General features: G+C 47.3%; 41 protein-coding genes, 2 rRNA genes and 1 pseudogene (1 of these 44 running past the window's edge). 26 read left to right on the plus strand and 18 right to left on the minus strand.

The features are described from left to right. The 6 genes from ACRRSY_RS02725 to ACRRSY_RS02750 all read left to right on the plus strand — a co-directional run. Positions 1 to 1,090 (plus strand): 23S ribosomal RNA (locus ACRRSY_RS02725); it begins 1,798 nt to the left of the window's first position. A 111-nt stretch (positions 1,091 to 1,201) separates the two neighbouring features. After that, positions 1,202 to 1,317: ribosomal RNA gene (rrf, locus tag ACRRSY_RS02730) — 5S ribosomal RNA — on the plus strand. A gap of 1,160 nt (positions 1,318 to 2,477) precedes the next feature. Further along, entirely contained in the window at positions 2,478 to 3,344 is an 867-nt protein-coding gene (locus ACRRSY_RS02735) for a DUF2608 domain-containing protein (protein WP_432464302.1), read from the plus strand. A gap of 139 nt (positions 3,345 to 3,483) precedes the next feature. Beyond that, the gene (locus ACRRSY_RS02740; protein ID WP_432454703.1) at positions 3,484 to 4,473 is read left to right on the plus strand and encodes a hypothetical protein; all 990 of its coding nucleotides are present in this window, start codon (positions 3,484 to 3,486) and stop codon (positions 4,471 to 4,473) included. 103 nt (positions 4,474 to 4,576) lie between these two features. Next, entirely contained in the window at positions 4,577 to 7,630 is a 3,054-nt protein-coding gene (locus tag ACRRSY_RS02745; protein WP_432464303.1) for an ExeM/NucH family extracellular endonuclease, read from the plus strand. 49 nt (positions 7,631 to 7,679) lie between these two features. Then, positions 7,680 to 8,924, plus strand: coding sequence for an endonuclease (locus ACRRSY_RS02750; RefSeq protein ID WP_432460842.1), 1,245 nt, complete (start codon positions 7,680 to 7,682; stop codon positions 8,922 to 8,924). 213 nt (positions 8,925 to 9,137) lie between these two features. On the opposite strand, the gene ACRRSY_RS02755 is transcribed toward ACRRSY_RS02750, so the two are convergent. Beyond that, positions 9,138 to 11,045, minus strand: coding sequence for a Wzy polymerase domain-containing protein (locus ACRRSY_RS02755; protein WP_432464304.1), 1,908 nt, complete (start codon positions 11,043 to 11,045; stop codon positions 9,138 to 9,140). 40 nt (positions 11,046 to 11,085) lie between these two features. Continuing rightward, positions 11,086 to 13,917, minus strand: coding sequence for an excinuclease ABC subunit UvrA (uvrA, locus tag ACRRSY_RS02760; protein ID WP_432464305.1), 2,832 nt, complete (start codon positions 13,915 to 13,917; stop codon positions 11,086 to 11,088). A gap of 170 nt (positions 13,918 to 14,087) precedes the next feature. Between uvrA and ACRRSY_RS02765 the strand changes: the two genes are divergently transcribed. Continuing rightward, a complete protein-coding gene (locus ACRRSY_RS02765; RefSeq protein ID WP_432464702.1) occupies positions 14,088 to 15,452 on the plus strand; it encodes an MFS transporter in 1,365 nt (454 codons plus the stop codon). Positions 15,453 to 15,505: 53 nt separating this feature from the next. Then, complete coding sequence (locus ACRRSY_RS02770) at positions 15,506 to 16,126, plus strand: single-stranded DNA-binding protein (RefSeq protein WP_432464306.1); 621 nt, start codon at positions 15,506 to 15,508, stop codon at positions 16,124 to 16,126. A 224-nt stretch (positions 16,127 to 16,350) separates the two neighbouring features. Here the strand turns inward: ACRRSY_RS02770 and ACRRSY_RS02775 are convergent. Further along, positions 16,351 to 16,491 (minus strand): annotated as a pseudogene (locus ACRRSY_RS02775) (transposase); the annotation flags it as partial. Between the two features lie 1,006 nt (positions 16,492 to 17,497). Here ACRRSY_RS02775 and ACRRSY_RS02780 point away from each other — a divergent pair. Beyond that, on the plus strand, positions 17,498 to 18,112 hold the full coding sequence (locus ACRRSY_RS02780; protein WP_432464307.1) for a hypothetical protein: 615 nt from the start codon (positions 17,498 to 17,500) through the stop codon (positions 18,110 to 18,112). 172 nt (positions 18,113 to 18,284) lie between these two features. On the opposite strand, the gene ACRRSY_RS02785 is transcribed toward ACRRSY_RS02780, so the two are convergent. Then, positions 18,285 to 18,833, minus strand: coding sequence for a hypothetical protein (locus ACRRSY_RS02785; RefSeq protein ID WP_432464308.1), 549 nt, complete (start codon positions 18,831 to 18,833; stop codon positions 18,285 to 18,287). 377 nt (positions 18,834 to 19,210) lie between these two features. Here ACRRSY_RS02785 and ACRRSY_RS02790 point away from each other — a divergent pair, with 377 nt between their 5' ends. From ACRRSY_RS02790 to ACRRSY_RS02810, 5 genes are all read left to right on the plus strand, one after another. Further along, positions 19,211 to 19,924, plus strand: a complete 714-nt coding sequence (locus ACRRSY_RS02790) for a substrate-binding periplasmic protein (protein ID WP_432464309.1) — start codon at positions 19,211 to 19,213, stop codon at positions 19,922 to 19,924. Positions 19,925 to 20,732: 808 nt separating this feature from the next. Beyond that, positions 20,733 to 22,325: an ABC transporter substrate-binding protein gene (locus ACRRSY_RS02795; protein ID WP_432464310.1), complete on the plus strand. Its 1,593-nt coding sequence runs from the start codon at positions 20,733 to 20,735 to the stop codon at positions 22,323 to 22,325. 11 nt (positions 22,326 to 22,336) lie between these two features. After that, positions 22,337 to 23,290 carry an ABC transporter permease gene (locus tag ACRRSY_RS02800; RefSeq protein WP_432464311.1) on the plus strand — a complete coding sequence of 318 codons (954 nt, stop codon included), beginning with the start codon at positions 22,337 to 22,339 and terminating at the stop codon, positions 23,288 to 23,290. Further along, positions 23,287 to 24,096 (plus strand): ABC transporter permease, encoded by an 810-nt coding sequence (locus tag ACRRSY_RS02805; protein WP_439033344.1) that lies wholly within the window; start codon positions 23,287 to 23,289, stop codon positions 24,094 to 24,096. Before ACRRSY_RS02800 ends, ACRRSY_RS02805 begins: the two co-directional genes overlap by 4 nt. Then, the gene (locus tag ACRRSY_RS02810) at positions 24,071 to 25,453 is read left to right on the plus strand and encodes an ABC transporter ATP-binding protein (protein WP_432454686.1); all 1,383 of its coding nucleotides are present in this window, start codon (positions 24,071 to 24,073) and stop codon (positions 25,451 to 25,453) included. The genes ACRRSY_RS02805 and ACRRSY_RS02810 overlap by 26 nt, the downstream gene beginning before the upstream one ends. Before the next feature lie 420 nt (positions 25,454 to 25,873). Here the strand turns inward: ACRRSY_RS02810 and ACRRSY_RS02815 are convergent, their stop codons facing one another. Next, a complete protein-coding gene (locus ACRRSY_RS02815) occupies positions 25,874 to 26,491 on the minus strand; it encodes a TetR/AcrR family transcriptional regulator (RefSeq protein WP_432454685.1) in 618 nt (205 codons plus the stop codon). A gap of 261 nt (positions 26,492 to 26,752) precedes the next feature. On the opposite strand from ACRRSY_RS02815, the gene ACRRSY_RS02820 reads away from it, so the two are divergent. The 7 genes from ACRRSY_RS02820 (at position 26,753) to ACRRSY_RS02850 (ending at position 36,361) form a co-directional block, all read left to right on the plus strand. After that, positions 26,753 to 28,555, plus strand: a complete 1,803-nt coding sequence (locus ACRRSY_RS02820) for an ABC transporter ATP-binding protein (protein ID WP_432464313.1) — start codon at positions 26,753 to 26,755, stop codon at positions 28,553 to 28,555. Then, on the plus strand, positions 28,549 to 30,315 hold the full coding sequence (locus ACRRSY_RS02825) for an ABC transporter ATP-binding protein (protein ID WP_432464314.1): 1,767 nt from the start codon (positions 28,549 to 28,551) through the stop codon (positions 30,313 to 30,315). Before ACRRSY_RS02820 ends, ACRRSY_RS02825 begins: the two co-directional genes overlap by 7 nt. Beyond that, positions 30,315 to 31,256, plus strand: coding sequence for an ABC transporter permease (locus ACRRSY_RS02830; RefSeq protein WP_432464315.1), 942 nt, complete (start codon positions 30,315 to 30,317; stop codon positions 31,254 to 31,256). Before ACRRSY_RS02825 ends, ACRRSY_RS02830 begins: the two co-directional genes overlap by 1 nt. After that, positions 31,253 to 32,203 (plus strand): iron chelate uptake ABC transporter family permease subunit, encoded by a 951-nt coding sequence (locus ACRRSY_RS02835; protein WP_432454681.1) that lies wholly within the window; start codon positions 31,253 to 31,255, stop codon positions 32,201 to 32,203. Before ACRRSY_RS02830 ends, ACRRSY_RS02835 begins: the two co-directional genes overlap by 4 nt. Beyond that, entirely contained in the window at positions 32,200 to 32,976 is a 777-nt protein-coding gene (locus ACRRSY_RS02840; RefSeq protein WP_432464316.1) for an iron ABC transporter ATP-binding protein, read from the plus strand. The genes ACRRSY_RS02835 and ACRRSY_RS02840 overlap by 4 nt, the downstream gene beginning before the upstream one ends. Further along, entirely contained in the window at positions 32,973 to 33,980 is a 1,008-nt protein-coding gene (locus tag ACRRSY_RS02845; protein WP_432454679.1) for a siderophore ABC transporter substrate-binding protein, read from the plus strand. Before ACRRSY_RS02840 ends, ACRRSY_RS02845 begins: the two co-directional genes overlap by 4 nt. Positions 33,981 to 34,093: 113 nt before the next feature. Beyond that, the gene (locus ACRRSY_RS02850) at positions 34,094 to 36,361 is read left to right on the plus strand and encodes a TonB-dependent receptor (protein WP_432464317.1); all 2,268 of its coding nucleotides are present in this window, start codon (positions 34,094 to 34,096) and stop codon (positions 36,359 to 36,361) included. Positions 36,362 to 36,765: 404 nt separating this feature from the next. On the opposite strand, the gene ACRRSY_RS02855 is transcribed toward ACRRSY_RS02850, so the two are convergent. Continuing rightward, on the minus strand, positions 36,766 to 37,239 hold the full coding sequence (locus tag ACRRSY_RS02855; RefSeq protein WP_432464318.1) for a GNAT family N-acetyltransferase: 474 nt from the start codon (positions 37,237 to 37,239) through the stop codon (positions 36,766 to 36,768). A gap of 589 nt (positions 37,240 to 37,828) precedes the next feature. Between ACRRSY_RS02855 and ACRRSY_RS02860 the strand changes: the two genes are divergently transcribed. Then, the gene (locus tag ACRRSY_RS02860; RefSeq protein WP_432464319.1) at positions 37,829 to 38,722 is read left to right on the plus strand and encodes a LysR substrate-binding domain-containing protein; all 894 of its coding nucleotides are present in this window, start codon (positions 37,829 to 37,831) and stop codon (positions 38,720 to 38,722) included. A gap of 106 nt (positions 38,723 to 38,828) precedes the next feature. Here ACRRSY_RS02860 and ACRRSY_RS02865 read toward each other — a convergent pair whose 3' ends face one another. Beyond that, the gene (locus tag ACRRSY_RS02865) at positions 38,829 to 39,089 is read right to left on the minus strand and encodes a DUF1127 domain-containing protein (RefSeq protein WP_432464320.1); all 261 of its coding nucleotides are present in this window, start codon (positions 39,087 to 39,089) and stop codon (positions 38,829 to 38,831) included. A 158-nt stretch (positions 39,090 to 39,247) separates the two neighbouring features. On the opposite strand from ACRRSY_RS02865, the gene ACRRSY_RS02870 reads away from it, so the two are divergent. Next, complete coding sequence (locus ACRRSY_RS02870; RefSeq protein WP_432454675.1) at positions 39,248 to 40,135, plus strand: LysR family transcriptional regulator; 888 nt, start codon at positions 39,248 to 39,250, stop codon at positions 40,133 to 40,135. Between the two features lie 226 nt (positions 40,136 to 40,361). Here ACRRSY_RS02870 and ACRRSY_RS02875 read toward each other — a convergent pair whose 3' ends face one another. From ACRRSY_RS02875 to ACRRSY_RS02895, 5 genes are all read right to left on the minus strand, one after another. Then, a complete protein-coding gene (locus tag ACRRSY_RS02875; RefSeq protein ID WP_432464321.1) occupies positions 40,362 to 42,167 on the minus strand; it encodes an ABC transporter ATP-binding protein/permease in 1,806 nt (601 codons plus the stop codon). Positions 42,168 to 42,584: 417 nt separating this feature from the next. Further along, complete coding sequence (locus tag ACRRSY_RS02880) at positions 42,585 to 43,010, minus strand: NUDIX hydrolase (RefSeq protein WP_432454673.1); 426 nt, start codon at positions 43,008 to 43,010, stop codon at positions 42,585 to 42,587. A gap of 320 nt (positions 43,011 to 43,330) precedes the next feature. After that, the gene (locus tag ACRRSY_RS02885; protein ID WP_432454672.1) at positions 43,331 to 43,738 is read right to left on the minus strand and encodes a cytidine deaminase; all 408 of its coding nucleotides are present in this window, start codon (positions 43,736 to 43,738) and stop codon (positions 43,331 to 43,333) included. 973 nt (positions 43,739 to 44,711) lie between these two features. Beyond that, a complete protein-coding gene (locus tag ACRRSY_RS02890; protein WP_432454671.1) occupies positions 44,712 to 45,179 on the minus strand; it encodes a Fur family transcriptional regulator in 468 nt (155 codons plus the stop codon). Between the two features lie 28 nt (positions 45,180 to 45,207). Beyond that, positions 45,208 to 45,816: a DUF1826 domain-containing protein gene (locus tag ACRRSY_RS02895; protein ID WP_432454670.1), complete on the minus strand. Its 609-nt coding sequence runs from the start codon at positions 45,814 to 45,816 to the stop codon at positions 45,208 to 45,210. A gap of 294 nt (positions 45,817 to 46,110) precedes the next feature. Between ACRRSY_RS02895 and ACRRSY_RS02900 the strand changes: the two genes are divergently transcribed. The 3 genes from ACRRSY_RS02900 to ACRRSY_RS02910 are packed head-to-tail and all read left to right on the plus strand — an operon-like array spanning position 46,111 to position 48,663. After that, entirely contained in the window at positions 46,111 to 46,863 is a 753-nt protein-coding gene (locus ACRRSY_RS02900; RefSeq protein WP_432454669.1) for a metal ABC transporter ATP-binding protein, read from the plus strand. Next, a complete protein-coding gene (locus ACRRSY_RS02905; protein WP_432454668.1) occupies positions 46,856 to 47,752 on the plus strand; it encodes a metal ABC transporter permease in 897 nt (298 codons plus the stop codon). The genes ACRRSY_RS02900 and ACRRSY_RS02905 overlap by 8 nt, the downstream gene beginning before the upstream one ends. Then, entirely contained in the window at positions 47,749 to 48,663 is a 915-nt protein-coding gene (locus ACRRSY_RS02910; protein ID WP_432460866.1) for a metal ABC transporter substrate-binding protein, read from the plus strand. Before ACRRSY_RS02905 ends, ACRRSY_RS02910 begins: the two co-directional genes overlap by 4 nt. Positions 48,664 to 48,834: 171 nt before the next feature. On the opposite strand, the gene ACRRSY_RS02915 is transcribed toward ACRRSY_RS02910, so the two are convergent. The 6 genes from ACRRSY_RS02915 to ACRRSY_RS02940 all read right to left on the minus strand — a co-directional run bounded on the left by ACRRSY_RS02915 (position 48,835) and on the right by ACRRSY_RS02940 (position 57,500). Then, entirely contained in the window at positions 48,835 to 49,791 is a 957-nt protein-coding gene (locus tag ACRRSY_RS02915; protein ID WP_432454666.1) for a helix-turn-helix domain-containing protein, read from the minus strand. 191 nt (positions 49,792 to 49,982) lie between these two features. Further along, a complete protein-coding gene (locus ACRRSY_RS02920) occupies positions 49,983 to 50,735 on the minus strand; it encodes a hypothetical protein (RefSeq protein ID WP_432454665.1) in 753 nt (250 codons plus the stop codon). A 754-nt stretch (positions 50,736 to 51,489) separates the two neighbouring features. Further along, positions 51,490 to 52,611: a DcaP family trimeric outer membrane transporter gene (locus tag ACRRSY_RS02925; protein WP_432464322.1), complete on the minus strand. Its 1,122-nt coding sequence runs from the start codon at positions 52,609 to 52,611 to the stop codon at positions 51,490 to 51,492. 159 nt (positions 52,612 to 52,770) lie between these two features. Continuing rightward, a complete protein-coding gene (locus ACRRSY_RS02930) occupies positions 52,771 to 54,129 on the minus strand; it encodes a serine hydrolase domain-containing protein (RefSeq protein ID WP_432464323.1) in 1,359 nt (452 codons plus the stop codon). 371 nt (positions 54,130 to 54,500) lie between these two features. Beyond that, positions 54,501 to 55,667, minus strand: coding sequence for an oligogalacturonate lyase family protein (locus ACRRSY_RS02935; protein WP_432454662.1), 1,167 nt, complete (start codon positions 55,665 to 55,667; stop codon positions 54,501 to 54,503). A 66-nt stretch (positions 55,668 to 55,733) separates the two neighbouring features. After that, positions 55,734 to 57,500 carry a sodium:solute symporter family protein gene (locus tag ACRRSY_RS02940; protein WP_432454661.1) on the minus strand — a complete coding sequence of 589 codons (1,767 nt, stop codon included), beginning with the start codon at positions 57,498 to 57,500 and terminating at the stop codon, positions 55,734 to 55,736. Positions 57,501 to 57,671: the final 171 nt, after the last annotated feature.

Below are 57,671 nucleotides of genomic sequence, written 5' to 3' on the forward strand. Positions count from 1 at the left end.
ACGTATACGGTGTGACGCCTGCCCGGTGCCGGAAGGTTAATTGATGTGGTTAGCGCAAGCGAAGCTATTGATCGAAGCCCCGGTAAACGGCGGCCGTAACTATAACGGTCCTAAGGTAGCGAAATTCCTTGTCGGGTAAGTTCCGACCTGCACGAATGGCGTAATGATGGCCAAGCTGTCTCCACCCGAGACTCAGTGAAATTGAAATTGCCGTGAAGATGCGGTGTACCCGCGGCTAGACGGAAAGACCCCGTGAACCTTTACTACAGCTTGACACTGAACATTGACCCTACATGTGTAGGATAGGTGGGAGGCTTTGAAGCGTTGTCGCTAGATGATGTGGAGCCGACCTTGAAATACCACCCTTGTAGTGTTGATGTTCTAACGTTGTCCCGTTATCCGGGATGCGGACAGTGTCTGGTGGGTAGTTTGACTGGGGCGGTCTCCTCCCAAAGAGTAACGGAGGAGCACGAAGGTTGGCTAAGTACGGTCGGACATCGTACGGTTAGTGCAATGGCATAAGCCAGCTTAACTGCGAGACAGACACGTCGAGCAGGTACGAAAGTAGGTCATAGTGATCCGGTGGTTCTGTATGGAAGGGCCATCGCTCAACGGATAAAAGGTACTCCGGGGATAACAGGCTGATACCGCCCAAGAGTTCATATCGACGGCGGTGTTTGGCACCTCGATGTCGGCTCATCACATCCTGGGGCTGAAGTCGGTCCCAAGGGTATGGCTGTTCGCCATTTAAAGTGGTACGCGAGCTGGGTTTAGAACGTCGTGAGACAGTTCGGTCCCTATCTGCCGTGGGCGTTTGAGAATTGAAGGGAGCTGCTCCTAGTACGAGAGGACCGGAGTGGACGAACCGCTGGTGTTTGGGTTGTTATGCCAATAGCATTGCCCAGTAGCTACGTTCGGAACTGATAACCGCTGAAAGCATCTAAGCGGGAAGCAGGCCTTGAGATTAATTCTCACTAGGACTTTAAGTCCTCTGAAGGGCCGTTGGAGACTACAACGTTGATAGGCAAGGTGTGTAAGTGCTGTGAGGCATTGAGCTAACTTGTACTAATTACCCGTGAGGCTTAACCATACAACACCTAAAGGGTGTTGCTTATAGATACTTTATTTTAGAAACCAAGAGTGCTTGTTATACTCGTGGGATATATCAGTTTTTTCGAATGTTAAAGACAACAAGTTTTTGCCTGGTGGCAATAGCGTTGTGGAACCACCTGAACCCATGCCGAACTCAGAAGTGAAACGCAACTGCGCCGATGATAGTGTGGGGTCTCCCCATGTGAAAGTAGGTCACTGCCAGGCACCTATTTTAAAAACCCAGCTATGTGCTGGGTTTTTTTATGTCTGAAATTGCCATGTGAAAGTGGGCTGGATATTGCTAGGCGCCTATTTAGAGAAAGCCTATCCTCACGGATAGGCTTTTTTTATGTTTGAGATTTAGCAAGGGCTGTCAATTAGCAAGGGCAGCCAAGGCGAACCGATGTTCATGAACAAGCCATGTGAAAGTTGGCTCGATATTGCCAGACACCGATTGAGAGAAAGCCTATCTTTACGGATAGGCTTTTTTTATGTCTGAGATTTAGCAATGCTGCATCGCGCAGTTAACGCGAAGGTTTTATTCGTGAGCAGAATGGGACACTTCGAAAATGTGTGCTTTTTCAGGCTAGCGGTACTGCGTACCTGTTTCACCGCCAGGCGTCTATTTTATAAACCCAGCTATATGCTGGTTTTTTTATGTCTGTAATTGCCCATGTGAGAGTGGGCTCGACATCGCCAGGCAGCTTTTTAGAGATCTCGGATAAGCTTATTTATGCGTTTCGTTATGGCGTTCTTATAACAGACTAACCACATCGATGAGTGAGCCTATTTTGTTAGTCATATCGCCAAGTTAATTTGACTAAATTGTGCATCAAATTTCACCGAGGATTCTGATCTTGAGGATTGGGTATTTAGATCCTGAATGATTTTTGAAATGCTTTGACTCTAAAGTAAGTTGAATATTTTGTAGGGCTGGGCTGCTTAGAAATTACGCCTGAAAAGAAAATCTTGATTCAGTCGCTAGTTCAGCTAAGCAGCAACTTTTATTTTTATGGACTTATATCGTTCATAAGGGAATAAAACGAATATAACTCAATATCAACATTATTGGTGATAATTGGTTGTAAATTTAACCGTGAGCTTAATTTGTATATTAAATCGCTTTACATTTTTTGCTTGCTGTATCTGGTGATTAAGATGCTCTATATCAAAATATACGTAAGCTCAGCTTAATGTTAGAAGTGTGATATGTATCACGTTAATGAGTGGTGTTGCTTACTTTTCATTAACAAGAAGGAGATATAGGATAGTTGTATAAAAGCTCTAAACATAATATTGACTTGAGTTTTTATGCATTTGGTTAGTAATGGATGTACGGGTGTTTGACTAAACAATCACTCCAAAATTTTAGGGAAATCGAACAAATGAACAGCAAATTGTGTTTAATTGGTGCGGCATTGTTATTTTATTCAGGAGTGACAGTCGCAGCCACTGAAGTTATCGATTTAAATAGTTATGCAGATATCACTTCTAAAGTTGCAAGCGAACTAAAGCAGTACCCGGTCGACAAGACGCTTATCGTGATGGATATCGATAACACGATTTTAACCAGTAGTGTCGATCTCGGTGGCGATATTTGGTATCAATGGCAGCGTGGTAAATTAGCGATCAAACCTGCGGCGGAGCAAAAGGTGGCTTGTCTTTTTGAAGACACCATTGGTCTGTTATATGAATTGAACCCTCAGGTGTTGACCGAAGAGTCTGTCCCTAGTCTTATTAGTCAGTGGCAAAAAGACGGTTATACCATGATGGCTTTGACTTCTCGCTCACCAAAGTATCGTGCGGCCACCGAGCGCGAATTACTCAATAAGGGAATTGACTTCAATGTGACCGCCTTAGCACCAGCAGGGCAAACGTCTCCGGTCTATCGAGAAGTCACTAAGCGTGAACTGAGTTATGCCAAGGGTGTGATGATGACCACTGGGATGAACAAAGGCACCATGCTTGAATACATCCTCAAAAAGACAGGCCGCAGCTTCGATAAGATTATATTTATTGATGACTCCGCGAAAAACATAAAAAATGTTGATGCTGCCTATAAAGACAGCAAAGACGTTGACGTGAGTTTATTTCATTACACCCGTGTTGAACATCTACGTGAACAACAATTCGGCAGCGTACTTACCCAAGCTCAGGCCGACAAAATGGCTGCAGACTGGGAACAGTTAAACACCACTCTCAATACTGTGTTTCCCGCTCGTGACTCCGGCAAGTGTCTCAGCGTTAACTAAAGCCTCTTTACATTTAGTTTGGGCGGTTTAACTCCCGCCCTCAAATCAGTCTTTTATTCATACTCGCGCTTCCTTGTTTACTCAAGGTAGTCGGGCTTGCTCGTCCATTCAAAGGACAACTTTATAACAGGAAGTTACTATGAAACGTTCAAATCTATCTTTACTTATTTGCTCACTATTTGCGGCGGGCAGCTTAAATGCGGCCACCATTTATCAGGGAGAAGATGGTGATTCCATTGATCTTATTGGCAGCTTTGAAGTCGGCGGCTACTTAGGGAAGGACTACAACGATAACGGTGAAAAGTGGGACTACGATAGCTTTTATTCCGATGATACGTTTATGTCTTTTGGCTTCGTGGTTAAAACCGGGCAGATTTTCGCTCATATTGATTTCGATTATGAGCGTACGCCTTGGACGACCAAAAACGAATTCCAGCAGGTGTTAGATAAGGCCTATGTTGGCTGGGAGTTTGAAAACGGCGATAAAATAGAATTTGGCCGCACTGATACTGCCTATGACCATTACGATCAAATGGGTGATTTCTCAGTGGATGGTGCCGCAGAAGTTCGCGAAGCCGGTGATCAGGACAGTACCGCTAAATACCGCGGCAGTATTAATAACTTTAAATACGGTATTTCTTATTCAACTCAAGGCTGGGATAACTACAAAACAGACTCTCGCGAAGGCGAAGTGATTAATGGTTACCTCGGTTACTTTAATGACACGGTTGACGTATTGCTTGGCGCAGAAACCGTTGACCAACGTGGTGAGATCTATTCAGTACACGCAAGAGGCTGGGTTGGTCCAGTTCGACTCGGTGGTTTGGTATCTTTATCCGACCGTGAAGAAGAGCAAGGTTATGATTCTAAAGATGCGCTTACTTATGTTGCATCAATTGGTTATGACATCACCGATAAAATTGAAACCAATCTGGTTTACTCCATCGTTGATGTTGATACCGAGAACAGAGATATGGGCGATGACGGGTTTCGTACCTGGGTTGATGACTCTTGGGTTGCGATCAGTCTGAATTATAAGTACCGCCGCAACATCGTGCTGAAAACCGAGTTTGTGACTGGTGGCGAGCAAGGTAGCTACGGCTACGGCAAAGTGTATTACTGGTTCTAGTCTGTCACTTGTCCCTGCTTGTATCAGGCAGCAGGACGTTAGTTGAGGAAGGATGCGTCATAAGTTAAGCATTCTTTAAGTCATATCTCTTGCGGAGAGAAACATGAAGAAGTTTTATTATCCTGCAATGATGGCGGCTTTGTTACCCATGCTATCCCACGCCGATATTTATATATCTGAAGTGGTAGAAGGCTCGAGTAACAATAAGGCCATTGAAATTGCTAACAGCGGAACCAGTGCTGTCACACTTACCGGTTATGAGTTAGCCAGCGAGTTCCAAAATAAATGGCAAAATCGCTACGACTTAAGTGGTGTTACCCTACAGCCGAATGCAGTCTGGGTAATTGCGAATAAAGATGCCGGTGATGCTTTGCTCAGCTTAGCTGACGTAACATCGACTTCATACTTAGTGAAATATAACGGTGATGATGGTGTTGCACTGCTGCATAACGATGTTGCCATCGATGTTGTGGGCGATCTGTACGATTTAGCATACAACAAAGACGTCACCCTACAACGCTGTGATCTTACGCCGAGCGCGACTTATGTCGATTGGCAGTGGAAGGTCTTAGCAAAAGACGATATTAGTAATATTGGCCAATTTAATGCGGCCGACGATAGCTGTGTCGCGCCGCCAGCACCGACAGCACCAGCTGCAGGTGACTTTACCGCTAGTACAATTATGGCCTTGCAAGGGACGGGTAGCCGTTCGCCCATGATTGAAGACGGGAGTTTTACCTCACAAGATGTGTATCTAGTCAAAGGAGTTGTGACCGCTGTTCAGGTTGGAGCCTTGGGGAATGACTTACCGAAGGGGTATTTCATTCAAGATGAGAGCGGAGACAGTGATCCTCTAAGCTCTGACGGTATTTTTGTGAAAGGTTCCGTTTCGGCCTTAATTAATAGTGGTAGTGCGGAGAGTCAGGATCTGAGTGTGGGTGACGAAGTCGAAGTATACGCCAAAGTCACCGAGTCTTATGGTTGGACTATGCTGCTTCCCGAGCAGTCTGAAGGCTACGATCTGAGCTTTGTCACTGGTGCTACAGGTGAGATTGCAGCGACGCCTTTGCGAATGCTGGATAGTGATGTGTCGGTACAGGATACTTACGAGCGTTACGAAGGGATGTTGACCAAGCTTGACCAAGAGTCAGATATTGTTGTGGCACGAACCTTCGGTTTTGACTACGACTCCTATCGTAACAATATGATTGCCGCGCATAGTGGGTTGCTGTTCCAGCCAACCCAGAAATATACGCCAGGAAGTGCGGACGCAGAGGCGGAAGTAAAGAGTAATGCGCAGCGCCAATTGTATATCGAAAGTTTTCAGAGCGCGCCGAATGGCGTGGTGCCTTGGTTCCCCAATTTTGGTCGCGATGATGGCACTGGTACCAGTGACAGCTATCTACGAATTGGAGCTAATCTAGATGGTTTTGAGGGAGTCATTACCTATTCTTATAGCGCTTATCGCTTCTTTGTCACCAATCAGCTTGATAACAGCAACTTTACCTATAGCCATATTCCTGACCGAACACCGGCTCCCGATGTGGAACGCGGTGACTTAAGCATTGCCACCATGAACGTGCTCAACTACTTCAACTCGCCGTTCGGTGGTGACGAAAATCCCTTGAAAGATAATCGTGGTGCAACCGAGCTAGAGGAGTTTGAAGTTCAACGCGCTAAGATTGTGGCTGCAATTCTAGGTTTAGATGCGGATATCGTTGGTTTGATGGAAATCGAAAACAACGGTTTTGACAGCGACTCGGCGGTGGTTGATTTGGTAAAAGCACTGAATGAGAAGCTACCGGCAGCGAAACAATACGTGATAGCCAAGCCTGAAGGTGCTAAATATGTCGGTACCGATGCGATTACCAGCATGGTTATTTATCGCAAAGCGAAAGTGGGTCTAGATAAGATCGACATTTTGAATATGCCTCGTCAGGCTGTTCCAGCTGAAGATTATCCTGTGTATTTTGATGGCGATTTTGAAGACTTCCGTCCAACCACCAAGTATATGCGTGACAGCTTGATCCCAACCTTCCAAATTAATGGTCCAAGGGAAAAAACTTTGTCGGTTGCGGTCAACCATTTCAAATCGAAAGGCAGTACTTGCTGGGAAGATTTGCAGGCTAAGTCGGTGGATGAAAATGGCCATACGGTGTACGCCGTAGAAGATGATGATCTGCAGGGCAACTGTGAGCACTTCCGTACGGCAGCGGCAGACTATTTAGGTCGTCAGTTAGAGAACTATGATGGTTACAAGGTGATTATTGGTGACTTAAATGCCTATGCCAAAGAAGACCCGTTGTTAGTACTCACTAATCGTAATAGCGCCCCTGCGGGTTACGCCGTTGAGGCTGGACGTAATGTGAAGGTGGGGAGTGAGGAACTTACTGGTAACGCAGGTGAAGTCATTGATCACAGCTATGGCTACATCAATATTGTGCCAGAGCTACATCCCGAAACCATTAGTTATTCCTATAACGAAACCGTTGGTACCCTCGATCATATTCTGATCTCGCCAGACCTGCGGGCCTATGTGAAGGATGCCGCCGACTGGAACATTAACTCAGCAGAGTCAACGTTGTTCCAGTATGAAGGCCAGTATACAGGAAGCCTGCCAAAATTTGCCGATCCGTATCGTTCTTCTGACCATGATCCGGCGCTGCTCAGTCTAGATATTATTGACGGGGATGGCGAAGTGGTTGCGCTTGCTCAGGGGGCGATGATTGCTTTACCTGAGTCGCCACTCAACATGCCTGCTGCAGCAACACCAATCGCGAGTGAAGGTTATCAAGCGGTGATGGACTTAACCAAGCTGGCAGTTGGTTCTATTGCCGTTGGTGATGAAGTTTCCTTAGTGGTTTCCGATATGAACAGCAATGGTGTGGTGACGCAATCACAAGTCGCGCATATCAAACTGACGGAGCAACAGATTACTCAAGGTTGGCTTGCTCATACCTTCCAAGCGGTGGTTGTCGGTGATTTTGTGGCAGAGAGTTATTACGGCGATGCACAGGTCACAGAACAACATTCAACGGTCACCGAAACGGGTAGTTTTGGTGAACGTTCCAGTGCAGGCTCTAGTGGCCCATGGGTATTGCTAAGCATGTTGAGTTTACTGCTTTTTCGACGCAGAACCGCTTCGCTCCAATCATAAGGAATAATGCAGTAAACAGTTCTGCTGTTTACTGCTGGAAAGGATGATTATGAATATTTTTAAAATAGCTTTAGTTGCAGCACCGCTATTACTCGCAGGCTGCGGGTCTAACGACCAAGAAAGTAAAATTGATGCTCGTTTGGTCATCAATACCGACCGCAATGCATCGGAGTTGAGTTGGACGATTACCAACAGTCGTCTAGAAGTGGTGGCCTCTGGTAGTGGTTACGAGAATAGTACCCATTATGACATCGACCTTGGTTTTGACCCCGGTGGTTACCGAATCGATTTTAAAGATGCCGGGAACGATGGGCTTTGTTGTTCCTACGGTGAAGGTAATATTGAACTCTATGTGGCTAATCAGCTTATTCTTAGTGATAACGGCGACTTTGGTGAGTTTACCGACCTCTTGAGTCAAACCTTTGTAGCAGGCGATTACCAAAATACTTATCAGCAAGAACTCAGTGGCTACTATGCCGATGCCGATTTGCTCGATGGTTACTTACTCAAAACCGCCTTGCATCGCATTATCAAACAAGGCTACAACCAGCAGAGTTATAGCGGCGTCTGGGACTTTTTTGCGCTAGGTGGCTCAGAAGATAAGTATTATGAGCAAGATGCTTCAATTCTAGATATCTATTCAGAGGTGCCAAATGGCGCTGATCCATACAATTACACCATTGGTGACGATCAGTGTGGTAATTATAAAGGTGAAGGCGATTGTTATAACCGTGAGCATGTGATGCCCAAAAGCTGGTTTGATGACGGTTATCCGATGTATTCCGATGTAAATAATTTGTATGCAACCGATGGTTACGTTAATGGGATACGTGGCAACCTACCTTACGGTGAAGTGGATCCGTCTACCGTGAATTTCACTTCTGAAAATGGTTCGAAGCGCGGTATGGGGCATGATGAGCTGGGTTATACTCAAGCGGTGTTTGAACCCATTGATGAATTTAAAGGGGATATTGCGCGAGTTTATTTTTATATGGCGACTCGTTATGAAGATGTGATCAACGTCGCCAACCAGAGTGATGACTGGTACGAGCAAAGCGATGAGACCTACGCGGTGTTTGAGCAAAATAGCTCTGACCAGGTTTATCGTCGTTGGTTTGTGGAAATGATGATGCGCTGGCATCAACAAGATCCGGTTAGTCAAAGAGAGAAAGACCGTAACGAGAAAGTGTTTGAGTTCCAAGGGAACCGTAATCCTTTCATCGATCATCCTGAGTTTGTTGAGCAAATTTGGGGTAAAGAAGGTTTTGAAGCGGCCAAGTACTACTTTAACTAGTTATTTTACGCCATTGGTTCAGCCTCATCAAAGGCTGAGCTGAACATAAACTCAGACCTGCTTTTCTGATAGGTCTGAGTTTTTTTATCTTGCATCTAGGTTCCCATTTTCCCGCTTGCGCATATTTCACAAAATGACTTTTCCACTCACTTGCGGTTAACAACGCCAGCAGACATGCTTTTTATGAGCGTAACCATCAACCCTGAGCGGCGGTCATGATGAACCCATTGGCTCGGTATAAGGCTTTAGGCTTGGAATGTTTCGCAGCTTCAATTCGTTTGGTAGTCGTTGGCTTGCTTGTTGTTGCACTCGAAGTGCTTCATCGATCCGTCCTAAAAGCACTAATCCATTAATTTGATGGATATACAACGCTGCATCTGGCTTGTCTTTCAGCTGTTGTTTATTCCAGATTAAATATGCTTGTAGCGCTTTTTCTCCGGTTCTCATCGCAAAGATGTAGCGAAAAGAAACCCGCTCTGTATCTGGATAAATAAATAGGGCTTGTTGGTATGTTTGCTCGGCCTGTTTGGTGAGGCCTAGTGCTTTAAACGCTTGGATCCTGTTGTAGTAGTTTTCGGTTCGAGTTTTTCGTCTCATTAACGAGTCTGACCAGCTTAAATAATTTTTAAGCTCATCGCTTAAATGCAATTTACTGGCAGCATTGAGTCGGAAGGTCATCGCATCAAATTCGTAACGACTGAGCATGGGCAGAGGATTAATGATCCCCTCAAGTAAGCTGACATCACTTGAGCCAGTTCGTTCGAAAGTACTGATATGGTGAATGGTTTGTAAGCCGGTGAGCATGAATAAGATGGTAAACAGCGGAATTAATCCAGCAAATACCTTTGGCGCAAATTTGGCAGGGAAAGGCTTTGTGCAAAGGCCTTCTGCTTCGGTCGCGATTTTACTTACAAAAAAGCAGAAGAGTAGCCAAACGATTGCAGAATGATAGAAGGGCAGTTCGGTCATGGTATGTAATAGGCAAGGAAAGAGCAGTCCGAGATGAAAGCATGCTTTGGTCCATGTTTGCTTAAAGATGCTATAGATAAAGTAGCCAGCCAGAAATAGCAAGGTGAGTAGTGGTAGTAATCCGCCTTCTACGGCCCAATAAGCAATTTCATTATGTGGATGAGCAACATTGAAGTGGTAGCCCTTGATAAGACCTTGCGCGTTAAATGCCGCTTGCGCATTATGATAAATGCCATCATAAGCACCGTAACCCCAACCCATGAACGGCTGTTGTTTAAATAGTTCCCAGCTCACCTTAAGCATCGTGACTCGGTAAGCGGTGGTTTCTCCACCAATAGCGTCGCGCGCGACACCATCATTCAACAATTCTGGTAGCGCCGGTGCTAAACAGCCGAGGGCGATGCAGATTAACCAGCCTCGTAATAAATGCGGTTCTGCGGAATTTTTGAGGTAAGGAAACAATAGAGGTAACAGCGCGAATAGCGCTATCAACACCGTTCTTGAGCCACTCACAATGGCTGCCCACGCGGCAAAAAAGCAACAGCCAAACACGATAATTTGTTGTAGTTTGCTACGCACAGCCTTTTCTGAAATTAGCCAAGCCGAGGCTAACAAACCAAATAGAACAAAGGTTCCTAATACATTGGGCTGTTGGAATATTCCGGCTGCTCTGGTGGCATTCACATTAAAACCGACCCAGTTACCTTGGGTCAGTAGGTAGAGCTGAACCAGTGCATAGATACTCTCGATGAGTACGCCTGCGAGTATAAAATAAAGAATGTGGTGCCAGTGCTGGCGACTCAGTTCCAGTTGCATTATCGAAAAGATAATCAGTATGCCAGCGCTTAAGCCGAGGAGTCGGTCTATTGCAAACTCGCCAAATTCAGCATTAGGATAGAGTAAGGGGAGCCATAACAATATTGTGCTGAACAGCATCACTAGCAAGCTGCGGTTATAGCGTAAACGCTGTGAATGACTGACTTTGAGTAAACCCAAGCCAATTAGCAGACTGGTGAAGCACCATACCACTAAGTTAAAAGGAAGCTCTAAGCCACTGCCACCTTGATTGTGCTGGAAGTAGTGCATGCCAATGAACATCAATACGGCAAACACATAGCTAAAACAAGCTTCGAGAGTCCACTTAGACGACATTTTGCTTCCTTGAAAATGGAGGGTGTTGCCACCCTCTGGCTTAATGCCCGGCGAGCATCGGTTTTAAGAATCGAGCGGTATGTGAGCGAGCCTCTTGGGCCACTTTTTCCGGTGTGCCTGCAACAAGAATTTCTCCTCCCCCTTTGCCTCCCTCTGGACCAAGGTCGACGATCCAATCGGCGGTTTTGATCACATCCAAATTGTGTTCAATCACCACAATCGTATTGCCGTGGTCGCGTAAACGATGGATCACGTCCAGCAGTAATTGAATATCATGGAAATGTAGGCCAGTGGTTGGTTCGTCCAAGATATAAAGGGTTTGTCCGGTATCACGTTTGCTTAATTCTCGGGCTAATTTAACTCGCTGAGCTTCACCGCCCGATAGAGTGGTTGCCGATTGCCCTAGTTTGACGTAGGTCAGCCCGACATCAATTAGCGTTTGTAGCTTTCTGGCGATGACTGGGACGGCATCAAAAAATGGCCGGGCTTCCTCTATCGTCATATCGAGGATCTGGTGGATGTTTTTACCCTTGTATTTGATTTCCAAGGTCTCACGGTTATAGCGTTTGCTTTTGCAAACATCACAAGGAACGTAGACATCAGGTAAAAAGTGCATTTCTACTTTAATGACGCCATCGCCCTGACAGGCCTCACAACGGCCTCCTTTTACGTTAAAGCTAAACCGTCCAGGCTTATAACCTCGAGAGCGAGATTCTTGAGTCGCCGCAAATAGTTCGCGAATCGGGGTGAAAATACCGGTGTAAGTGGCGGGGTTCGAACGAGGTGTACGACCAATCGGGCTTTGATCGATATCCACCACTTTATCCAGTTTGTCGAGGCCTTCAATGTTTTGGTAGGGGGCGATGTCTTCACCCGCTGCGCCATTGAGTTCTTTTTGGGCGATTTTATAGAGTGTATCGTTCACCAAGGTTGATTTGCCGCTGCCGGATACCCCTGTGATGCAGGTTAACAAGCCCAGAGGGATCGCTAAGTCGACGGTTTTTAGGTTATTGCCGCTGGCTCCGTTGAGTTTCAACCAGTCTTCTCCTGCTGGGTGGCGGAGCTTAGGAATTGCAATTGATTTGACACCACTCAGATATTGACCGGTGAGAGAATCGGGAGTGTTGAGGATCTGCTGTATCGAACCTTGCGCCACCACTTCACCGCCATGCACACCCGCCCCTGGGCCGATATCGACGATGTAGTCGGCGGCGCGGATCGCGTCTTCATCGTGTTCCACTACAATCACGGTATTACCCAGATCCCGCAGATGATTCAGGGTAGCAAGTAAGCGCTCATTATCACGCTGGTGTAAGCCGATAGAGGGCTCGTCGAGTACATACATTACGCCGACTAAACCTGCTCCGATTTGACTGGCGAGGCGAATTCGCTGAGCTTCTCCCCCTGATAGGGTGTCGGCACTGCGCTCGAGGGAAAGATAATCAAGCCCCACATTGACTAAGAAATTTAAACGCTCACATATTTCCTTAAGGATCTTGTCGGCGATTTGCGCGCGTTGCCCCACCAGTTCCAGTGAGCCGAAAAACGTCATCGCTTCACCAATTGATTTGCGGCTAACTTCGGGCAGGTTGGTGCTACCAATAAACACGTTACGCGCTTCTTCGCGGAGTCGACTGCCGCCACAGCCAGGACATTCTTGGTTACTGATAAACTTAGCTAACTCTTCGCGAACCGCATTTGACTCGGTTTCTTTATAGCGACGGCGCATATTTGGAATGATGCCTTCGAAGGGGTGCTTGCGCACCGTGACATCCCCTCGGTCATTCATATATTTAAATTCGATGCTGGTCCGACCGGAACCATGTAGCACTAACTTTTTATGTTTGTCGCTGAGGCTGTCGAAGGGCAGCTCTAAGTCAAACTCGAAATGTGCAGCCAGTGACTTTAACATTTGGTAGTAATAGAAATTACGCTTGTCCCAACCACGGATCGCGCCACCCGCTAAACTGAGTTTGGGGTTGAGGATGATTTTGTTATCATCAAAGAACTGGTCAACGCCTAAACCATCACAGACCTGACAAGCGCCAGCGGGGTTATTGAAAGAAAAAATTCGCGGCTCTAATTCGGTCATACTGTAGCCACACACTGGGCAGGCGAAGTTTGCCGAGAATAGTTGGCGGGTATCTCCGCTGTCCATGTCCACCAAAATTGCCGTGCCGTCGGCAAGCTCTAAGGCAGTTTCGAAGGATTCAGCTAAGCGCTGGGCTAAATCCTCACTGACACGAACTTTAAAGCGGTCGATCACCACCTCAATATTGTGTTTTTTATGTAGCTCCAGATCTGGGGGATCACTTAAGTCACAGACCTCGCCATCGATCCTGGCGCGAATAAAGCCTTGTGCAGCGAGGTTCTCCAGCGTTTTAAGGTGCTCACCTTTACGGTCGCGCACAATTGGCGCCAGCAACATCAGTTTACTGTCTTTGGGTTCTTCAAATACCTTATCGACCATTTGGCTAATGGTTTGCGCAGCTAAGGGTTGATGATGATGAGGGCAACGAGGCTCACCCACTCGCGCATACAATAGCCGCAAGTAGTCGTAGATTTCGGTAATGGTGCCCACGGTAGAGCGTGGGTTATGCGAGGTCGATTTTTGTTCAATGGAAATCGCCGGGGATAGCCCTTCGATATGATCCACATCGGGCTTTTCCATCAGTGACAAAAACTGTCTGGCGTAAGCGGATAAAGACTCGACATAACGTCGCTGCCCTTCGGCATAAAGCGTATCAAAGGCGAGGGAAGATTTACCCGAACCCGATAAACCAGTAATCACAATTAGCTTGTCACGAGGAAGAGTGAGAGAAATGTTTTTCAGATTATGGGTGCGGGCACCTCGAATATCGATACTGTCCATTGTTACCTGATAAATGCTGCGCTAAATCGCCCAGTATTACATATTGTTGAGATAATTGCGTAGTAGATCCTAAGGATAATTATTCACACTGGGTGACAATCTTAAGCTGGTTTGACCCAGAGTGCTTGTGGTAGCATTACCGGTTCTTTATTGGTGAATATTTGATGGGTATGGCTGTAGAAGAACACTTAAATAACACCGAGAAACGTGGCGCATATTCCTTAGCTTTGCTATTTGCTTTACGCATGGCTGGCTTGTTTATGTTGATGCCAGTGTTAGCCGTATATGGCCAACAGTTAACAGATTTCTCTCCGCTATGGGTGGGGATTGCCATTGGTGCTTATGGTTTAACCCAAGCGCTGTTCCAGATCCCTATGGGCTGGTTATCGGATCGCTTTGGTCGAAAGCCGATCATTTTCATGGGTCTGAGTCTGTTTGCCTTGGGCTCGGTGGTCGCAGCGCTTGCAGAATCTATTCATGGTGTCGCGCTTGGGCGAGCCTTGCAGGGAATGGGCGCGATTGCCAGTACCGTGATGGCTTTGGCTGCTGATTTGAGTCGCGAGACGCAACGCGCCAAAGTGATGGCCTTTATAGGGGTGAGTATTGGTTTATCCTTTGCGGCCTCTTTGGTTCTAGGTCCGGTCATTTCTGCTTCCCTCGGCCTGTCGGGTTTATTTTGGTTAATTGCCGGTTTGGCGGTGTTGGCCATGTTGGTGGTGCAGTTTGTAGTGCCAAACGCAGAAGTGAAGGCGCCCAGCGGTGAAGTGAGTGTTAACCTGCGGCAAATGCTAGGATTGTTACGTAACCCTCAGTTATTGCGCTTGGATTGGGGCGTGTTTAGCTTACACTTGGTGATGACCGCGTTATTTGTGGTGATGCCACTACGTTTAGTGAATGCCGGTTTAGCCCCAGCTCATCATTGGCAAGTCTATTTACCAGCGGTACTGGTATCGTTTGTGCTTATGGTGCCGCTACTGATTATTTCGGCGAAGCGCAATCAGCAACGAGGTTATTTTATTTTTGCCATTTGTTTATTGTTGTTGGCGAATGCTTTGTTATTTGTCGACTTTCAATCGGTTGGTTTATTAGGGTTGGTATTGGCGATATTTTTCATTGGCTTTAATTATTTAGAGGCCAGCCTACCCGCCTTGATTTCAACACTGGCACCGCCGGGGAACAAAGGCGCGGCGCTTGGGGTCTTTTCCACCAGCCAGTTTTTGGGTGCATTTATTGGTGGTAGTAGTGCTGGTGCGCTATATATGGCGGGTGGCATGCATGCGGTGAGTTTGTTTTCTATCGCAGTATTGTTGATTTGGCTACTGGTCAGTTTAGGAATGCGTGCGCAGGCAGGTATAAAAAATTATTCCTTGGCGATATCATCAAGCCAACAACCTGCTCATTTATTGGCAAAACTTCAGGTTTTACCGGGGGTTGTAGAGGCGGTGGTGATCGCACAAGACAACACTGTTTACTTAAAAGTAAAAACAAAAGAATTTGAATTGGCTAGAGCATTGGATTTGCTGCGTGCAGCCTAGTATTATAGCGGGTCTTTTCTCGCCACAACAGATAGATTATAGGAGCGATATACATGGCCACTCGGGGCATTAATAAAGTAATTTTGGTTGGTAACTTGGGACAGGATCCCGAAGTTCGTTTTATGCCAAACGGAGGGGCCGTCGCCAACATTACCATTGCTACTTCAGAGAGTTGGAGAGACAAGCAAACCGGTGAACAGAAAGAGCGTACCGAATGGCACCGAGTGGTGCTATTTGGCAAGTTAGCCGAAGTAGCTGGCGAGTATCTTCGTAAAGGTTCACAAGTCTATATCGAAGGTCAATTACAAACCCGTAAGTGGCAAGATCAGAATGGTCAAGACCGCTATTCGACCGAAGTGGTTGTACAGGGCTTTAATGGCGTGATGCAAATGCTCGGTGGTCGTCAAGGTGGGCAGGGGCAATCCATGGGCGGCGCACCGCAACAAGCACCGCAGCAAAATAACTGGGGTGGACAGCAACAACAAGCTGCGCCTGCTCCGGCCCCTCATGGTTTCCAACAAGCAGCACCACAACAGCAACAGGCACCACAGCAACAGGCTCCTCAGCCGCAACAAGGTGGTTTTCAGCCACAGGCTAAGCCTGCACCGCAAGCCGCGCCTGCGCCACAGTTTAACGAGCCACCTATGGATTTCGATGACGATATTCCGTTCTAGGCTGGAATTGTTGTATAGTTATTAGCTCTGAAAGCCCCGTCGTACGGGGCTTTTTGTCGCTGGAACCATAGAGTGACATAATTTACCCATAGTGTGACAAATTTGCCCCATACCTTGACATAAGGTATCTTGGTTTAAGGTTTGTTGCACATGGGTATTTTTATGTACATCAGAAGCTTGCGAAAACCCTCACCGAATAAAAACATCTTTAAGTTTGCTAGCGTCAAAGTTAATCGTGCTAATTGAATGCGCCGCAATACGTGTTTGGCGTTACCCCGTAAGAAACCATAATCTCTCACCCGCTGTAAGCCCTTGGGTAATACATGCTGCAAGATAAGCTTTAAGAATGTGAAGGTCGGCAAGGTCATGTATGTCGTGCTGGGTAAGCATGCATCGAATGAAGAATGATGACTAACCAATAGTTTTGTCGAGTTATCGCAACACTAACGTGCCTTTGCCCCAAAATGAGTTAACTTATTTTTTGGGGAGCTGTTAGTCTCGTTTTTATCATTTAGTTTTGGATAGATCTGTTCGTGAGGGTTTCGCCCTGATGGCGATATACTTTTCTTTGCTGGCCAAAGAAAAGTATACAAAAGAAAGGCCACCCAGCACCTTCTTAGATCCTCCGTTGCTCACTCACAAGGGCGTTGAAGTAACTCGCTACGCTCAAACAGACTTCAACTTTGCTCCCTTGTTCATTTGCGCTACTCGGCGAAGATGATGGGATTTAAAAGCGTAATCTTGGCTATCGAGAGAGTGAAAGGTTTTTGTTTTTAGAATGGGTGTCTAGTTTATTCTATTGTCTAGTTTATTCTATTGTGGGAGCTGTTAGTCTCGTTTTTATCATTTAGTTTTGGATAGATCTGTTAGTGAGGGTTTCGCCCTGACGGCGATATACTTTTCTTTGCTGGCCAAAGAAAAGTATACAAAAGAAAGGCCACCCAGCACCTTCTTAGATCCTCCGTTGCTCACTCACAAGGGCGTTGAAGTAACTTGCTACGCTCAAACAGACTTCAACTTTGCTCCCTTGTTCATTTGCGCTACTCGGCGAAGATGATGGGATTTAAAAGCGTAATCTTGGCTATCGGGAGTGTGAAAGATTTTTGTTTTTAGAATGGGTGTCTAGTTTATTTTGTTTATAAAATTTGAATACTGACTATTGATAAAATTAAAAGAAAACCTGAAACTAGACAATAAGTTAAAGAGAGAGCATGAACAGCCTAGCGACCTTGCGCTAGGTCACGCTTTCTGTGACAGGAGGCGTGCTCATTGAATGGGATAGGAAGCACGTGCTTCCTACTTAGCGTTATATTTACGGGGTGAGCCATCAACAGTGGATTGAAAGTTTGGACCATTATTATTGGAGGAATAATGCTCCTTAAGTTGCTTGTTGGTGGTCAAAAATACGACCCTTTGATCTTTCGTGAGATTGATAATGACACAACAAGGAAAGAGCGGATATCAGTTTGTCATATGCTTCAAGGACATGTAAGTTCAGAATTTAGTTATCATGTGTCGAAACATGGGAATGTTGTAAAACTCTATAGTGGTAAGGCTGAGGCTTATTGCTCGTTTTATGGCTCCAAGGTCATCCTTGGAAAAATAGTTATACGAGATCTTAACGAATGTTACACCTTGACTAAGGCTCAGATAAAAAGAGGCGGTAGACCAACCTATACTGAATACAACCCAACTTATTCTGTATACAAAGACGGCATGATCTACTGGCGCTGTCAAAGGGGTAAAAAACCTAATAGAGTAGAGAATTGGGAAAAGACAAATGAAGTGCCTCTGTACCGCTATACGGAAGATCCTAGTGTGTTGCTGATAAAAGGTGGTTACTACAATTACTACTTGTCGCACGGCATAATCTTTCGATCCGTAGGAGAAAAAGGTAATGCAACTACCTATAATGAAGATAAAGTCAAAATTCAGCATGCTGAAAGATTCGATTTTTCTCCTCAGTTGCTCCAATTAGGGCCGTAAATATAACAAACGCATCAAGTCGCTCGCAGGCTCGCTGGGACACCAAAACTACGCGGCGATTAGTTTGGTGCTTTCGCCCAAAGTTTAACCAATCACCGCTTAAGTTTTGCAGCCCCTTATGCGGGCGTTAACTGTTCTATACAGTCCTTCCCTATTATTAGGGGAGGTGCCTTTAGTGCTCGATCTTATCTATTCTTAAGGTAATCTTGTTGCCTGTTGGAGCTTCAAGTTGCAGCGGTTCAAAGCTATCCGTAGATAAAGAAAAAGGAATTACTTCGGTACCTTCAATCCAGACAGGAACATCTTTATCAATTGTTAATTTGACATAGCTACCGCTATCGTTAGACACGATCTCTCTGCCAGCTTGAGATATAAACTGTCCCTTCACAAGTAGAGAGCTGTCTCCTTGATCTAACACTCGATACTCTAAGGTAGGGTATACGTGGCTATGCCAACACTGAGACTTTGCTTCGTTGCATTTGACGGCGTAATCGAACCCACCAAGGGTCTGAACTGAATTACTGTTTGGGCTACTTGGCTTCAGGTTTATAGTGTTAACGTCAATAATCGTGTTTGTTTCCATTCTCGGCAGTGGTAATTCGTTGACCGCTGTATGGTATGTCACGTGAAGCTGATAGTTAGCTGATTGTTGTTTGAGCGGATTTGTGCTGCAAGCTGCCACTAGTAACACACTTCCGAGTGGCATCAAGTTTTTTAACATAACATTATGTTCCATAGGAAAAAATGGTATTTTGCCAGTCATTGACCACATACTCAACTTGCTGCAAAGTTAATGGCAGCGTTACCCCTACAAATCCTAATCCGAACATCAGCAAATAGCGCTTTTACACTAACAAGTCTTCTGTCCAATGTCGAGTTACGGGATGTAAACAACAGTTGTCTGAGAACCTAGAAAGTGGCTAGGATTCTCAGGCCTTACCAGTAAATGGAAGTCAGTTGCATTTGTTAAACGCTAAAAAGTAAACAAGGAATTTCTGCTTGGAATGAACTATTAACTATATAGGGAAGAGCTGGTGTCTATACCAATTCGTACCAGCGCGAACGATAAACAATGCAAATAAAAAAAGAGATATGCTCATGAAATATCACTTGTTGGTCATTGCTGTGGTGAGTGTTCTACTGACAAGCGCTGGAGTTGCACACGCGCAACAAGTCGTTATTTCGACCTTCTTGGGTGAAAATGCCACTAAAATCGTTGCCGAGAAAGTGATGATGGAGGCCTACAGGCGAATTGGTATCACAATGGTGTTACGACCACTCCCCGGCGATCGAGCCCTTCGGAGCGCGAATGATGGTAATGTGGATGGAGAGCTGTTCCGCAAGGCAGGGATAGAGCACTTATATCCCAATCTACTCAGGCTCCCAGTCCCCATCTCGGTGACTGATTTTGTGGCGATTACAAAAGATAAGCGATTCCTGGTCGACGGCTGGAAAAGCCTCCTTCCTTACCGAGTGGGTTATTTACGTGGGATCAAGTTGATTGAAGTAAACCTTGTTGAAGGGACAATATCGGAAGCAGTGAAGACATATAGGCAAGCCTTTGGGAAACTTGAGTCTGGAAGGAGTGATGTCGTGGTGACATCACGTGCTACAGGATTGATGACACTGAAAGAACTAGGGCTGACAGGATTGGTTATTTTGGAGCCAGCGTTAGTTTCAATTCAATCGTTTCATTACCTTCACGTCAAGAATAAACACTTGGTCGCTCCCCTTACAGCCGCGTTGCAACAGATGGAAAAAGAGGGAATCATTCGTAACATTCAAGAGCAAGCCCAAGCCTTCCAACATTAGCTTATGCGAGGCGTTAACCCTCACAGGAGTCGCATAAAACTATTATTCATTGCACTTAACTTCACAGGAAACAAAAACATTCAAAGCATGGGCTGGCTGGTGCTCACGAGGGGCCAGCGCCTGCGGGGGCCCTGCGTAGGTCACCGAGCATGCAAAACTGATCCACTTGGTATTATCCAAAATATTTGGACTATATAGATTGGTATTCAGTAAATCAGGAACTTCAATGGACGAGTTTTCTAGACAGCTTACTATTTGGGATATGTGGAGCGAAAATAATCGAAGAGTGGTTGCTCCTCTTCTGTAGACACTTCTTTCAAATAGCCATTTAGTGTATCAAATGCTAGCTGTCTTACCTTTGCATACCATTAATTGTATCTGTTAGGTGTGATTTAGTTCAAAATGTTATAGTATAACATTTTTATATTCTTCCATTGTATTTATCGTGTTTAATTTCAGCAAGTTCCAACTCAATAAATTGCTATTACTCGTGATGCTCATACTCCCTATTGGGCTGAGTAGTCTTTCACTTGTCCATGCAATGGAGGTGGACCATGATGTTCATGAAAATCATCAGTGTGAAATTTATGATGCGATACAGAATGCCTTAAGCTGCACTATCGATTCAGAGCCTTGTTTAGATCGTGGCCAATGTTTCCTTCGGTTTAATACCTTGGAGGCAGTGGTTTGTTATAAAGAGCTTCCACGAACTCGTTCCCCACCACCATCGGCCTAACTTTTTCTCACTCGAGAACACTTAAAAAATATTCATTTATATAGCGTTAAATTAAACACGTTAGGATTTGTTATGACCGAAATATCTTATGTACGACACAAGAAACGTAAACTTGGCCTTTTGTCTGCCATGCTTATTGTCGCAGCAATCATTGCCATCACTACATTTACCAGCTCTGAAAAATCAGCAGAGTTAATTGTAGCCAATAAAACTAATACCTTGTCGATTAGTGGCCCTTGGGAGATCTCTAGCTTAGATCCTTCTAAACAAGGCTACATTTTAACGCGTCTGCAAGTGATTGAAACGCTGCTCAATGTAGACGCTCAAGGCACTCTTACAGCTGGTTTGGCAACACACTGGCAAAGAAGTGATGATGGTTTGAGCTGGCAGTTTGTTCTGCGTAAAGGCGTGAAATTTCACGACGGAAGCGAACTCGACGCGCAAGCCGTGGTGCGCTCTCTTCGTTATGCACAGCAGAAGCACGGCAGTTTGAATAAAGCTCAAGTGACGCATATTAGCGCAGTGAAAAGTAACGAAGTCAAAATTGACTTAGCCAAGCCTTATGCCGCCTTTGCTGCTTTGCTCACCAACTACTCCAATGCCATTTTATCTGAAAAATCTTACAAGCCTGATGGGACGATTGATGCGCTTTATGGCTCAGGTCCCTATCAAATGGAGAGCTTTTCACCACCTCATAAACTGATGGTGAAAAAATTTGCTGGGTATTGGGGGCAGAAGGCACAGATCAGTTTTGTAAGCTACTTAACGGGTCATCGTGCCGAGAGCCGAATTTTGCAAGCAAAATCGGGAGAAGCCGATATTGTGTTCACTTTAGACCCTTCGATGCTTACTCAACTTGAAGGCAGTGGTGAAGTTAAGGTTCATCATAACCTGATCCCACGAACCATGTTTGTAAAGCTCAATGCGGGCCATCCATTCCTGCGGGATCCGAAGGCTCGCCAAGCGCTGAGCATGGCGTTGGATCGAGCCGCAATTGCTAAAAATGTACTGCATGCAGAAGGTTCAGAGACTGCGCAGCTGATGCCCAGCTCTATGTCACAGTGGTTTATTCAAGGTATTGATAACAATCCATACCATTTAGAGCAAGCACAGGCGATATTGGCAAAATTGGGCTGGCAACGGAATGAGTCAGGCTTATTAGAGCGTGCTGGTCAGCCATTTAAACTAACCATGATGACTTACGCAGATCGCCCAGAGTTAGCCTTGGTTGCCACCGTGATCCAGGCGCAATGGGCCAAATTGGGGGTCGCGCTTAAGGTCGATGTGACCAACTCCAGCATGATCCCCGCAGGCCATACGGATGGTTCCTTAGCAATGGCGCTTATCGCACGTAACTTCGGTTTTAGTGCCGATCCGCTGCCGATTATCAGTAGTGACTTTGCCAATGGAGGGGGAGATTGGGGAACCATGAATTGGAGTAACCCAGGTGTAGACCGCGCGATTGCTAAGCTGCTTGAATCAAATGACGCTGAGCAATCATTTGAGCTGAGTCAGAAGGTTGCGCAAGCAATCTATCAAGATGCACCGGTGTTACCCATTTCAAGCTACAGCCAATATACATCGGTTAATACACGAGTGAAGCACTTTAAGTTTGACCCTTTTGAGCGCAATTATTTTATTAATCAGATGTACTTCGAGCAATAGGGAAGCAAGTCATGTTGTGGGATCTAGCTAAGAAGCGCTTATATCAATTGATCTTGGTTGCTTGGGGGGTCGGTACACTGACCTTTATTTTAATGCGCAGTTTACCGGGAGACATGGTCTATCGAATTGCGGCCAGCCGTTACGGGCAAGATAATGTTGATTCAGCGGCGGCAGAACTTGTTCGCCAAGAATTGAATCTGGATCAAGCTTGGTTTGGTCAGTACCTCAGTTGGTTATCAGACCTTATGCAGTTCAACTTAGGCAATTCACTGGTGAGTGGCTTGCCTGTGAGTGAAACGGTACTGCATCAATTGGGGCACTCATTACTGCTTGCTGGTTTTGGCATTGCATTATCAGTGGCGATTGCGCTGCCTTTAGGCACTTTAACCGCCAAGGAAGTATTCGCGAAAAAGCGCGGTGTATTGAATTTATTGGTGGTGTGGTTCTCTACTTTCACTCGTGCGATGCCAGTATTTGTATTGGGCCTGATCCTGCTTCTGTTGTTGGCGATTGAATGGCCCTTATTACCGGTTGCTGGTTTTGGTACTTGGCGACACCTTGTTCTGCCAAGTCTTACCTTGGCGATCAGCTTGGCCGCCGTATCAAATCGAGTGGTTCACCGCAGTGTTGGTCAGGTGCTTGGTTCGGCTTTTTATCAGTTCTCTCGGGTAAAGGGTTTAAGCGAAGGGCAAACCTTTTTCCGCCATGGGGTGAGAAATATGGCGCTGCCAATTGTTGCCTTTATCGGCATTCAGTTAGTGAGTGTGATCGAAGGGATTGTGATGATCGAATCTCTGTTCTCTTGGCCCGGAATTGGGCATGGACTTGCGCATGCAATCTTTGCTCGAGATATACCGCTTATCCAAGGTTGTGCGCTGACAATGGGAGTTCTGTTTGTTGTACTAAACAGCCTGATTGATGTGCTGTGTTATTGGATTGATCCCAGAGGCTTAAAAGAAAAATGATGAAGCAATTTAATATCAATCAAAAGATTGGCTTAATGATATTACTGGGCTTGTTTATTTTCTCGATACTGGTGGGGGGCTTATCTCCCTATAGTATTGATGAACAAAACCTCTCCAGTCGTTTACTCTATCCTAATGCTGAGCATTGGTTGGGCACCGATCATTTTGGCAGAGACATGATGACGCGTTTAGCCAGTGCGATTGGTCTGTCATTCACGCTGGGGCTGCTGTGTGTCTTTAGCGCTTCAATTTTGGGGGTAACACTGGGGGTTTGCGCCGCTTGGGCGGGGGGACGTATTGAACAAGGCCTGGATATTTTAGTGAATATCTTGCTGGCTCTACCTGGCTTGGTACTTGTGTTATTGCTGTCCGCGATAGCTCCGGGTTCGTTTTTGGTGATGTACCTTGCCATCTCATTGGTTCAATGGCTTGAGTACTATCGCGTGACACGGGCCATTACTCGAACCTTAATGGATAGCCCACAAAGACAAGTATCGGTCATGATGGGCTTTGGTAAGTGGTATCAGTTTAAGCGCCATATCTGGCCTGCAGTTGCACCTTCGGTCTCGACGATGGCGGCCTTTGGGGGAGCTAACGCGATCTTAATGATGGCATCACTTGGTTTTGTGGCTGTTGGGATTCAGCCCCCACTAGCAGAACTGGGGTTGATGAGTGTTGAGTTATTCCCATTCTATATTGAAGCGCCGTGGATATTGGCTCAACCGCTGCTGGTGGTCGCTCTATTGGTGCTAGGTTTTCATTTATTGGCAGGAGCGAGTCGTGAACCTCTTAATTCAGCTGACTGATCTTTCGATTAAAACAAAACAGCTAGAGCTGCTGCAGCCCTTGTCATTTAAGCTATATCAAGACAAACCGGTGACGATTCTGGGTCAAACTGGCTCAGGTAAAAGTTTATTAGCTCAAGCCATTGTTGGTTTACTCCCCAGTGAATTGTCACAGCAAGGTCAGGTTGAGGTCTTCGGCCAAACTCACGACCGCAAGTCGCTGATAAGCTTATGGGGGAGGGAGGTGATTATGCTGCCTCAAGAACCGTGGCGTGCCCTCGATCCTTTAATGCCAGCTTACCAGCAAGTGTCAGAGGTGTACCAGTGCTTACATGATTTAGATGAAGAGGCTGCATTTTATCGCGCGCTAAAAGATTTAGAGCGAGTTGGCCTAAAAAGCAGTGCTTTAAAAAGGCCAGGACAACTCTCTGGTGGTATGGCACAGCGCTTAGCTGTGACCTCTGCAACGGCGGGGGGCGCAAAACTTGTTTTGGCCGATGAGCCGACCAAGGGGCTTGATGTTAGTCGTCGAGATGACATTATTCAAGTCCTGATGAACAGTGCCCAAGGTGGCGGTTTGCTTACCATCACTCATGATATTGAAGTTGCTCGTCAGATTGGCGGGGACATTATTGTGATGAAGGAAGGGGTGGTGGTCGAGCAGGGAAGTGCGCAACAAATCTTAAATCATCCACAGCATGCATACACCCAATTACTGATTGCGGCAGATCCTCGTCATTGGAAAGCGCGTGACTACCCGATGATTGAGAAGAAGCCAGTACTTGAAGCGAAGCGTTTAGCGATCGGTCGCAATGGCCTTGCGCTGTCAAATGGGATCAACTTTACCATTCACTCTGGAGAGGTGGTGGGCGTGGTGGGTGATAGTGGCTGTGGCAAGAGCACCTTAGGTGATACTTTGCTGGGCTTGCTAAAGCCGATTGAAGGTTCGGTCAAGCGCTTGAGTGAAGAGGCTAAACCTTATCAGTGGTTGAAGCTGTTTCAAGATCCTCCCGCTGCATTGACTTGCAGTGTCACGCTTGGGGTGTTGTTGGAAGACTTGGTTAAACTTCATCAAATTGAGCGCCAGCGAGTTGCGATTTTAATGAGTAAATTAAACTTAGCGCCAGAGCTTTTAGAGCGCCGCAGCACGGAAGTTTCCGGGGGAGAGCTGCAGCGTTTTGCCATTTTGCGCGCAATGCTGCTCGAGCCGGTATTCTTGTTTGCGGATGAGCCGACGTCTCGTCTTGATCCGATCATCGCCAAGGAGGTGATTGAACTATTGGTTGATTTAGCGAAAGAGCAAGGTTGTGCGCTGTTATTCGTTAGTCATGACCCCTATCTGATTGAAAAGCGCTGCGATACGGTGCTGCGTTTGTAAACGACTGGAAGATCTGTGCTCAGAGTCGAGGTGATTTAGGCGGGCGCTTCAATCATCTCGACTTCACATCGGCTCTGCTGAATCAGGACTTTTAGTTCACCAGCAAGGAGCATCGAAGAGTCATTCATGTGTGAGTGCTGACTTGCATCGGGCGATAGTTTTGAATTCAAGTCGGTAAGCTCTATTTGTCACTCATTGTCAATTGGGGCACTCTCGGTGCCCCAACTTAAGTACATGCCGCGCCAATTTTTGTCATCCTTTCAAGCTCATCGTGAAACCGCCAGTGACACGACAATACACTAACTAAGCATTGCCGATTTTAATGCTGCAAAACATGTGAATCTTGCTATTGCAGTCTTTAGGGGCGACCAGAGCCTGGCATGTCATGGCCTTTAGGACCAGCGCCGTGGTCGCGCATGTTTAAACTGCGGTCCCGTTCTCCAGCATCACCAGAGCACCGACGATGAGTGCATGCATCCCCCGAATCAGTTCTTGCTCCATTTCGCTTTCTTCTGCATCGCGGTCTGCATTCTCGATAGGTTCTCGATCGGCGACCGAATATACCGTGTCCGACACCGCGATGCAGTGAAATGCCACCGTGGCGAGTAGCCAGCGAGCTTGTTCCTTTGAAAGATCATAGCTGCCTGCGATGTGGTTTTGGTGCTCATCGATCTTTGTGATCATGGGTTGAGTAGCCGCCAACCGACGGAACACATAGGGTGCCAGCCCAGGATATGCCTTGATGAACTTTCGGATTGATGCGGCAAACGCGATCAGATAGTCCTTCAGTTCTTCGGGCTGTTTGTTGTCGGGTTGTGGGATTTGCCAGCGACTGAATATCTCCTCGGCGACCAGCGATTTGAGCGCTTCTAAACTCGGAAGGTGCTTGTACAGCGCCATATGACTCACCCCTAGGGCGGCCGCAACACCGACAAAAGTGATGTTTGGCAGGCCTATTTCAATGCCGACCTCGGCAATTCGTTGGCGTGTGATGGTTGGTGGGCGTCCCCGCGTGGCACGCTGTTGTGGTGATTTCATCTCTGCTCCTCGGTCGTAGCGGTAGCTACGATCTCATTCTAACCTATTTTTTAGCTATTTAGTTTAGTGGTTGCAACTAATTCGATAATTAGTTTATAGTAATGAAACTAATTATCATTCGTATGTAGTTGGTGTGCCGATCAAGATCAGGTTTTTTGTTACAAAACCGCTTGCTGGCTAGAACAAAACGCCTGTTGATGGCGCGTCTTTTTAGCTCGAATCACGGGCTTGTTTTGTTTTTATTTATTGGAGTTTTATTTCTTGAGCACGAATAAGGTAGCTGTAGTCAAGACCAAAGAAGCGAGTCCAATCAGCCAAGTATTGAGCCCCATTCGTGGGCAATTGGCCGTGGCCGCGATACTCGCTGGCGTGGGCAGCATGCTGACGTTGGTGCCGCTGGCTGGTATCGCGAATATCGCTAAGATCGTCCTTGGCGATGAGAGTATCGCGGCAGCTGGACAAGCGCAGGACGACATTTGGTGGACGCTTAGCATTAGCGTGCTCTGCATGTTTGTCGGTATGGCGCTGCTGTTTGCTGCTGAGCTCAGCGCCCATCTAGCCGACAATCGCATTACCTATCACTTGCGTCTTGCCACCGTCGATCGCTTGACACGGGTGCCGCTGGGCTGGTTTACAGGCCGAGCGTCGGGCGAGGTTAAGCAGGCGATGCAAGACGACATCGCTACGCTACATAGCTTGAGCGCACACTTTTTCACTGCTGTCGGGCGTGCCGTAGGCGCCATTTTAATTTCGCTTATCTATCTGTTGGCACTGGATTGGCGGATGGCCATCGCCGCACTGTTGCCGTTTCCGGGCTTCTTCTTATTCTTGCATTTCGCCATGAAAACCGGTGGTGCCAACATGCAGCAGTTCGTCGCTCGACTGGCACGGATCAATGCCGCGACGGTCGAGTTTGTGAATGGTATTCCTGTGGTGAAAGCATTCGGCGCAGCTGGTAAGGCGCACGCAGGTTATCGAGAGGCCGTGGATGCCTTCGCCGATGCCTTCGTTCGTTTCACCCGTCCGCTGGTCGCAGCGATGGCTCATGCTCATGCGATGATCGCCCCAGTAACGGTGTTGGGCATTGTGCTGGCCTTTGGTGCGGTGTTTGTGAGCCTTGGCTGGCTTGAACCGGTAGAGGTGCTGCCGTTTGCCTTAGTGGCACCGGGGATCTGCGCGCCGCTGTTGCTATTACACACCTTGCTGCACGATCTTGGCAGCGCCACGGGGGCTGCGCAGCGGGTGCTGGCATTGCTAGAAACGCCGGTGCTGGAAACGCTGGAACCGGACCAGCAGCAGCTCCCGACCGGTCATCAAGTTTGCTTCGAGAAAGTCAGCTATTGCTATGGGGAGAACTCTCAGGCTCTGACGAATCTCAGTTTTACGCTGGAGCCGGGCACTGTCACGGCGATTGTTGGCCCCTCGGGCGCGGGTAAATCGACTCTGGCGCGTTTACTGCTCCGCTTTTTTGACCCGAGCGAGGGACGAATCACCCTTGGCGGTGTGGACTTACGGCACATCGAGACTTCGCAACTCTATCGCCGCATTGGCTTTGTGTTACAGGAGGTGAACCTGATCCATGCCAGCGTGCGCGATAACATTGCGCTGGGGCGGCCAGCGGCCAGTCAACAGGAAGTTGAACACGCGGCGCGGGCCGCCAACATCCATAAGCGTATTCTCGCTTTGCCGCGTGGCTACGACTCGGTCGTGGGTGAGGATGCTCAGCTTTCCGGGGGGGAGTGCCAACGGCTCAGCATTGCCCGCGCCGTGCTACTCGATCCACCGCTGTTGGTGCTCGACGAAGCAACGGCGGCGGCTGATGCCAGTAACGAAGTGGCGATCCAAAGTGCGCTGTCACGCTTCGCGCAGGGCCGTAGCTTACTGGTCATCGCACACCGGCTCGACACCGTGATGCACGCCGATCGGATTTTGGTACTCGAAGACGGCGCGATTACCGAACAAGGCACCCATCAGCAGCTACTCGCGCAGGATGGATGCTATGCGCGGTTATGGGCTAAAGGCGATTACCAAGGGTCAGCAGTATCGGAGGCGCAGCCATGTTAAAGACATTGATTGAGTTGTTGGGCGAGGATGCTCTGGTATTGCGGCGCTACATTTGGATGGCGGTTATTTATGGCGTGCTCTGCGGGTTGACCATGACCGCATTGGTGCCGGTGCTGCTCCATCTGTTGGGCGGCGATGTGCCGCAGATGGTGCCATGGTTAATCGTGCTACTGAGCTGCTTAGTTATTTGCTGGGTCTTGCGGCGCTACGTGGAGCAAGCTGGTGTTCGAGTGGGGGTGGCCATCTTGCGGGGGGCACGCCATCGCCTCGGTAACCATGTGGCAGAATTGCCAGTCGGCTGGTTCTCGCCACAGAATACGGCTCGACTTAGTCACGTTGTTACGCAAGGGATGATGGCCGTGGCTCAGCTTCCGGCACATGTGTTCACCCCAGTCATTGCTGGCGTGGTTACGCCGATGGTGCTGGTGGTCGCTTTGTTTATGCTGCACTGGCCATTGGGCTTGATTGCGTTGTTGGCCTTGCCACTACTGACGGGAGTGCTTGCCCTCACCGCGAAGCTCTCGCGCCGCGCCGATGATGCCTTTCATCGACATTTTGCCGATGCGAGCCAGCGGGTGGTGGAATTTGCTCAAGCTCAGTCTGTGTTACGTGCCTTTAACGGTGAAGGTGGTGGCATGCGCTTGCTGGAGCAAGCGCTAGAGAAGCAACGCCAATCGGCAGCGCGATTGATCTGGCTGTCGGCCGGGTCAACGGTCCTTAATACTTGGGCCGTGCAGGCGGTGTTTGCCGGCTTACTGCTCGCAGCATCGTGGTGGTTGAATAGACACCTTGAGGGAGGCATGGCAACCAGCAGTATCGCTGCGGTCATCGTCGCCCTGTTGCTGGTCAGCCGCTTTATCGACTCGCTGCTGGAAGTGGCCAGTTATAGCGAGGTGTTGCGAAGCGCGCGTGGCCAGCTGGATACGATTGGTGAGTTGTTTGCGGTTGAAGCCTTACCGCAGCCTCACATATCGCAGACACCGCGCGATGCCTCGGTGGAACTGCGAGCAGTACATTTCTGTTATGCGCCAGGCGAGCCTGATGTATTACGCGGGGTGAGCATTCGTCTCGAAGCGGGCAGTATGACCGCGTTGATCGGTGAATCCGGCTCCGGAAAAACGACCCTGGCTCGGCTCGTGGCGCGTTTCTTCGACACGACTCAAGGCAGTGTACTGGTTGGTGGTGTGGATGTTAAACAGATGTCCAGCACACAACTGACAGCGCAAATCAGCCAAATCTTTCAGGACAACTACTTATTTATAGGCAGCATTGCTGAGAATATCCGCATTGGCAAACCCGATGCCAGTGATGCAGAGCTACTCGAGGCGGCGCGCTTGGCAGGTGTCGTCGAGATCATTGAGCGTTTACCACAAGGGCTGGATACCCCTGTTGGTGAGGGCGGGGCGCGTTTGTCCGGTGGCGAGCGACAACGCATCGCCATCGCCCGTGCGCTACTCAAAGATGCGCCAATTTTGCTGGTCGATGAAGCGACTGCTGCGCTAGACGCGGAAAATCAGGCAGTGATTGCCGAGGCTTTGGCACAGCTGCGCGGCCGATGCACGCTGCTGGTGATCGCCCATCAGCTGTCTACGGTGGCAATGGCTGATCAAATAGTGGTACTGGAAAAGGGCCTGATTGTCGAGCAAGGAACACCGCTGCAGCTGCGCCAGCAGCAAGGACAATACACGCAGTTCCTCGGTCAGCGCAAAGCAGCAAAAGGTTGGCGTATTGCTGCCGCATCAGATGGCGTGGATTACTGATGCGTGCCAGCCTATTTGGCGTGTTCTGCCTACTTTGTGGTACATCGTTGCTGCTCGGTGCCCAGCAAATGGCATGGTCTCAGGTGTTTTCGCTATCCAGTGATACTTGGCTGACCTTGACCGCGAGTCGGCTGCCACGCTTGGCGGCGTTGGTGCTAACCGGCGTCGGGCTGTCGGTCTGTGGCGTGATCCTGCAGCACATCGTGCGCAACAAGTTTGTCGAACCAGCAACCTCGGGTGGGCTGGATGCAGCCAAGCTCGGCATTTTAGTGGCATTAACCGTGGCACCGAACACTGGGACAGTAGGGCGGATGTTGTTCGCGCTGGCCTTTTGCTTCGCAGCAAGCTTGATCTTTGTGGCGATTATCCGCCGCATTAAATTCAAAAACTCGATCCTGGTCCCTGTGATGGGCTTGATGTACAGCGGTGTGCTCAGTGCTATCGCCGAATTCTATGCTTATCGCAACAACATACTGCAAAGTATGCAGGGCTGGTTGCTGGGTGATTTTTCTAAGATTGTTCAAGGTAACTACGAAATCATCTACCTGATCCTCCCGATCGTGGCATTAAGCTACCTGTACGCGCAACGCTTCACGGTGCTGGGGATGGGGGAAGGCATGGCGACAAGCCTAGGACTGAACTACTCGGTCACGGTGAGTCTGGGCTTGATGCTGGTGGCAGTCACCGTGTCAGCCACAGTGATTACCGTGGGGGCAATTCCCTTCGTTGGTCTGGTTATTCCCAATTTGGTCGCACTGCACTATGGCGACAACCTCAGTCACAGCTTGCCTGTGGTTGCGCTGAGCGGTGCATCATTGTTGCTGGCCTGTGACATTCTCGGTCGGGTGCTGATCTACCCATTCGAGGTGCCTATTGGCTTAACCGCAGGCGGTGTGGGTGGCGTGTTATTTCTGGTGTTGATCTTCAGGAGGCTGCGATGAAACGCATCACTTCTGGCTATGCTGTGTGGATGATAGTCATCGGATTGGCTATCTGCTTCTTGTTTTTCCGCTCGGGACTCGATTTTGATTATGTGATTCCTAAGCGCTGCTCCCGATTGGTGGCGATGCTGATTGGTGGCGCCTGTGTTGCCTGGTCATCGATCGTGTTCCAAACCATCACCGGCAACCGGATCTTGACGCCAGCGACCATGGGCTACGAGGCGGTCTATCTGCTATTTCAATCGCTGCTGATCCTCGTCATGGGGACGCAGAGTCTGGTGGTACTGGGTGCAAACGGCAACTTTTTATTATCTATCGGCTTGATGCTCGGCTACTCCTGGGTCATCCATCGCTGGCTATTCCGAGAGGGTCAGCATGATGTGTATTTGCTGTTGTTGTTGGGGCTGGTACTCACGATGGTGATCAGCACCTTCACCTTATTTGTTCAATTCCAGGTCAGCCCTGGTGAGTTCTCGGTACTGCTCGGCTTTAGTCAGGCGTCTTTTGGCAAGGCAGAGCCTGAGCAGTTACTGGTTGCGTTGATGCTGGTTGGCGCGGTGTGGATCGTTGCATCTAAGACCTTGCCAACGCTGGATGTGCTTTCCCTAGGGCGCGAGCAAGCGGTATCTCTTGGCGTAGATTACCAGCGCTCGGTGCGGCTCTACCTTGCTTTGATCGCCGTACTGGTGGCGGTTTCGACGAGTCTGCTTGGGCCTACCGCCTTCATGGGCATCTTCGTTGCCAATACCAGCTATGCACTGGCTGGTAGTTTCAAGCATCGGGTTACCTTAGCGACTGGCTGCGCGATTGCGGTTGGCATATTTATCCTGGCCCAGCTTGCAGTTGAACACATCTTTAATTACCGAACTACCGTCGGCATCTTGGTCAACCTGGTATGCGGCGTCTGGTTTCTGGCGCTGATGATGCGCAAACGAGGAACGACATGATTACCGTTAATCACCTTTCCAAAGCTTATGGTGACAGAACCGTACTTTCCGATGTAAATCTGCGCTTCCCAGCGCAGCAGCTCACGTCGCTGATCGGCCCCAACGGCGCGGGTAAAACGACCTTGTTGATGACGATTGCCCGGCTGCTAAAGCCAAGCCATGGCGATATTTTGATTGAAGGTTGTCGAGCATCGGAGCTGCCTATTGGTGACTACGCCAAGCGTGTCGCTACCTTGCGCCAGTCACCGGATTTTAACTTGCGGCTAACGGTTGAGGAACTGGTCGGCTTTGGCCGCTTTCCTTATAGCCGAGGCGCGCTGAACGCTGACGATTATCGGACGATCGACGAGGCCATCGCCTTCTTGACGTTGGAGCCGCTCCGTGAAGCTTATCTCGACGAACTCAGTGGCGGGCAGCGTCAGATGGCTTTTTTAGCCATGACGATCGCTCAGCAGACACCGTGTCTGCTGCTGGATGAGCCCTTGAATAATCTCGACATTAAGCATGCCGTGAAAATTATGCGTGCGCTGCGTCGTTTATGTGACGAGCAGGGGCGCACAGTCATTTTGGTGGTACACGATATCAATTTCGCAGCCAATTACTCCGACCACATTGTGGCGATGAAGGGCGGTGCGGTGCATTGCTCCGGCTCGGTGTCGGAGGTTGTGACCGAGGCGCGGTTGGGTGAGCTATACGAGCTAGATTTTGAGATCGCGCAAAGCGAGCGCGGATGCCTATGCAACTACTTTAACCCATTAGGAGAACTGAAATGAGTTTCAACCACCGACAAAGGCATTGGGCCTTGGCTTTGCTGATGAGCGTCACGTTCGCCATACAGGGCTGCCAGCCGCAAGCCGAAGAATCGGTAGCCAAAAGTGCACAGTTAGCAGCGACTAGTCAGTCTTCGTTACCCGCCTATCAAGCGATTACGATCCAGCACCAACTGGGCAGCACCGTGATCAACAAGTTACCGCAGCGGGTGGTTGCTCTAGATATGAATGAAGTTGATTTTCTCGATCAATTGGGGATTCCGGTTGCAGGTATGCCCAAGGATTTTGTTCCACATTTTCTTGCGAAGTATAAGAGCGCTTCGCAAGTGGTGGATACAGGCGCGATTGTTCAGCCCAATCTGGAGCGGGTACATGCGGCCAAGCCCGATCTGATCCTGATCACTTCACTACAGGCCAAGCATTATAAAGAACTGAGCGAGATCGCCCCGACCATCCACTTCGACGTGGACTATCGGGATAGCCGAGTTAGGCATATCGAGGTTGTTAAGGAACACCTTCTGAGCTTGGGGCGAATCTTTGGCAAACAAGCACTGGCCAAGCAGAAAGCCCTTGAGTTAGAAGCCAAGGTTGAAGAGGCTAGGCGCATCATCCAAGGTCGTCCCGAAAAGGCCTTGATCGTGCTACACAACAACGGCGCTTTTAGTTCCTTTGGGGTGCAGTCCCGCTACGGCTTTGTATTTAATGCGCTGAATGTAAAGTCGGCCAGCCCGAAGGGCGCAACCGGCTTACATGGTCAACCAATTTCCAGTGAGTTCATCCGGCAGGCCAATCCAGACGTGATCTACATCGTGGATCGCACCGCCGTGATGGAGCACCGATCAGCTTTGAACGCCGAGACGCTCGGTAATCCCTTACTGCGGCAAACCAATGCTTGGAAAAATGGGCGCGTCGTTTTTGCCGATAGCGAGGCTTGGTATGTCACGGCAGCCAGCCCTAGCTCTTTAGCGCTGATTATCGATGATGTCGTTGCTGGCTACCAAAACTGAGTCATTTTAGCGGGTCTCGCGGAGCGTACCCAAAGCGTAACAATCTCATTTGAAAGCATATTTTTATCACCTAGCGGTGAGCTAATTCAATTTAAACTTGAAAGGAGTCAGACATGACAAAACGTCGATATAAGCATCGTAAGCAAGGCCTTGTGCGGCAGACAGCGTCTGCAAATTCTATATTTGCCGCTCATTCTCCCGCTGTCTTGAACCAAAAAAAATTGCTACTCGGGCTCACGCTCAGTGCCTTGACTGTGGTGGCATCACCAGCACTGGCGCAAACCAGCGATAAGGAAACCAATGCCAATAAGCAACAGACCTCGTCTCGTGCTGCTGAAGATGTGACCGTTTTATCCCCGCTGAAGGTGGTTGGGGCAGCCCCCTACGCCGGAGGACAAGTGTCTACTAGCGGTCGTATGGGTTTGCTCGGCGACAAAGATTTTATGGATACACCGTTTAATACGATTAGCTATACAGAGCAGTTTATCGCAGATCAGCAAGCCAGGGATATTAGTGAGGTGATCGCTAAAACCGATCCCACGGTGTTTATGAGTGGCATCCCAGGTGAAAGTAACGAAGGCTATTCGATCCGCGGTTTGCCATCCAGCGTTGGTGATGTGACGATTAACGGCTTGGCTGGCATGGCGGCCTATTATCGCAATTCGCCGGAAATGTTCGAACGTGTCGAAGTACTCAAAGGACCTTCTGCTTTGCTTAACGGGATGCCGCCGAAGGGATCTGCGGGGGGCGCAGTTAACTTGGTCACCAAGCGTGCCGGTAACGAGGCATTAACGCGCTTTACGCTTAATTACATGTCTGACTCGCAGTTCGGTGGGCATGTCGATCTAGGTCGTCGCTTCGGCCAGAAAAAGCAATTTGGGATCCGTTTCAATGGTGTGTATCGTGATGGCGATACTGCGGTGAATACGCAAGACAAAAAAGTCTCGCTAGCTTCACTCGGGCTGGATTGGCGCGGCGATCGGGCGCGGCTGTCGGTCGATCTTTATCGTAGTATGGAGCGCTCGAATGGTTTGACTCGGGGGATCACTCTAGCCCCCGGTTTGGCGGTACCCACACCACCAAGCCCCGATGTTTCGTGGAACCCGCCCTGGGCTTTCTATGAAAGTACCGATAAAGGTGCCATGCTGCACAGCGAATACGATCTAAGTGACCAACTCACAGCTTATGTGGCTGGGGGGATTAGCAAGACCGAATTTGACTCAAATATGGGCGCTGCTCAAGTATTTAATGAAGCGGGAGACTTTCGGATTAACTTCAGTGGCGTGTCCGACAAAGTGGAGAGAAAGTCGGCAGAAATTGGACTGAAAGGTCAGCTTCGAACGGGTCCGGTGGGCCATCAGTTTGCGCTTAACAGTACCTATTACGATGAAGATTATCAGTTGAACGGTTTTAGAAACCTTTTGCCGAATGCTTGGGTGACAAACATCTACAACCCGGTATGGGGCCCAGAAGTCGAACGTCCTAGCAATATCCCTGCGCTTACCAAAACCGATACTCGCTTGACCAGCTTTGGCTTAGCGGACACATTGTCGGTTTTTGATGAGCGGCTACAACTAACGCTTGGCTTACGCCGTCAACAGGTGAGCAATGACAGCTATAACGGTGCAACCGGACAGCGGATAGGGCTTGCTTATGACGAAAGCGCCATCACGCCGGCAGTGGCTGTTCTTGTTAAAGCCACCGAGAAAATGTCTGTTTATGCGAATTATATTGAGGGGCTTAGCCAAGGTGCGATGGCACCCAATACAGCGGCAAATGCGGGTGAAGTGTTCGCGCCCTTCAAAACCAAGCAGAAAGAGTTTGGATTTAAATTCGACTTCGGTGAATTTGCCCACACGCTTAGTTTGTACGAAATTGAGCGTCCGAGCAGCTATACCGACCCCGTCTCTAACGTTTTTTCTTTCGGAGGGGAGCAGCGTAACCGCGGAGTGGAATGGGGTTTCTTCGGTTCACCGCTGGATAGCGTACGCTTGATGGGGGGGATTGCCTACTCGGATCCAAAGGTGATGAAGGCTGCTGACCAAGCCAATGAGGGCAAACAGGCAACGGGCGTGCCTAAATGGCAGGCGAAGCTGGGAACGGAGTGGGATATACCAAGCATGCAAGGTCTAACATTGACCGCCAATCTAAACGCGGCTTCCAAGCAGTATCTTAGTGCAGACAATTCGCTATCGGTTTCTGGCCGTACCGTGTACGACCTCGGCGCACGTTATGTCACCGAGCTATCGGGTCGTCGACTAACCATGCGAGCTGCGGTTACCAATTTGACCAACAAGGCGTATTGGGCAAAGCCTAACTTCACCAGCTTGGCGATGGGCGCACCGCGAACCTTCCAGCTATCAACAACGCTGGATTTCTAGCTAAACCATTAATATCGTCACCAAACTGGCATGGCCGTGAAGCGAAGCATCGGCAGCTTTTGTTTGCCATTGCAGGAAAACGCCAGCGGCCACTGCCTTTCATGGTGCCAAGGTGAACGACCGGCACTGGGTGGCTAGTTTATCGCCTATTCGTCGGCGATAGTTCGTCGGGGATAGTTCGTCGGCGATAGTTCGGCCGCTGTGCTTGCTTGGTTAAGCGGGATCTAAGGTGTTGTTTGTTTATTTGGTGATTTCTACGGTGGGGCTTAACGGGCGTAACTTGAGTTGCGGGAAAGGTGAGCCCCACACGCTGGTTCTGCCTCATCAACGAATAGCAACGTGTTAGACCCGCTGCTCTAACCGGTTTATATAACGATTGAAAAAGTACTTTAAGGCCCAGCTGATTATGATAGCTGTTGGTCTGCGAGCTCTTTTGTCATAAAGCGACTGTTGGGATCTTCTGTGTAGTCGGAGAAAGGCCCACAATAACTAAATCCAAACTTCTCGTATAGGCTTCGAGCCGGTTTGAAAAACGCCTGTGAACCCGTTTCTAAGCTTACCTTCCGATAACCATTTTCAGTGGCAACATTTAGCACATGAGTGAGGAGTTTGCTGGCAACACCAGACTTCCTGGCAGAATGAGCAGTTCTCATCGATTTTAGTTCTATATGTTCAGATGTAAGTTGTTTGATGGCCAAACACCCTTGTAACTCGTTGCCTAACCAAGCGCTGAAAAATGTTACTTCAGGCGCCTTGAGGCCGTCGACATCAAGCGCATGGACACTTTCGGGGGGAGAGGTGGCATACATATCTGCAAGATGCTCTTCCAATAACTGAATGACCTCACCACCGGATAGATCGTCAATGATTATTTCCATCTTTTGGTTTTTACTCCATTGGTATAATTTTTATTGGATAGCGAAGCTTATTAGATAGCGAAAGTAACAATTTGTATAGCTATGATCTGGGCAATTTCGTTAATGCTTAAAGCCGTCGCTTATTCACATGAGCCAAGCAAGCTACCAGCATTTTCAATTGAGTCACAGAAATGAGTCCACCTACGCCAAACAATATCATCTGTAGAGGCTCGCCTAAGTGCTAAAATCCCTTGTGGGGACGCAAAGCCCACATCAAGCGTTTGGCTTGCCAAGCCCCAGTAATACTTCTGCTTAACCACCCATTAGTTCAAATTATAAAAAGCTAGAAAAATGTGTTGTTTGTTCCGCTTCAGTATATAGCCCTATATCTTTTTTAATATAAGCGTTTAACTGGCTAACCAGAGTTCTATTTTTATTTGTTCTTATAATAAAACACTTAAGTTTCAATTGATTAATCAGATTTATTCTCTTGGTTTGCCTACGTTCCAGCATCAATTTAACCTTGATTCCGTATTAGATATGACTATTATCAAGCTAATAAAGGGCTATTACGAACAACAATTTATGACAGGAACTATAAGTACAGCTTATGGACAATCGACTGCGTTATCTTTCCGCTCTTCGCTACTTTGAAGCGGCATCTCGACTAAAAAGTTACAGTAAAGCTGCCGACGAATTGTTTGTCACTCAAGCCGCAATCAGCCAAAAATTACGACAGTTGGAAGAGCGCTTAGGGTGTAAATTGTTTATTCGTCGTGGGCGTGAAATGCAGCTAACCGACAAGGGACAAATACTTCAAAAGTATGTCACCGATGGTTTTAAAAATTTAATCACCGGACTGAATCGAATTCAAAACGAACCCTTGGAAGGTGTACTCAATGTGAGCGCTCCTCGTTCATTTTCGACACGTTGGTTGATGCCTCGATTGTGGAAATTTACGATGGAGTACCCACATGTTCCAATTCGAGTGCAAACGGTCAAAGCGATCGATATTCGCCACACCGAAACCGATGTATTAATTTGGCAGGGAAATGAGAGTGTTGCGCACCTTGATTTAGAGCAAGAAACACTATTTGAAGAAGCGATTTTTCCTTATTGTTCTCCACAACTTGCTAAATCAATGCAGTTTGAGCGTCCAGCACAACTGCTCGATTGCTGGCTGATTGATTTTCATTCTGCCTCTTTCAGCTGGGATCAATGGTTTCATCGTGCAAAGGTGAGTGCTAAAAGAGAAGCACTTCAATGGATGGAAGTGAGTACTTTTGATATGGCTATCAACGCCGTTGTCGGCGGCCATGGTGCATGTTTAGCGACGGAAAGCATTTCCGCAGATTTTGTTGAACGAGGTTTATTAGTTAAGCCATTTGATATTGGATTGAATCCAGGTATTTGCTATTCCGTGATTAGCGATCCTTCTTCCTCACGTGTGCGACGAATCCATGCGTTTAAATTGTGGCTACACAAAGAACTAAATGACCATTAGTGGCGTTGTTGAAAGTGGTTGCTGTAAGCCATATAGAGCTGTCTGGCTATCTGAATAATCTGGCCAGTAACTCTCCCTATAAGTTGTCCATTTGAACGTTTAAAGTTCATCGCTTTTGATGAACCTTTGTACCTAATGGCAAATTTGCCATAAACATTAAACGCTGACGGGTGTGACCGATATCTTCCAGGATATGATCATCACAGCTAAGCAGAGCTAATAATGTCTGTCTGCGCCGATAGGCTGCATAGCAATCCCTCAATGTCTGAATACATCGCAGTAGATGTCGTTTTGCTAGAGCTTTTTCTTGTCTAGGTCTCGTTACAATGGCTGATTGCTTGGTCATCACACGGTCATCTTTAGGCATAGCAATGTCCCTTCTTCTCACAATTAATTTCCCACAGTATTTATGGTTAACAACAAACGATTGAGTCGCGTTCCTTGATTAGATGATGATTTTTATTCATTGTTTAATCAAACTAAAAATACTAAACTCATCGTTCAGAAAAACTTAAGGGTTGTCACATGGCTTTGCTTGCAAACACGCCGCCATTATTAGAGTTCGATTTATTAAGATCTTTTGTAGCAATAGCAGAAAGTGGCAGCTTTACCCGTGCGGCTAAGCAGGTTTTCCGTTCTCCTGCTGCTGTTAGCATGCAGATTAAACGTCTTGAAGAAACACTGGGTAAAAGCTTATTTATTCGCGAGGCGAGGCTGGTTCGTTTAACTCCGGAAGGAGAGTTATTACTCAGCTATAGCCGTCGTTTACTCAAATTGAATGAACAGGCAGTAAGCCAGTTTATTGCCCCACCTATTGAGGGAACGGTCTGTTTTGGTTCACTAACAGATATGGCGGTTGGCATATTGCCAATGGTATTAGCTCAGTTCGCGCGTTCTCACCCAGCTGTCGCGGTAAATGTCATCGCAGGTAGCAGCACCGAGTTGTTGCAGCGCTTAGATAGAGAAGAGCTCGATATGGCTTTGTTTACTGCTGGAAATATTGGTCAGGATCCAACTCGTGGAGAGATTGTTTCCACTGAATCGTTAATTTGGGCTAACCGTAGTGGAGGGCTGGCTGCTGGGAAACACCCTTTGCCTATCGCTGTTGCCAGTCATGGTTGTTGTTGGCGCGCAATGGCGCTCGAAGCTCTGGATAAGCAAAGCATTGATTACCGTATCGCTTATACTTGTGACTTTAGTGCTGGCATGTATGCCGCTATGGAAGCCGATCTCGCCATCGCGGTTATGCCACAAAGCCATCTGAGAGCGCCCTTTGTTCAAGTTGATGGGAGCCATGGTTTGCCTAAGCTTGGTGAGTATCAGTTACGATTTGAACACCGTAAGGACTTAGGTTCTGCGGGCAATGTCTTAGCAAGTTATATCGTTGATGCCTTGAAAACTCAGATGGTTTAGCAGATAAGCGCGACGGCTCTGATGAGGCCATTGAATTTACGAAGTATTTTCTTCATAAAGGCATCTTAAATCTTATTCATGCTCATCAGCTCACTTCAGTAAACACAATTACCTAGACACGTAATCGAAATGTTCATCGGCCCCTTTTGTATTAAGTAACTATTGGGATGGCTGCTTGGATACCTTCGCGGTTACGCTTGGCTTCCAGTTTAAGCCCTATAAGCTGTTATTGATTATGCTTAAATTGCAGCGCGACTAAGCGTTGGTATAAGTCGCAGCTTTTCATTAACGACAAGTGATCGCCGGTGTTGACTAAACGGCCTTGATCTAATACCGCAATTTGCTCGGCATGCTGAATGGTTGCAAGGCGGTGTGCAATAATTAAGGTGGTTCGGTTGCGCATCAATTCTTGTAAGGCTTGTTGCACATGGTGCTCACTCTCGCTGTCTAATGCGCTGGTGGCTTCATCGAGTAGCAATATACTGGGGTCTTTTAGTATGGCTCTGGCGATAGCGATACGCTGGCGTTGGCCACCAGAAAGCCTTACTCCCCGCTCTCCAAGGTGGCTTTTATAACCTTGGGGTAAGTTCATGATAAACTCATGAGCATGCGCCTTTTTGGCGGCTTCAATCACTTGCTGGTCGCTAGCTTGCGGGTTGCCGTAACGAATATTATGAAAAACATCGCTACTAAATAACGCAGGCTGCTGTGGCACCAATGCCATTTGTTGGCGCAGCGCTGTTGGATCTAGCTGGCGAATATCGATGCCCCCAAGCGTGACCTTACCGGATTGAGGGTCGTAAAAACGTTGCAGTAGTTCAAACAGGGTGGTTTTACCTGCACCAGAGGGGCCAACTAGCGCCACCACTTTACCTTGTTCGGCAGTTAAACTGAGTTGCACAGTGGCCGCTTGATCGGGCCGCGAAGGATAGTGGAAAGACACCTTGTGAAATGCGACTTCGGCCGCTAGCCCCGCCGTTGAGATAATATTTTGGCTCGGCGCTACAATATGACTGTCGACTTGGAGTATTTCTATTAGCCTTTCTGTTGCCCCCGCGGCGCGTTGCAACTCGCCTAACACCTCAGAAATAGTTGCCAAGGAAGATGCCACCATAATGGCGTAGAATACAAACGCGGCTAAATCACCGGCAGACATGACGCCGTTTATTACATCGCTGCCGCCAACCCAAAGCATTCCTGCTATGGCACTAAAGACAATCAGAATCACGCCAGAGATTAAAATGGCGCGTTGTTTTACACGCTGGCGACCTATCTCAAAAGCCTTTTCTACTTGGTTGGCGAACAAGGCTTTTTCTTGGGCTTCGTTGCTGTAACTTTGTACGGTTTTAATGTGCTCTATTGCTTCGCCTGCGTAGCTTCCTACATCGGCCATAGAATCCTGGCTTTGGCGTGACAAGGCTCTAACTCGGCGTCCATAAATCAATATAGGCACCAGAATAAAGGGCACCGAGGCTAATACGATAAGGGTAAGTTTTATGTTGGTGGCAAACAGCATGATGATCGCGCCCACACACATTAATGCGCTGCGCATCGCCATTGAAAATGAAGAACCAATAATGCTTTGTAGCAAGCTGGTATCGGTCGTGATGCGAGACATCATGTCGCCACTGCCGTTGGTTTCAAAATAACTGGGGTGCAAAGTAATCACATGATTAAACACCGCCAGCCGTATATCGGCACTCACGCGCTCACCCACCGAAGACACCAAATAAAACCGAAAAAATGTGCCTATGGAAATAAATACCGTGAGCGCAAGAATAAATTTAATCGCGCTCCCCAGCTCTTGCAGCGATTGTTGGGCAAAACCTTCATCAATCAAAATTCGCACCCCATATCCTACCGACAGGGTGAGCGATGCGGTAAACATTAGCGCCAGCAGTGCCGCGGTTACTCGGCCTTTGTAGGGGCGAATGAATCGGACTAACTCAAACAAAATACGCAGGTTTTTGTCTTTTGCTGCGGTGTTCGTCTGTGCTGTTTGAGTGCTTGCATTGGTGGTTTGGGTTTGCATTGCTACGCCTTTATATGACCCAGATACAGAATGAAGATTACACTGCGGCTTAGGCAGCAAAGGTTTAATTTTATGGCTTTATCATATAGCAATGGGGCCATTGCCCCCAATAGCAAGCCTTAGCTCCGCAGAGTTGAAGGATTCATTACTTGAAGAGCCCCAATACACGCTTAAGTTATCGTAGTTCTGGGGATCAACGAATAGCCAACGGCTAACTGCAAGCGGTTTGGCTAAGGCATGCCTAGCCACTGCCGAAGCAATAAATAACACCCCTAGTTTAAATGTCCATCGTCGCCTTTGTATTGACTAAGCATTGGAATGGCTGTCTGGTTATTTTTCCGAACACGCCCTGTGCAGAGCCACATGTAGGGTATTGGTAAGCTTAGATACCACTAGCTAGTCGATTAGGTGGATACGCTATCCTGTTTTAACTTTTAGTTGGCATAAAACTTTTTCTAATAGAAATGGTTGGATCTTTGGGTAGGTCAAGTTAGCTGGCATACGATTAAATGACTTTACTTCTGCAGTTTCAAAATCTAGTGAATCACCATAACTGTGAATTTCTGCGAAAAACAGCCCGCCAAAAGTAGTGGCGTCTTCAACGCTTACGGAGTAATTGCAGATTTCAAGAATAGAAAAATCTTTTGCCCCTGTTTCTTCTATAAGCTCTCGGCTTGCCGCCTCAAAAGCGGTTTCCCCGGTTTCAATATGTCCACCGGGGGCTTCCCAAGTATTCCTATTTTGATGCCTTACATAAACAAAACCATGCTGATCTTTCGCAATAATTACCGAAAATTTTAAGTCTACAGAGTTATCTAATTCGTGAAATTTAACTACCATCATTTGTCCGTTGGTTTAATGGCCGCCCTATGCGGTGGCTTTGTCGTTGATTGCTTTGTGGTAGTGTAGCGTTAAGCCGCAGAACGAGCGATGGAAAAGTCGCTCGCCGTATGGCAACTTTAAAAGACGCTTTTATTTGATAAAGAGCCCAATGCTGCTCACTCGTTCTATATCCGACCGGACTTAGCAATGGTGGCGCAAAATCAGAAGCCACCACTGGAATACTAAGGCTTGTATTTTAAACGTTTCAGAAAATGCCTTGTGCAGAGCCATATGTAGGGTTGCTGGTAAGCTTAGATACCACTGGCTAGCTGTTGATTGCTTCAATTATCAAGGATATTTCGCCAATAATAGGGTTGGACTTGCTCCAGTGTTTTGACTTGCCATTTTCGATTATCTTCTAAATTAGGGACCGCTATTTCTACAGTTTTACCCCACATAGCCAATCGCTCTTGGCAGGTTCCGCAAGGAGTAAGTATTATAAATTCATCTTCTGGCGTCGAACGAGATACACACACAGAAGCTGTAACTCGCAAATTTAAACGATTAGCCTCGCAATAGGCGCCAGTCTCATGACATAAATTTGCTATTTCATTTGGACAATCAAAACTAACGCTGGTTAATATCTTACCGTCTTCTGTATAAACAGCAGCCGCTCCCGCATAACCCGTTGGGAAACGTTCAAGGGCTTGTGTGATTGCGGCATCGACGAGTTTTTGATCTAGTTTCATAATTAATTACACTTAACGCCTTGTTTCGTGTCCGTTTGAGTCACTTAAGTAGGCCCTGTATGGGCATCAACCAATGAGGTGAAAGTCTTCTATAAGAAGCTCACCAATGAATAACTATTTTTTGATTAAACGCTAAGGGCTCGCGAATGGCAAGCGCATTACGGTGAGGGTATGTCTGAAGCAAGCCGGACGCCTTTTTACCTAAAGATTTATCTAAAGAGAGGGCGAGCTGATGAACAAAACATCATATGAGGCGTAGGCTGAAGGCTAGTTGGCACCAGACTTTGAGCTTCTGTGATCAACGACTCGTGTAAATGGTGCTGCCGTACAGAGACAGTGCATGTTCCTGTTTTTTGATGAAGAGTGAGGGGCTTGCGCCGCCTACTCGTTCTGTGTCCGACCGGACTTAGCAATGGTGGCGCGAAATCAGAAGCCACCACTGGAATACCAAGGCTTGTATTTTAAACGTTTCAGAACACGCCCTGTGCAGAGCCACATGTAGGGTGTTGTGGGGGCTGGAGGATAGACACCTTCGACTACCCGATTGAGTGCATGCTCTATCTACAGACAGTCACTGTAGATAGAGCATGCACCGAAAATTGTTAAAAACCAACTTGAAGGTAGAGCAAGAAGAAAGTAGATGATGCTTAAAGGTCTGCTACTTTTTAGGAACTGTAAAGCCGTTGCACCTATGAATGAGAAAAGAGCTAATACGCTATAGGCAATAAAAGCTGATCTAAAGTTGAAGCCATATGCGAACGGCAACCAAGTAATAATTGGCAGAAATGGCGCGACCACAACAACTAAATACAATCCTAGCTTCTTGTTACTTGGCTAAAAGTGGTTAAAGATTATGGCCATGGTTTTAACGCGATGCTTGGCCGCGAACAAAGCCATGATGCAAGCCGAAGCTTAGCCTGCTCTGCGAGATCGGGGAGCTCTTTCTAAACAACTTGAAGGTCGATATGGCTTACTAGACTTGACTCGATTTGCAATTGTCGCAAATACATTCAAGCTCGAGCTGAGGGCTAAGAAGATGGTAGCCAACATCTTTTGCGCGAAGCCCTATTTCGTCGATTAGATGCTGGGGAATGGTGATTTCTTTCACCTGTTGGCATTCTCGACAGATCAGAAACTGGGAAATTTGATGGTGACATTGGTCGTGAATATGCGAGCAGGCAACAAATTTGTTTTGCGAACCTAGTTTATGAACTAACTGATGTTGCTCGAGAAATTCAAGGATCCGATATACCGACATGGGCAGCATAGACTGCTCGGTTTGTTGGTTATACAGATCGAGTATTTCGTAGGCCGACAGTGGCTTGTTGGCGTTTAGCAATACCCTAAGGATCTGCTCTCGTTTTACGGTTAAGCGAGCACCGGAGTCTTTGCATCGGCTTATCGCACAACTCACAATGGCTTCATTTTTTTGTTGCGTCATAGTGACCTTAAATTATCTGTAAACCAAGCTAACTCGCAAAATCTAAACTTAGTAATAAGCGAGGATAAAGCTCATTTGAGGTGGGCGAGCGGTGGAACAAACCATGCTCGCTATCGTCCTCCCAACCTTGTCCTTTTAGCAGTGCAACGGCAAACAAAGGAATATTATGAACCGCAGGTGCTTCTGTTGGACTGCTTGAGCCGTTACGGCTTGCTAAATCACGGTATTCTGTGCCTGCACCTAGGTAGCTGACCAGTAACCGACATGGTACCTGATCACAATGAAATTTAGGACACATGCTTTGCTCAAGTTTGACCAAACGCAAACCGATATGCTCCAGTTCGAACAAACAGCTGAACATGTCGCAGATGAGCACCAGATCTTCAATCAGAGCTGCACGTCCTGGCCCCGCAGGTAACTTCTGGCTCATATAGTCCGACACTTCGCCAACGCTTAGGCGGGCAGTGATCCCCCGAAACATGCTGTGACTGGCAACCAGCGTTTGTGCATAGTCGAGAATGTCTGAGTCGGTATCGCGCAGCCACACCGTAAGTTCGCGTTTGCTGTCATAGATTTCGGTTAATACCTCGGGGGTGTTTGCTTTACTGGTCAGCGTGTCGCTGATTTGCGCATTCATTGTTTCAAGCCCGCTTTCGATTGCCGTTCAAGATCTAGGCAATGCTGGAAGCCAAGCCCATGGGTGATTGGTTGTATGTGGATGATTGGTTTTTTGGCAAACGTGGGATAGTTAAATATCAAGGCTTCATCCTCTTTACTTTATGATTGATTGAATGATATGTTACATCGTAACATTATGTAAAGAGATGGTGAAGTCATGCATTTTTATTTTCACGGTATTATTACTCGGCTATTCCCTTTTGTCTTGCTGGCGATTGGCCTGAGCGTATTGACTTACTGGGTCGCTTAAAGCATGCAAGCAATCATTTCTATGGATCATTTAAGCATTGGTTATCAACCACATCAGCCGATTGTGAGCGACTTAAATGCTGCTATTCCAAACAATGGCATGTTGGCATTGGTTGGCTCTAATGGCGCAGGAAAGTCTACTTTGCTTAAAACGTTATTGGGGCTGATTAAGCCCTTGAGCGGTCACTTGAGTTATCAGATTAATCCACGACAAGACATCGCATATTTGCCGCAGCATTTAAGTGTAGAACGGAGCTTTCCGATCGACCTTAAGGCCTTTGTGAGTACTGGCTTGTGGTCTGAAACAGGTTGGTGGCGTTCGATGCGGCCTTACCAGCAACAGGTGCAACAAGCACTGGCACAGGTGGGCATTGAAGATTTAGCCACCAGGTTACTAAGTGAGTTGTCGGGTGGCCAGCTGCAGCGAGCTTTATTTGCTCGCATGTTATTGCAGCGCAGTAAGCTGTTACTTCTCGACGAACCCTTTAATGGCGTAGATGAACCTACGGTTGAAGTGCTACTACATCAGCTTAAATGCTGTCAGCAAAATGGTGCCACAATCGTGGCTGCAGTGCATGATCTTGAGTTGGTGAAGCAGCACTTTGAACACTGTTTGTTGTTTGATGCTGGTGGCATTACGCAAGGTCGTAGCCTGCAATTATTCAGTTCAAGTTGCTCTGGGCAGGCGGATCATCCGCTGCAGGAGTTAGCAGGGTTTACGCCTAACCAGCCATTATCGGGAGCAGAGTATGCTTGAGTTGAGCGAGATACTTTTTGCCCCGTTTATTGACTATCAATTTATGAGCAGAGCGCTGTTAGGTTGTGCAACATTATCGCTGGGCTCTGCGCCGATCGGGGTATTTTTGATGTTGCGTCGTTTGAGTTTAACTGGCGACGCTATGGCTCATGCAATCCTGCCTGGTGCTGCCTTGGCTTATTTAATGTGCGGGCTTTCCGTGTTAGCTATGACCATTGGCGGTTTAATTGCGGGTTTGCTGGTGGCCATGTTAGCTGGCGCAACCGCGCTCAAAACCAATAGCAGTGAAGACAGCACCTTAGCCGCCTATTATTTAGGCTCGTTAGCCTTAGGGGTACTGTTAATTTCAGCCAAAGGTAGCAGCATCGACCTGCTGCATGTGCTGTTTGGCACCGCGCTAGCATTAGACAATACCGCGTTAACGCTACTTTTACTGATCTGTTTGTGCAGCCTGCTCATCCTCACTCTTATCTATCGGCCACTGGTTCTCGAATCATTAAACCATGACTATCTGGATGGCTTTGGCAAGAGCGGAAAAATTGCACATTTGGCATTTATGTTTTTGGTGGTTGCGAATCTGGTCGCTGGTTTTCATGCCCTTGGAACATTAATGGCAGTCGGTTTAATGATTTTGCCTGCCTGTATCGCGCGATTTTGGACCCGTAAGCTCGAACCCATGTTGTTACTGTCGATAGCACTGAGTATCAGCGCTTGCTGGGCTGGCTTATTGTTTTCCTATTATTTTGGCTTTGCCACGAGCCCTAGCATTGTTCTTTTACTCACCGTTGGCTATTTGCTTTCGGTAATTTTTAGTCCACAAAATGGTTTGTTGATGCGTCATCAATGCAAGCAAACCCCTGCCCATCAACATAAGGATATGCAGTTATGATTCAGAGATACCTTGTCACCGTATTCATTTATTTTTCTATATTTATACCGACCTTAAGTATTGCCGCCCCAGTGAAGGTGGTGACTAGCTTTAGTGTGTTGCAAGATCTTGTTCAGCAAGTTGGAGGTGAGCAAATACAACTCACGAACCTTGTGGGTGCCAACGGTGATGCCCATGTCTATCAACCGTCGCCTGCAGATGCGCAAGCCGTTGCAGAGGCCGATTTATTGGTCGTGAATGGTTTAGGCTTTGAGGGATGGATGGATCGTTTGGTTGGATCTTCAGGATTTCATGGACTAAAAGTCACCGCATCGGATGGCATTCATGTGATTCACCTTGAGCATCATCAAGATGGAGACAGTGAGCACCAAGAGCATCACCATGGAGACTTCGACCCCCATGCTTGGCATAGCGTGGTGAATGTGCGTACTTATGTAGAAAATATTCGTCATGCTTTAGTGACCGTGGCACCGCAGCATGAGGCTTATTTTAAGCAAAACGCTGCACTTTATCTAAAGCAACTGACTCGATTGCAAACTGAGCTTAAGGCGCAAATGTCGCAGATCCCAGAAGATCAACGTCAGGTGATTACTTCACACGATGCTTTCGGCTATTTGGCTCGAGATTATGGCTTTCACTTTACTGCACCGCAAGGCATGAGCACCGAGTCGGAAGCTTCAGCGGCTGAGGTTGTCGCTATTATTAAACAAATTCGTCAACAACATATCAAAGCGGTATTTGTCGAAAATATTTCAGATCCTCGTTTAATCAAACAGATCGCACGCGAGACTGGCGTGAAGATTGGTGGCGAATTGTATTCGGATGCTTTATCCGCAAAAGATCAACCCGCCGCAAGTTACATTTCGATGATGAAATATAATGTAAGCACCTTGGTGAATGCGCTTCGCTAGTGATGGTAAGTGGTTTGAATTATGAGTCATATTTGATACTTAAGTCCTGAATGAAGCATTTGTGTTTGAGTCTCTTTAATCAAAACTTGGGTATGGCGCATTTAGGTGCATCTATCTTGATTCTGTTGGGCTAGTGCGGTCAGCGAATTGAGCACTTGCCTTAGGGGAGGCCTATTTTGCGCAGAGCCTTTGGTATTGGGAGGGCGTTTGTTTAAGCCATCCTTTAAAGGCTCGGTTAAAGTTTGACAGGTCGTTATAGCCGCATAACCAAGCCGTTTCAAAGGGGGATACGCCTTCACGCAACAGTGTTTTGGCGCGAGTGCATCGCGCCTCATCTCTTAATCGACGAAAAGTTAAACCCAGTTCGGTGAAATGTCTTTGCAAAGTTCGTGGTGAGCTGCCAATAAGCAGAGCTAACCATTCAACATTAAACCACGGTAATACAGCATAGGTATGAATCAAAGCATCCAGCGTTTGCAGCCAATGGGATTGTCTCGCTTGTAACTCAACGGGTGTGAAGTTATCCGGTAACGGAATTTCTAAGGCGCCAAAGGGATAACTAAAGGTGAAAGACGTCGCGCGAAAAGAGGCCGGAAGATTACTTGCCAAATGACTTGAGATACTCATAAAAACTGAGGCGGGCTGCCAGTCTTTCCCACAATAGATTCGGCACAAAGAAAGTAAAGCGAAAGCGCGAAACCATTCGGTTTGGTCATAGCCCAAAGCCGATGGGTGGTATGCCCCGCGATGACATAAAAACCATTTACCATCGATTTTTTCTGGCCAAATCACCACATGGTTATTTAAGGTGGGCATCAATTCGATTAAGCGCTGAACAGCTTGTTCTAAACGCTGACACTTGCTTATTTCTAAGTGTAGATTGGGGGAAATTTGTTCTAAGGTAATTAGGCGCCCAACTTCCAGACCAACGCGTTGGTTGGTATTTTGCATCATGGTATTGATAAATCCCATTGCTTGATGGCTTGGGATCCAAGATCCGCTTTGGCTCATATCGTCAGGAAAACGATAGCGTTGGGCTACGCTTTTCCATTCTATGCCCTTGCGCTCAAAGTAATCGATAAAGGGAAGCAGGTTATTCAAATTGGTAATATTGATGTTATTTGGCATTCCTTGCTCTCTGATGATATTCCTTATGACCAAGGTTTATCTTATAGGATATAGACTAGAGAGCAATATATGCAGTTCAGGTGCTTTTTAAGGGCGTTAATTCTATCGTGAATATCGATGTTTGATGTCGCTCTGCAGCGTTAGCGGATTGTTTGACTAAAAGCTATCCCTGCTTTTAATCCGCCAATGCCTTAGAAGTACACTTTGTAAAAGGCCCAAGCAACCGTGTCATTAATCTCAATTTTTTGATTGCTCGACTTCATATTGCCAGAGCTATGTTCAATTTTGAATTGTCCCCAGCGTTTACCATCGCTCGACAGTGGGGTTCCTAGAGTTATTGATGTTTTTAAGCTTGAAGTGGTAATGTCGCCGTCCATATAAGTATATTCAGGAGAGAACATTAAGTAAGTGCCGTCTGCACCAGGCTTCCAAGAGAAATAAGCAGCAGCCATACCCCCGAGGATATTATTATCAGTTTCTCCCATCATCGCGGCAAAGTCTTGATCATATTCACCGGCTAAAACCCCGACGCGACCAAAAATGGTGAGATTTTTTACATTTGGTTTAAACATTGCCACCGCGCCTACAGCTAGGGTTGTAAAGTTTTGGTTGTCGATTAAATCCAGTGAGGCTGCTGCGGTTGGTACCAAGGTGTTTCCCACATTAAATACATGGAAATACTGTAGTCGGCTATCATTATAATTTCCGTCTCGATCCATGCTCCCTTCAAGCGTTCCCATTGCCATCTGGCCATTTTTAAGGCCAAAGCCTACTGAACCTGATAGTTTCACATCTCCCTGATTACTCATTCCTATGTAGGCAGAGGTATTCACGGCTGTAAGGTTGGAAGGGTCAACTTTATCTTTAGATTCAGCTGCGTGACTGAGGCCAATGCTCGAACATAGTAAAGTGCTGGTTAAGATGGTTTTAGTGAAGTTGTTCATATTTGTGCTCCTGTGTTTATCTTGAGCACACTATAAACATTGGCGATTTATCGATATAGGTCACTTTGCGCCAGATATGTGTTGCTGGGACTGAGAGGCTATTCGGCGCATCAAGCTGGCAGCATGAATGGTTATTTTTGGAGCGGGCTGCACGATGAGTCGCCAAGGCATCGATACTGATGAGCTCTGTCAAGCGCACTGGATAAGCTTTGGTCTCATTACTCGTGCCGCACTTCGAATGTTCGATCTCTGGTTCTAAGTGGGCCATCAAATGTAGTTATTTGAATTCAATTTTGGTTTGCCTTGGGTGGAAAAGGCTTGGGTTTAAATCAAGAGTGATCGCAAACAAGGCCATCAAGTTTGGCTAAATTGCATCGAGAACTGAGCATAAAGCCTGTTATTCACTTGAGTTTTAATTTGTTTTGATTACTCACTCGTTTCTGATTTGCCAGTCTACGATTGGCCTTGTGGAAGGCTCTGTCTCTTTGTTATCTATGGGACAGTGCCTTATCAGCTATGAGTTGCTATTCAAGGTATTTTTGTAGGTATATTTCGAGTGTCGATCGTAGGAGTTAGGGCTTGCTTAGACCGCTCAAGTGGTTTAAACGTTATGGGTGAGGTGTGAGCCCTTTCGCTCATGGGGGGATGAAGGATGCGGTTTGAATCGGTGTTTTACTTCATTTATCGCTATGGTTTCGTGTTGCCGATATCAATCACTTTCGGCAACAAGCTTACCCAAGCAAGGTCGGCGCGGTTAGTATTTCCATTCCATGCCTAACATCACACGGTGATTATCACGCGTGCCTGTAATGTTTCGCTCATATTGTGAGTAATTATATTCAAGCCCCAACATGAGGTCTGGTTTAATATTCCAGAGCAAGTTGAGTAGACCATACTGGCTGGAGGTAAAGGTATCGATGGTCGATGTATCTTGCCAATCGAGCGCGCGACTGGCGACTCTTCCATAAGCCAGTACTGACTTGAGATCGGGACGCCAATAGCGTGTATAAGAGGCCATAACACTATGAGTGGTTCGTAAGTCTAGTGTTTTCTCGGCTGAGTTCCAACTGCTGCCTGTGTTCGACAGACCTAACAGGTAGCGGTCGGTGCCTTGCCCTGTGTAGGCGAGTAATGAAACTTGGTCTCTGGGTGTGGGGGACCAACCTCCGGAAAGTTGAACGCCATAGCCTAACTTGCTAAATTCTGTTTGTTCGCTCGCCAGACGAACCTCAGTGAATGCACTACTTGCTCTGAGCCAACCATGCTGATGTGTCCATTCCAGCCCGATGATTAAATCGGGTGATGAGCCGCTGTTGTCTATCGCATCTTCGCTGCTATTTTGGATATCACTATTGGTGCCATTTTCAAGGGCAAGATCATATTTAAATGCCCCCTGGGTTTGCGACCAACGAACCATGGTTTGGCGTTTAAAGACCACGCCACTGAGGGTGGGCTCGGCTAACGAGAGCGGGTAGTTACGCATGTCCATAAAGGTTGACCAAGTTTGACCAGCCAAAATCTGACTATTGTGCCATTGCCAGCTCAGATAGGCCTCACGTAGTCGCGGTGACATACTGGCATCATTGTTCGCATTAAAGTCCATGGCCAGTAATGACTGAAGGTGGCTGCCGTCGCGAAAAGATTTGACAGCCGCGAACTTAAATTGTGATAGAGACGCATCTAACTTGGTATCGCTGTGATGACTTTTTCCATACAAACTGTTGGCGGGAATATTAATACCGACACCCGCGGCGTCACTATCATGAGTGATGATGGTTTTTATTGAGCCGCCAAACTGATAATCAATGTCAGAGGCAAGGCAAGGGGTGCTTGCCAATATCAAACCATAAGCGAGGGGAATTAGTTTGGTTTTCATATGAAATCACTTGAATGATTGAACAATACTTAAGCAAGACCGCCGTGCTCCACCAGCTCAGTCAAAAAGAAGTGCTACTCCTCAACACAGGAGCGTGTATAACGAGGAATAACACTGAAACTAATTTGGCGGTTTCTCAATGAAACCGCCATCCGAACTCTAATGACCAGCAAGTACTTTAGCGGCGGAACGCATCAGCGCAGGTGCTTTATTTTCACCAAAACCAGAGTGGTAAGGGTTGGTTGAGAACACGACACCGACAAAATCACGGTCTGGATCGACATAGATGAACTGCCCTAAGTTACCGCTTTTAGACATCGCGCCATCTTCGAAGATATAATCGAACTGATATGAGTTGTAAGATGCCTTTTCATTAAATGCATGTAACGAGCTAGCTTCTTTAGTGGTTCCGGCAAATGCAGTTTTATCGCCATTGTTATGGATCCGGTCGAGCATTGCTTGCGAAACGATGGGTTCGTCTGTGACCGCGCTCCAGCTTGGCGTAAATAGGGTTCCCCAGCGAGCCATATCTTCCAGCGTTGTGGACACCAAACCAACGGCGATAGCCATACCATCAGGTGTTTGGTTAATCAGCATGGGCTGGCGTGCATTCACTTTCGACCAGACCCGGTCTTCGAACACTTTTGCCCATGTGGTGCCTTCGATATTCTCGATCATCTGGGTGAGAACAATGGTATTCATGGATGCATAACGGAACTGCTTACCGGGGGCATCCCCTTCAATTTTTTTGGTATCTCGAGCGACATCTATCCAGCTTTCATGTTGACCCGTTGAGAAACGTGGAGAGCCAAATGCAGAGGCAAAGAAACGCACCACGGGTGAGTCTGGATTCATGATGGATGCTTCGGTCTCTTCATTGTCTAAACCTGTTGCATGATTCAGCGCGTTGAGCACTGTCACTTGATCCCATACTGTGCCTTTTAGCTCGGGGACATACTCCGTGATGATTTTGTTGTGATCGATTTTCCCTTCTTCGGCGAGCATCGCGACCACGGTCCCAACGGTGGTTTTGGCTGCCGATGCCCAAATGTGTCGGTCCGTTGGTTTCATGCCTGGGTATGCTTCATAGACAATTTTACCCTTGTGGATCAACATAAATCCTTGGGTACGGAATTTAGGGTCTGCAAGGTAGTCTTGCATAGTCATTTCACCCTTGCTTTCGGTATGTACGGTCAGCTGAGCCAGTTCGGGATGGAGCTCTTTAATCAGAGGTTTGTAATGCTCACTGGGAGATGCAACAGCAGTAGGCATGAATTCGCTCATATGCATGTTGTAGTATAAGGCGTGGTCGCCCCCCATTTGCCAGTGGAAGTTGTTAAACTGAGCTCGCGCAGAGTCTACAAATTCATTTGAAAAGGATTGTGGGGCAGCTTGTACCGGTAAAGTCACTTGTGCGCCCTCGGCTTTTAAGGCCGCTGTAACGGGGTTCTCAACAGCTTGTACGACACCGCTAAGAGCAAGAGAAGATAAGATTAAGGCGATTGGTTTAAGTTTCATGATGTTGTCTCCTGTGTTTGTGTGGGACTAATATACGAAACAGCCAATCCGGTTTATAGGTCACTTTACGCCAAGTTGCCGATCCTTAAGCCAATTATTAGCGACAGGCTTTGATAGCCGCTTAGTGGCTAATAGGGGGGAAGTCGGTGCTAGGTGCGGTTAAAGCATGTTAGGGCTTGCCAATTGTTGCTATTAAGGCGCAGGCCTTCAGCGCGATTAGATTTAACTATGAGCGGATGTTTGATTTGCTAAGTTTGATTAAGCGTATGGACGGATTGCTGTAGGCCTTATGGCCCCGTTTGCTGGCCGCGATGAAACAAAAAAGCCCCCGCGAAGCGGAGGCTTGTTGAATTGAACGGCGAAGCGCTTAATTAGGCTTTAAACTGTTCTGGAAGTTCTGCGATGTAAACTGCAGGAACACCTTCAAAATCACTGGTAAATAATACCCCGTCATCATTTGGCGTAAATGATGGGTGAGGGTGAGTGATTTGACGGTCGCCGCCTAATACTTCCCAAGAGGAGTTGTGCTTGGCCAACTTCTTAAAGCTCTTGTTTTTGGTGTTCATCACGTACAAGAAGGGGTCGTTCTCGATGTCATAGCTGTCGCCATCGGCAACATCTACTGGTGCATCACAACCGTCACCAACCATCAGTGAGCCATCGAAGTTGCTCATTAGGTGTGAACAAGGTGGCATCACCATTACTTCTTCATTTTCTAAGGTCTCAGGGTTCGCTTGGTAGATCACCCGGTCGGTTTGTCCTTTGAAGTAAGACACGTAGCCCATGGCGCTGCCATCGGGATACCAGAATTCATGGGTACAAGACTCGCCTTCCGCGTGTTCTTTGACTTTACGAACGTTACTGCCGTCTTCATTAACTAACCACATGCGTGCGTCAACAACGTCGTGCGGACCTTCGTGGCAGAAGCCAATCGTTGAGTCATCGAACGGACGGTAGATAGGGTGACCTAACCATGCGTCGGCTTGGTGAACAACGCTCACATCACCGGTAGTAATGTCAACTTTAATCAGGCGACAAGTTGGATTGGTGAAATAGAAGTCGTGGAACATTTTCCAGTCGGTTAGGGGAGCCCAGCAGCTTTTCAGGATCTCAATGCCAACCAGCTTGGTGCAATCGCTATTGGCAACCCAAGTGCCGTAGCCTTTCCATTTATCATCAACGGTGTAAACCACAGTTTCTTCTAGTGTTTCAAGGTCAACCTTCATTAGGTTAAGCTCGTTCTTCACATAGAACATTGCTTTATCGTCGTTGGAAACAAAGCCGCCAAAGGTATTATCGCCAGCACCTTCGGTTAATTGAGTTGCTTTTTGAGTCTCTAGATCCGCCAAGTAGTAGTTGCGATTACCATCAAAATCACCTGCAAATAACAGTTTTTTACCATCTTGAGTAAAGCACTTCTGGTAGAAGTAGTTACGATGACAGGTGATATCTTTAGGAGTTAATCGAGTCACTTTTACTTGGGTATCACTATCTAGAAAAGATTCAAACTCTAGTGTGACGACGTTGCCTTTAGCCATAAATATATCTCCGATAGAGTAAAGGCTGCACTCATACGATAGCAGCCAGTAAATGAAATCATAGAATTATATTGCAGACACCGCAGTCGGTTGTTTCACATCCAACTTCGCGCTCTTCTTCAGGGCGTAGCCCACTGCAAATATTGCTGCCGCACAGGCCAAGAAGAGTAGGCGTCCCCATAATGGATTTGGAATGAATACCATTAGGGTTAGACCAGCTGCCATATAAATTACCAAGCTGCCCAGTTTTGCACGTTGCATCCGATCAACAATGTCTTGTCCTTCTTCTGCGATACATTCCCGGTCTACATCTTCGAAGAAGTCCTTAGTTGTCGCAATATAAGGGTCTTTCGCTTCATTGTAGAATAAGGTTGTGATGCAGAAGAAACCAGCGGTGAAGATCAAGTGTGCTGCAATCGTAATAATGGTGCGTAGTTCGCCTGCTTCACGACCGGTAATGCTATCGATGCCGAACCAAGTGGCTACAAACTGTGGTGTGAAGATTTCGACCACAGACCAAGAGACCAACATACCCACAACAACCGTAGCCCAAGGAGCCCACTTCGGTGTTTTACGAATAATGATACCGAGGAATAAGGGGACTAGGATCGGTGATTGGAGTAGCGTGGCGACTTGCATCATTAGGTCGAATAAGCTTAAGTGCTTCAATGAGTTGAAGAACTGAGCCATCAAAATAACCAAGACACCGTTGACTAAACAAGCGATTTGACCCACACGTAGTAGCTCTTTGTCGTCAGCTTGTCCTTTACGAACAATGGTGGAGTAGAAGCTACGTACAAAAATACCTGAGTTACGGTTAAGCGCCGAGTCCATCGAGGACATTGTCGCCGCAAATAGACCTGCCATGAGTAGACCTACGGTACCTAAAGGCATGGTTTCTCGAGCGAATACCAGATATACCGCATCGCGAGCCTTCGCCCCTAACTCTGGGTAGGCCGCGGCCGCATCGGGATATAAAATGGCTGATGCCCATGGTGGAATAAACCAAATAATAGCGCCAACAACCATCATCACGAGCGCCATTAAAGCGGCTTTGCTGGCGTTCTTAGAATCTTTAGCATTTAGAAAACGGTAAGACTCCTGCATATTGTTGATACTTTGTAGCTGTTTCACCACGAAGAAGATGAAAGTACACACTAATAACAGCGGGTAGTTCATATCGGGGCCCATAATGAAGCCTCCGGGGAATTCGTTGATGATTTCGCCTGGGCCGCCAACGGCATAGAGCGCAACGCCTGCACAGGCGATAGAAATCACAGCGACCACTAAGGTTTGAATGAAATCAGATGCGACCACACCCCATGCACCACTCAGCAATGAAATCACCAATACTGCTGCACCAGTGACGTAAATAGTGGTGATAATGTCGGCATGGAACACTGCTGAAGCAAAAACCCCTAAACCATTCAGCCATACGCCAGCATTAATCACGCTCAAAGGAATGATTACCCAGGTGAAGAATTGCTCATTGGTTGAACCATAACGACGTCTAACGCCTTCGGTTGGGGTGTCGACTCGCATTTGGCGAAAGCGACGAGCAAAATAGAAGTAGGCAAAAACATAGGCGACCATGTTGCCGATAAATACCGCGAGTACCGCGAAGCCATCGTTATAGGCTTTACCAGCCGCACCGGTAAAGGTCCAAGCTGAGAACTGAGTCATGAAAGCAGTTGCTCCCACCATCCACCAAAGCATTTTACCGCCCCCACGGAAGTAATCGCTGGTACTGTTACTTGCCATTTTTTTGAAGATTAAGCTAATCGCAACCATTAGTGCAAAGTAGCCTGCAATGACTAAATAATCATATGTCATGGTTAAATCCTAAACGCTAAATTAATTGCAGGCATTATAAGGTAAAAAAGAAAACGGTATTTGATAAAAATCGAAACATCGGTTCATTATTTGTGTTTTACGCTTAAAGTGTGATCTTGATCACTGTGCGCCTGCTTGCGATTATTTTCGATTTTACCTCTCATTATTTAG

It is taken from the genome of Agarivorans sp. QJM3NY_33, assembly GCF_050870865.2.
Classification (GTDB): Bacteria; Pseudomonadota; Gammaproteobacteria; order Enterobacterales; family Celerinatantimonadaceae; genus Agarivorans.

Excerpts from the sequence above, each read along its gene's own strand:
- ACRRSY_RS02830 (WP_432464315.1), top strand. The coding sequence starts at position 30,315 with ATGCGTGCCAGCCTATTTGGCGTGTTCTGCCTACTTTGTGGTACATCG.
- ACRRSY_RS02735 (WP_432464302.1), top strand. The coding sequence starts at position 2,478 with ATGAACAGCAAATTGTGTTTAATTGGTGCGGCATTGTTATTTTATTCA.
- ACRRSY_RS02845 (WP_432454679.1), top strand. The coding sequence starts at position 32,973 with ATGAGTTTCAACCACCGACAAAGGCATTGGGCCTTGGCTTTGCTGATG.
- ACRRSY_RS02885 (WP_432454672.1), bottom strand. The coding sequence starts at position 43,738 with ATGAAACTAGATCAAAAACTCGTCGATGCCGCAATCACACAAGCCCTT.
- ACRRSY_RS02745 (WP_432464303.1), top strand. The coding sequence starts at position 4,577 with ATGAAGAAGTTTTATTATCCTGCAATGATGGCGGCTTTGTTACCCATG.
- ACRRSY_RS02935 (WP_432454662.1), bottom strand. The coding sequence starts at position 55,667 with ATGGCTAAAGGCAACGTCGTCACACTAGAGTTTGAATCTTTTCTAGAT.
- ACRRSY_RS02850 (WP_432464317.1), top strand. The coding sequence starts at position 34,094 with ATGACAAAACGTCGATATAAGCATCGTAAGCAAGGCCTTGTGCGGCAG.
- ACRRSY_RS02805 (WP_439033344.1), top strand. The coding sequence starts at position 23,287 with ATGATGAAGCAATTTAATATCAATCAAAAGATTGGCTTAATGATATTA.
- ACRRSY_RS02815 (WP_432454685.1), bottom strand. The coding sequence starts at position 26,491 with ATGAAATCACCACAACAGCGTGCCACGCGGGGACGCCCACCAACCATC.
- ACRRSY_RS02795 (WP_432464310.1), top strand. The coding sequence starts at position 20,733 with ATGACCGAAATATCTTATGTACGACACAAGAAACGTAAACTTGGCCTT.
- ACRRSY_RS02835 (WP_432454681.1), top strand. The coding sequence starts at position 31,253 with ATGAAACGCATCACTTCTGGCTATGCTGTGTGGATGATAGTCATCGGA.
- ACRRSY_RS02910 (WP_432460866.1), top strand. The coding sequence starts at position 47,749 with ATGATTCAGAGATACCTTGTCACCGTATTCATTTATTTTTCTATATTT.
- ACRRSY_RS02825 (WP_432464314.1), top strand. The coding sequence starts at position 28,549 with ATGTTAAAGACATTGATTGAGTTGTTGGGCGAGGATGCTCTGGTATTG.
- ACRRSY_RS02800 (WP_432464311.1), top strand. The coding sequence starts at position 22,337 with ATGTTGTGGGATCTAGCTAAGAAGCGCTTATATCAATTGATCTTGGTT.
- ACRRSY_RS02750 (WP_432460842.1), top strand. The coding sequence starts at position 7,680 with ATGAATATTTTTAAAATAGCTTTAGTTGCAGCACCGCTATTACTCGCA.
- ACRRSY_RS02870 (WP_432454675.1), top strand. The coding sequence starts at position 39,248 with ATGGCTTTGCTTGCAAACACGCCGCCATTATTAGAGTTCGATTTATTA.
- ACRRSY_RS02905 (WP_432454668.1), top strand. The coding sequence starts at position 46,856 with ATGCTTGAGTTGAGCGAGATACTTTTTGCCCCGTTTATTGACTATCAA.
- ACRRSY_RS02915 (WP_432454666.1), bottom strand. The coding sequence starts at position 49,791 with ATGCCAAATAACATCAATATTACCAATTTGAATAACCTGCTTCCCTTT.
- ACRRSY_RS02875 (WP_432464321.1), bottom strand. The coding sequence starts at position 42,167 with ATGCAAACCCAAACCACCAATGCAAGCACTCAAACAGCACAGACGAAC.
- ACRRSY_RS02755 (WP_432464304.1), bottom strand. The coding sequence starts at position 11,045 with ATGTCGTCTAAGTGGACTCTCGAAGCTTGTTTTAGCTATGTGTTTGCC.
- ACRRSY_RS02785 (WP_432464308.1), bottom strand. The coding sequence starts at position 18,833 with ATGTTAAAAAACTTGATGCCACTCGGAAGTGTGTTACTAGTGGCAGCT.
- ACRRSY_RS02940 (WP_432454661.1), bottom strand. The coding sequence starts at position 57,500 with ATGACATATGATTATTTAGTCATTGCAGGCTACTTTGCACTAATGGTT.
- uvrA (WP_432464305.1), bottom strand. The coding sequence starts at position 13,917 with ATGGACAGTATCGATATTCGAGGTGCCCGCACCCATAATCTGAAAAAC.
- ACRRSY_RS02925 (WP_432464322.1), bottom strand. The coding sequence starts at position 52,611 with ATGAAAACCAAACTAATTCCCCTCGCTTATGGTTTGATATTGGCAAGC.
- ACRRSY_RS02865 (WP_432464320.1), bottom strand. The coding sequence starts at position 39,089 with ATGCCTAAAGATGACCGTGTGATGACCAAGCAATCAGCCATTGTAACG.
- ACRRSY_RS02895 (WP_432454670.1), bottom strand. The coding sequence starts at position 45,816 with ATGAATGCGCAAATCAGCGACACGCTGACCAGTAAAGCAAACACCCCC.
- ACRRSY_RS02765 (WP_432464702.1), top strand. The coding sequence starts at position 14,088 with ATGGCTGTAGAAGAACACTTAAATAACACCGAGAAACGTGGCGCATAT.
- ACRRSY_RS02930 (WP_432464323.1), bottom strand. The coding sequence starts at position 54,129 with ATGAAACTTAAACCAATCGCCTTAATCTTATCTTCTCTTGCTCTTAGC.
- ACRRSY_RS02880 (WP_432454673.1), bottom strand. The coding sequence starts at position 43,010 with ATGATGGTAGTTAAATTTCACGAATTAGATAACTCTGTAGACTTAAAA.
- ACRRSY_RS02740 (WP_432454703.1), top strand. The coding sequence starts at position 3,484 with ATGAAACGTTCAAATCTATCTTTACTTATTTGCTCACTATTTGCGGCG.
- ACRRSY_RS02790 (WP_432464309.1), top strand. The coding sequence starts at position 19,211 with ATGAAATATCACTTGTTGGTCATTGCTGTGGTGAGTGTTCTACTGACA.
- ACRRSY_RS02920 (WP_432454665.1), bottom strand. The coding sequence starts at position 50,735 with ATGAACAACTTCACTAAAACCATCTTAACCAGCACTTTACTATGTTCG.
- ACRRSY_RS02855 (WP_432464318.1), bottom strand. The coding sequence starts at position 37,239 with ATGGAAATAATCATTGACGATCTATCCGGTGGTGAGGTCATTCAGTTA.
- ACRRSY_RS02770 (WP_432464306.1), top strand. The coding sequence starts at position 15,506 with ATGGCCACTCGGGGCATTAATAAAGTAATTTTGGTTGGTAACTTGGGA.
- ACRRSY_RS02860 (WP_432464319.1), top strand. The coding sequence starts at position 37,829 with ATGGACAATCGACTGCGTTATCTTTCCGCTCTTCGCTACTTTGAAGCG.
- ACRRSY_RS02780 (WP_432464307.1), top strand. The coding sequence starts at position 17,498 with ATGCTCCTTAAGTTGCTTGTTGGTGGTCAAAAATACGACCCTTTGATC.
- ACRRSY_RS02900 (WP_432454669.1), top strand. The coding sequence starts at position 46,111 with ATGCAAGCAATCATTTCTATGGATCATTTAAGCATTGGTTATCAACCA.
- ACRRSY_RS02840 (WP_432464316.1), top strand. The coding sequence starts at position 32,200 with ATGATTACCGTTAATCACCTTTCCAAAGCTTATGGTGACAGAACCGTA.
- ACRRSY_RS02890 (WP_432454671.1), bottom strand. The coding sequence starts at position 45,179 with ATGACGCAACAAAAAAATGAAGCCATTGTGAGTTGTGCGATAAGCCGA.